Source organism: Methylobacillus rhizosphaerae, assembly GCF_900187985.1.
GTDB classification, from domain to species: Bacteria; Pseudomonadota; Gammaproteobacteria; order Burkholderiales; family Methylophilaceae; genus Methylobacillus; species Methylobacillus rhizosphaerae.
The window spans coordinates 403271-446059 of record NZ_FZOA01000001.1 but is presented as its reverse complement, the minus strand read 5'-3'; the positions used below and the strand labels follow the sequence as shown (position 1 = coordinate 446059).

General features: G+C 51.8%; 47 protein-coding genes, 1 tRNA gene and 1 rRNA gene (1 of these 49 running past the window's edge). 26 read left to right on the top strand and 23 right to left on the bottom strand.

The window, feature by feature from the left end:
• From CHB59_RS02215 to CHB59_RS02165, 11 genes are all read right to left on the bottom strand, one after another.
• Window positions 1-72: ribosomal RNA gene (locus CHB59_RS02215) — 16S ribosomal RNA — on the bottom strand; the annotation flags it as partial.
• A 329-nt stretch (window positions 73-401) separates the two neighbouring features.
• Window positions 402-478, bottom strand: a tRNA-Met gene (locus CHB59_RS02210).
• 166 nt (window positions 479-644) lie between these two features.
• Window positions 645-1418 (bottom strand): 3-deoxy-manno-octulosonate cytidylyltransferase, encoded by a 774-nt coding sequence (kdsB, locus tag CHB59_RS02205; RefSeq protein ID WP_089374576.1) that lies wholly within the window; start codon window positions 1416-1418, stop codon window positions 645-647.
• Window positions 1418-1600 carry a Trm112 family protein gene (locus CHB59_RS02200; RefSeq protein WP_089374575.1) on the bottom strand — a complete coding sequence of 61 codons (183 nt, stop codon included), beginning with the start codon at window positions 1598-1600 and terminating at the stop codon, window positions 1418-1420. Before CHB59_RS02200 ends, kdsB begins: the two co-directional genes overlap by 1 nt.
• A gap of 3 nt (window positions 1601-1603) precedes the next feature.
• Window positions 1604-2611, bottom strand: coding sequence for a tetraacyldisaccharide 4'-kinase (gene lpxK, locus CHB59_RS02195; protein ID WP_179212035.1), 1008 nt, complete (start codon window positions 2609-2611; stop codon window positions 1604-1606).
• An 11-nt stretch (window positions 2612-2622) separates the two neighbouring features.
• Complete coding sequence (gene msbA / locus CHB59_RS02190) at window positions 2623-4374, bottom strand: lipid A export permease/ATP-binding protein MsbA (RefSeq protein WP_089374573.1); 1752 nt, start codon at window positions 4372-4374, stop codon at window positions 2623-2625.
• 19 nt (window positions 4375-4393) lie between these two features.
• Complete coding sequence (locus CHB59_RS02185; RefSeq protein ID WP_089374572.1) at window positions 4394-4816, bottom strand: ExbD/TolR family protein; 423 nt, start codon at window positions 4814-4816, stop codon at window positions 4394-4396.
• Entirely contained in the window at window positions 4813-5427 is a 615-nt protein-coding gene (locus CHB59_RS02180) for a MotA/TolQ/ExbB proton channel family protein (RefSeq protein ID WP_089374571.1), read from the bottom strand. Before CHB59_RS02180 ends, CHB59_RS02185 begins: the two co-directional genes overlap by 4 nt.
• Before the next feature lie 39 nt (window positions 5428-5466).
• Window positions 5467-7872, bottom strand: a complete 2406-nt coding sequence (locus tag CHB59_RS02175; RefSeq protein WP_089374570.1) for a DNA internalization-related competence protein ComEC/Rec2 — start codon at window positions 7870-7872, stop codon at window positions 5467-5469.
• A gap of 14 nt (window positions 7873-7886) precedes the next feature.
• A complete protein-coding gene (gene lolD, locus CHB59_RS02170; RefSeq protein WP_089374569.1) occupies window positions 7887-8564 on the bottom strand; it encodes a lipoprotein-releasing ABC transporter ATP-binding protein LolD in 678 nt (225 codons plus the stop codon).
• Entirely contained in the window at window positions 8557-9822 is a 1266-nt protein-coding gene (locus CHB59_RS02165; protein WP_089374622.1) for a lipoprotein-releasing ABC transporter permease subunit, read from the bottom strand. The genes lolD and CHB59_RS02165 overlap by 8 nt, the downstream gene beginning before the upstream one ends.
• Before the next feature lie 200 nt (window positions 9823-10022).
• Here CHB59_RS02165 and CHB59_RS02160 point away from each other — a divergent pair, with 200 nt between their 5' ends.
• Genes CHB59_RS02160 through CHB59_RS02130 form a run of 7 tightly spaced genes read left to right on the top strand, consistent with a single transcriptional unit; the run spans window position 10023 to window position 15527 of the window.
• Window positions 10023-10622 carry a riboflavin synthase gene (locus CHB59_RS02160; protein ID WP_089374568.1) on the top strand — a complete coding sequence of 200 codons (600 nt, stop codon included), beginning with the start codon at window positions 10023-10025 and terminating at the stop codon, window positions 10620-10622.
• A 27-nt stretch (window positions 10623-10649) separates the two neighbouring features.
• A complete protein-coding gene (gene ribBA / locus CHB59_RS02155; protein ID WP_089374567.1) occupies window positions 10650-11735 on the top strand; it encodes a bifunctional 3,4-dihydroxy-2-butanone-4-phosphate synthase/GTP cyclohydrolase II in 1086 nt (361 codons plus the stop codon).
• A gap of 38 nt (window positions 11736-11773) precedes the next feature.
• A complete protein-coding gene (locus CHB59_RS02150) occupies window positions 11774-12343 on the top strand; it encodes a YqgE/AlgH family protein (protein WP_089374566.1) in 570 nt (189 codons plus the stop codon).
• Window positions 12336-12782: a Holliday junction resolvase RuvX gene (gene ruvX, locus CHB59_RS02145; protein WP_089374565.1), complete on the top strand. Its 447-nt coding sequence runs from the start codon at window positions 12336-12338 to the stop codon at window positions 12780-12782. Before CHB59_RS02150 ends, ruvX begins: the two co-directional genes overlap by 8 nt.
• Entirely contained in the window at window positions 12779-13303 is a 525-nt protein-coding gene (gene pyrR, locus CHB59_RS02140; RefSeq protein ID WP_089374564.1) for a bifunctional pyr operon transcriptional regulator/uracil phosphoribosyltransferase PyrR, read from the top strand. Before ruvX ends, pyrR begins: the two co-directional genes overlap by 4 nt.
• On the top strand, window positions 13303-14256 hold the full coding sequence (locus tag CHB59_RS02135; RefSeq protein WP_089374563.1) for an aspartate carbamoyltransferase catalytic subunit: 954 nt from the start codon (window positions 13303-13305) through the stop codon (window positions 14254-14256). Before pyrR ends, CHB59_RS02135 begins: the two co-directional genes overlap by 1 nt.
• Window positions 14253-15527: a dihydroorotase gene (locus CHB59_RS02130; protein ID WP_089374562.1), complete on the top strand. Its 1275-nt coding sequence runs from the start codon at window positions 14253-14255 to the stop codon at window positions 15525-15527. The genes CHB59_RS02135 and CHB59_RS02130 overlap by 4 nt, the downstream gene beginning before the upstream one ends.
• A gap of 53 nt (window positions 15528-15580) precedes the next feature.
• Here CHB59_RS02130 and CHB59_RS02125 read toward each other — a convergent pair whose 3' ends face one another.
• Together CHB59_RS02125 and CHB59_RS02120 are read right to left on the bottom strand one after the other, a co-directional pair.
• Complete coding sequence (locus CHB59_RS02125; protein WP_089374561.1) at window positions 15581-16333, bottom strand: TerC family protein; 753 nt, start codon at window positions 16331-16333, stop codon at window positions 15581-15583.
• A 104-nt stretch (window positions 16334-16437) separates the two neighbouring features.
• Window positions 16438-17484, bottom strand: a complete 1047-nt coding sequence (locus tag CHB59_RS02120; protein ID WP_089374560.1) for a type IV pilus twitching motility protein PilT — start codon at window positions 17482-17484, stop codon at window positions 16438-16440.
• Between the two features lie 79 nt (window positions 17485-17563).
• Here CHB59_RS02120 and CHB59_RS02115 point away from each other — a divergent pair, with 79 nt between their 5' ends.
• The 3 genes from CHB59_RS02115 to CHB59_RS02105 are packed head-to-tail and all read left to right on the top strand — an operon-like array spanning window position 17564 to window position 19687.
• Entirely contained in the window at window positions 17564-18262 is a 699-nt protein-coding gene (locus tag CHB59_RS02115; protein ID WP_089374559.1) for a YggS family pyridoxal phosphate-dependent enzyme, read from the top strand.
• Between the two features lie 5 nt (window positions 18263-18267).
• On the top strand, window positions 18268-19077 hold the full coding sequence (gene proC, locus CHB59_RS02110; protein ID WP_089374558.1) for a pyrroline-5-carboxylate reductase: 810 nt from the start codon (window positions 18268-18270) through the stop codon (window positions 19075-19077).
• A 34-nt stretch (window positions 19078-19111) separates the two neighbouring features.
• Window positions 19112-19687 (top strand): YggT family protein, encoded by a 576-nt coding sequence (locus tag CHB59_RS02105; RefSeq protein ID WP_089374557.1) that lies wholly within the window; start codon window positions 19112-19114, stop codon window positions 19685-19687.
• A 52-nt stretch (window positions 19688-19739) separates the two neighbouring features.
• On the opposite strand, the gene rng is transcribed toward CHB59_RS02105, so the two are convergent.
• Window positions 19740-21191: a ribonuclease G gene (rng, locus tag CHB59_RS02100; protein WP_089374556.1), complete on the bottom strand. Its 1452-nt coding sequence runs from the start codon at window positions 21189-21191 to the stop codon at window positions 19740-19742.
• 28 nt (window positions 21192-21219) lie between these two features.
• Window positions 21220-21810 (bottom strand): Maf family protein, encoded by a 591-nt coding sequence (locus CHB59_RS02095; RefSeq protein WP_089374555.1) that lies wholly within the window; start codon window positions 21808-21810, stop codon window positions 21220-21222.
• A gap of 186 nt (window positions 21811-21996) precedes the next feature.
• Between CHB59_RS02095 and CHB59_RS02090 the strand changes: the two genes are divergently transcribed.
• Entirely contained in the window at window positions 21997-22440 is a 444-nt protein-coding gene (locus CHB59_RS02090; protein ID WP_089374554.1) for an NUDIX hydrolase, read from the top strand.
• A 26-nt stretch (window positions 22441-22466) separates the two neighbouring features.
• A complete protein-coding gene (gene mnmA / locus CHB59_RS02085; RefSeq protein WP_179212034.1) occupies window positions 22467-23549 on the top strand; it encodes a tRNA 2-thiouridine(34) synthase MnmA in 1083 nt (360 codons plus the stop codon).
• Window positions 23550-23578: 29 nt separating this feature from the next.
• Here the strand turns inward: mnmA and CHB59_RS02080 are convergent, their stop codons facing one another.
• A complete protein-coding gene (locus CHB59_RS02080; RefSeq protein WP_089374553.1) occupies window positions 23579-24190 on the bottom strand; it encodes a glutathione S-transferase family protein in 612 nt (203 codons plus the stop codon).
• Window positions 24191-24236: 46 nt separating this feature from the next.
• Here CHB59_RS02080 and nadC point away from each other — a divergent pair, with 46 nt between their 5' ends.
• The 5 genes from nadC (at window position 24237) to asd (ending at window position 29521) form a co-directional block, all read left to right on the top strand.
• On the top strand, window positions 24237-25103 hold the full coding sequence (gene nadC / locus CHB59_RS02075; RefSeq protein WP_089374552.1) for a carboxylating nicotinate-nucleotide diphosphorylase: 867 nt from the start codon (window positions 24237-24239) through the stop codon (window positions 25101-25103).
• A gap of 140 nt (window positions 25104-25243) precedes the next feature.
• The gene (locus CHB59_RS02070; RefSeq protein WP_089374551.1) at window positions 25244-26950 is read left to right on the top strand and encodes an acetolactate synthase 3 catalytic subunit; all 1707 of its coding nucleotides are present in this window, start codon (window positions 25244-25246) and stop codon (window positions 26948-26950) included.
• Window positions 26951-26962: 12 nt separating this feature from the next.
• On the top strand, window positions 26963-27454 hold the full coding sequence (ilvN, locus tag CHB59_RS02065) for an acetolactate synthase small subunit (protein ID WP_089374550.1): 492 nt from the start codon (window positions 26963-26965) through the stop codon (window positions 27452-27454).
• A gap of 59 nt (window positions 27455-27513) precedes the next feature.
• Window positions 27514-28530, top strand: a complete 1017-nt coding sequence (gene ilvC / locus CHB59_RS02060; protein WP_089374549.1) for a ketol-acid reductoisomerase — start codon at window positions 27514-27516, stop codon at window positions 28528-28530.
• Window positions 28531-28666: 136 nt separating this feature from the next.
• Window positions 28667-29521, top strand: a complete 855-nt coding sequence (asd, locus tag CHB59_RS02055) for an archaetidylserine decarboxylase (RefSeq protein ID WP_089374548.1) — start codon at window positions 28667-28669, stop codon at window positions 29519-29521.
• An 88-nt stretch (window positions 29522-29609) separates the two neighbouring features.
• On the opposite strand, the gene CHB59_RS02050 is transcribed toward asd, so the two are convergent.
• Complete coding sequence (locus tag CHB59_RS02050) at window positions 29610-30134, bottom strand: RNA pyrophosphohydrolase (RefSeq protein WP_089374547.1); 525 nt, start codon at window positions 30132-30134, stop codon at window positions 29610-29612.
• A 205-nt stretch (window positions 30135-30339) separates the two neighbouring features.
• Between CHB59_RS02050 and CHB59_RS02045 the strand changes: the two genes are divergently transcribed.
• The 8 genes from CHB59_RS02045 (at window position 30340) to folE2 (ending at window position 37201) form a co-directional block, all read left to right on the top strand.
• Window positions 30340-31296 (top strand): YVTN family beta-propeller repeat protein, encoded by a 957-nt coding sequence (locus tag CHB59_RS02045; RefSeq protein WP_089374546.1) that lies wholly within the window; start codon window positions 30340-30342, stop codon window positions 31294-31296.
• A gap of 53 nt (window positions 31297-31349) precedes the next feature.
• Window positions 31350-31883 (top strand): SRPBCC family protein, encoded by a 534-nt coding sequence (locus CHB59_RS02040; RefSeq protein ID WP_089374545.1) that lies wholly within the window; start codon window positions 31350-31352, stop codon window positions 31881-31883.
• Between the two features lie 212 nt (window positions 31884-32095).
• Complete coding sequence (locus tag CHB59_RS02035) at window positions 32096-32521, top strand: pilin (protein WP_089374544.1); 426 nt, start codon at window positions 32096-32098, stop codon at window positions 32519-32521.
• Window positions 32522-32578: 57 nt separating this feature from the next.
• Window positions 32579-33247 carry an alpha/beta hydrolase gene (locus CHB59_RS02030; RefSeq protein WP_089374543.1) on the top strand — a complete coding sequence of 223 codons (669 nt, stop codon included), beginning with the start codon at window positions 32579-32581 and terminating at the stop codon, window positions 33245-33247.
• Between the two features lie 108 nt (window positions 33248-33355).
• Complete coding sequence (gene xseB / locus CHB59_RS02025; RefSeq protein ID WP_089374542.1) at window positions 33356-33613, top strand: exodeoxyribonuclease VII small subunit; 258 nt, start codon at window positions 33356-33358, stop codon at window positions 33611-33613.
• Window positions 33610-34500: a polyprenyl synthetase family protein gene (locus CHB59_RS02020; protein ID WP_179212033.1), complete on the top strand. Its 891-nt coding sequence runs from the start codon at window positions 33610-33612 to the stop codon at window positions 34498-34500. The genes xseB and CHB59_RS02020 overlap by 4 nt, the downstream gene beginning before the upstream one ends.
• Before the next feature lie 11 nt (window positions 34501-34511).
• Window positions 34512-36356, top strand: a complete 1845-nt coding sequence (gene dxs, locus CHB59_RS02015) for a 1-deoxy-D-xylulose-5-phosphate synthase (RefSeq protein WP_089374541.1) — start codon at window positions 34512-34514, stop codon at window positions 36354-36356.
• A 44-nt stretch (window positions 36357-36400) separates the two neighbouring features.
• Window positions 36401-37201 carry a GTP cyclohydrolase FolE2 gene (gene folE2 / locus CHB59_RS02010; protein ID WP_089374540.1) on the top strand — a complete coding sequence of 267 codons (801 nt, stop codon included), beginning with the start codon at window positions 36401-36403 and terminating at the stop codon, window positions 37199-37201.
• An 82-nt stretch (window positions 37202-37283) separates the two neighbouring features.
• Here the strand turns inward: folE2 and CHB59_RS02005 are convergent, their stop codons facing one another.
• The 3 genes from CHB59_RS02005 to CHB59_RS01995 form a co-directional block, all read right to left on the bottom strand.
• Window positions 37284-38438, bottom strand: coding sequence for an MFS transporter (locus CHB59_RS02005; protein ID WP_089374539.1), 1155 nt, complete (start codon window positions 38436-38438; stop codon window positions 37284-37286).
• A 65-nt stretch (window positions 38439-38503) separates the two neighbouring features.
• Window positions 38504-39589, bottom strand: a complete 1086-nt coding sequence (aroC, locus tag CHB59_RS02000) for a chorismate synthase (RefSeq protein WP_089374538.1) — start codon at window positions 39587-39589, stop codon at window positions 38504-38506.
• A gap of 69 nt (window positions 39590-39658) precedes the next feature.
• Window positions 39659-40189 carry an rRNA large subunit pseudouridine synthase E gene (locus CHB59_RS01995; RefSeq protein WP_089374619.1) on the bottom strand — a complete coding sequence of 177 codons (531 nt, stop codon included), beginning with the start codon at window positions 40187-40189 and terminating at the stop codon, window positions 39659-39661.
• 58 nt (window positions 40190-40247) lie between these two features.
• On the opposite strand from CHB59_RS01995, the gene icd reads away from it, so the two are divergent.
• Window positions 40248-41486, top strand: coding sequence for an NADP-dependent isocitrate dehydrogenase (icd, locus tag CHB59_RS01990; protein ID WP_089374537.1), 1239 nt, complete (start codon window positions 40248-40250; stop codon window positions 41484-41486).
• Between the two features lie 109 nt (window positions 41487-41595).
• On the opposite strand, the gene CHB59_RS01985 is transcribed toward icd, so the two are convergent.
• From CHB59_RS01985 to CHB59_RS01975, 3 genes are all read right to left on the bottom strand, one after another.
• Window positions 41596-41799: a cold-shock protein gene (locus CHB59_RS01985; protein WP_089374536.1), complete on the bottom strand. Its 204-nt coding sequence runs from the start codon at window positions 41797-41799 to the stop codon at window positions 41596-41598.
• Between the two features lie 235 nt (window positions 41800-42034).
• Window positions 42035-42766, bottom strand: a complete 732-nt coding sequence (locus tag CHB59_RS01980; RefSeq protein WP_089374535.1) for a DsbC family protein — start codon at window positions 42764-42766, stop codon at window positions 42035-42037.
• Between the two features lie 19 nt (window positions 42767-42785).
• Window positions 42786-42789, bottom strand: partial view of an FAD-dependent monooxygenase gene (locus tag CHB59_RS01975; RefSeq protein WP_179212032.1) — the 3' end only. Its footprint extends 1163 nt past the window's final position; only the last 4 of its 1167 coding nucleotides appear in the window; its start codon lies off the right edge, out of view; its stop codon occupies window positions 42786-42788.

Below are 42789 nucleotides of genomic sequence, written 5' to 3'. Positions count from 1 at the left end.
TTACCGTTCGACTTGCATGTGTAAAGCATGCCGCCAGCGTTCAATCTGAGCCAGGATCAAACTCTTCAGTTTAATTCCGACTATTACTTGTTTGACCTCTTGCGAGGTCGGTATATCGCTTGGCTTATTCTCAAATGAATCTTTAGGTGTAACTGTTAAGTTACAGATTTCATTTAAGTGTTAAGCACTTGTTTGTTGAGTTATCGATACTTAATCAATTAAGTATCAATGTGCACTCACCTACAAGCACCCACACTTATCGGTTGTTCATCTTGTTAAAGAGCAGGGCACTTCTTTTATACTTCCCACTGACTTCATCAATCAGCGAGAGGCCGCATTATACAGGGGTTGTTTACCTCGTCAATCATTTTCAAAATTATTTAAAAACGACTCTGCATAATTGGTTGCGGGGACAGGATTCGAACCTGTGACCTTCGGGTTATGAGCCCGACGAGCTGCCAGACTGCTCCACCCCGCGACCGGCGTCGCCACAACACATTGATTACTTCGTTTGTGCTGCGTCGAGAAGTGAGACTATAGCAAAGTAGAATTCCAAGTGTCAATGCATTTCGCGGAATACTTTATGGCCAGAGTGGCTGGGGATATTGCTTCAGCTTATTCAATCAATCACTTAGTGCAGAATATCAAAGTGGTAAATTTTCACTATTGATGACCACAGATCTGACATAGGCAAGATCGGCCTCTGTATCCACGCCCGAAGCGGGCGCTTTTGCGGTTACTTGCACACTGATTTTGTATCCATGCCAGAGTACTCGCAATTGCTCCAGGGATTCGAAATGCTCTATGGCAGACGGCATGAGCGCCGCATATGCCTGCAGGAAACCAGCACGATATGCATAGATGCCGATATGTCGGTATACCGGCATATCTTCAGGCAGATCCTGGTTGGCCGCAAATGCATCGCGCGGGTATGGAATTGGTGCTCGACTGAAATATAGGGCATAGCCCTGCTGATCGAGCACGACTTTCACAATATTGGGATTCAATATGGACGGTGTATCATGCAGGCGATGACATGCCGTTGCCATGGATGCGGCGGGATGACTGGAAAGGTTATGTGCCACTTCGCCGATCAGTAACGGATCAATGAGCGGTTCATCCCCCTGCACATTCACGACGATAGCATCATCGCTCCAGCCTTGATGCTGGGCCACCTCTGCAATACGATCCGTTCCTGATGCATGGTCGGCACGCGTCATGACTGCCTCATACCCATAACTGAGGACGGCTTCCCGGATCTGCTCATGATCTGTCGCCACGACTATTTCCTCTGCACCACTTGCGCAGGCTTGTTCTGCCACGCGCACAACCATGGGTTTTCCTGCTATATCCAGCAGTGGCTTGCCTGGCAAGCGGCTGCTGGCATAGCGTGCAGGAATCACGACCTTGAATGTCATTACTTGATCTCTTCTTCGGCAGGCAATTTCCGCGCATCGTCTTCAAGCATGACAGGGATGCCATCATGCACAGGGTATGCCAAGCGGCAAGGGCTACATAGCAACTCCTGCTCTGTTTTCTTATAATGCAATGGCCCTTTACATACGGGACATACCAATATTTCCAGTAACTTCGCATCCATTGGTCAGTTTTCCTTCTCTATTAATCGCGTCAGGCGCGTCAGTATTTTCTCAGCCAGGGCACGGTCAATCTCTGCTGTGATTGGCATAAACCACCACTGGTCACGGGCAAAGCCGGTACATTTGACCGCATCCTTTTCCGTCATGAGTACGATCTCATCTTTAGCAAACTGAAAGTCCGCTTCACTATATATGTGATGATCGGGAAAAGCATGCGCCTCCACGATCAAACCCATGCTTTCCAGTTGACCAAAGAAACGTTGTGGATTGCCAATCCCAGCCACAGCATGCACACGCTTGCCAACCAGAGCGGATATATCCATTTTTGATTCAGGATAACTCACCTGTCGCAGAGTGTCAGGAACGAGGTGCATCAGATAGCTATCTGCCGCAGGGGGTCCGCCATTGAATACTACCGCATCCACTTCTTTCAGGCGTGCACTGGTTTCACGCAAGGGGCCGGCCGGCAGCAACTGGCCATTACCCAACATACGCTCACCATCCACAATGGCAATTTCGATATCACGTTTCAGGGCGTAGTGCTGCAAGCCGTCATCGCTGATGATCAGATTGCATTCGGGATAGTCCCTGAGCAAGTAGCGCGCCGCCCTGCTCCGCTTCCTTCCTATATACAAGGGGACATTCGTACGCTGCACCAACAATACGGGCTCATCGCCAACGACCTCTGGCGTGCTGTCTTGCTTTACCTGCTGGGTATGCAGGGCGCTACCGCCATATCCCCGGCTGACGACTCCCGGGTACCAGCCATTCTGTCGCAACTGCTGTACCAGCCAGATAACAAAAGGTGTCTTTCCCGTTCCACCCACATGAATATTGCCAACGATAATGACTGGCACCGGCAAACGCCGGCTTTTCAGAAGTCCAACACGATAGGCTAGCCTGCGCACTATCATCAACAACCAGAATATCCATGCAAATGGACGCAGGATAATTTGCCATGCCGTACGGTGATACCACTGATGCTCCATCCACCGCTGAAATGCCTGGCTCACCAATTTACCTCTCAATGAAATTGTTTCTGATAGAGCTTGGCATAATACCCCCCCATAGCCAGAAGCTCTTCATGACTACCGCCTTCAACAATTTGCCCTTGCTCCATAACCAGAATGCGATCCGCATTTTCTATGGTGGACAGTCGGTGCGCAATGACAATGGAGGTTCTATTCTGCATCAACTCATCCAATGCTGCCTGCACATGCCGCTCGGATTCAGTATCCAGTGCGGAGGTTGCCTCATCCAGTAATAATATCGGAGCATTCTTGAGAATGGCACGAGCAATCGCCAGCCTCTGGCGCTGCCCTCCCGATAAGCGCACACCTCGATCCCCAATCTCACTTTGCAGCCCGCTAGGCAGCTGTTGGATAAAGTCCCAGGCATGGGCTGCCTTGGCCGCAGCAATGACTTCTGCTTCACTGACATTACGCAACGTACCATAGGCAATATTGTTGAACACACTATCATTGAACAGCACAACATCCTGGCTCACCAAGGCAAATTGCTGGCGCAGGCTTTTCAGTGTCATCTGGCGAATATCAACACCATCCAGCAATATCCTGCCTTGCTGCGCTTCGTAAAAACGTGGCAACAAATTGACCAGTGTGGTCTTGCCTCCGCCAGAACGCCCCACCAGCGCGACCTTTTCTCCTGGCCTGACCGTAAAACTCAAGTCCGTCAGCGCCGGACGCTGGGCCGTAGCATACTGCAGGGTCACATGCTCAAAGACAATTTCACCCTTTGTGCGTGCCATTTCCAGCTTGCCTTCATCCACTTCCGGCACACTATCAATCAGGTCAAACACACTATGGGCTGCCGCAAGGCCGACCTGAAGCTCTTCATTCAAACCTGTCAACGTCTTAATTGGCGCAATCAACATCAATAAGGCGCCAATAAAGGCGGCGAACTCGCCGGCACTGAATTTACCCACGGCATAGAACACCACCAGGGCCAGCGCAAGACCTGCCAGCAACTCGATCACCATGCTGTTCATGCCTGAGAAACGCGCCAGCCTCACCTGCATATGACGATTTTTGCCTGCTATCTTAGCAAAGCGTTGATACTCATAATCACCACCGCCGAATATTTTCACCATGCGCTGGCCAGAAACTGCCTCCTCAATTGACTGGGTCATGGCGCCCATGCTCTGCTGCACAATTTTGCCCGCGCTACGCAGCCGAGGTGTCATGTTTTTGAGATACCACGCCATCACAGGGGCAACAACTGCAAAAATCAGCGTCAACTGCCAGTCGAGGTACAGCATGTATGCCACCATACCAATAATCGTCAAGGTATCCCGTACAGCACTCATGGCAACTTTGGTCGCAGCACCCGCCATCTGCTCAGTATCGTAGGTCAGCTTGGAGGTCACGACACCCGCCGACACTGCATCGAAAAAGCTGACTGGCAGGTTCATCAGGCGACGGAAGGTATCCTGCCGCAGATTCTCCACCACACGCCGCGCCACCCAGCGCATGGCAAAGCTCGAGATAAAGCCGGCAAACGCCCGGATAGCCAGCAGGCCGAACAACATAAAGGGTAAGAGGCTCAACTTGGTTGAGTCTTGTTTGACAAAGCCTTCGTCTGTCACCATTTTGATGGTGGCCAGAAAACCTGTATTAGTGGCAGAGTAAGTCACCAGCGCAATCACGCTAATGAGGAATACAAACCAATACCGGGTTGCATATTTAAGAACGCGCAGATACAGCACTCGCGCGCTGTGCCCGGAAGGGACAACCTTCCCAGGAGCAAGCTTGGACATGTTGGATACTTTTAAAAAATCAAGAGCCGGAGCGTGCTTGAGTTGCAAAGGTAATTTGGCTGTAGCCTGCCTGGCGAGCAGCTTCCATTACATTCACCACTGCCTGATGCGTACTTTTCGCATCTGCACTGATAATAATCGTCGGGTCTTTTCCATCCCCCACGGCTTTCTTCATGGCATCTGCAATCCCTGCCACAGAACCATCGGAAATATCTTTATTGTTAATGACATAGTGCCCAGCCTCCTTCACCCCGACATTGATCACCAGAGGTTTGTCCTGGGGCGTTTCAGCTTCAGCTGTCGGCAGATTGATCTGCAATTCCGTGACACGGGAAAACGTCGCACTCACGACCAGAAAGATAATGATCACCAACAGCACATCGATCAGTGGCACGAGGTTCATTTCAAGATCTTCGTGCTTTTTACCCCGTTGGAAATTCATTCCTTGCGCTCGCCGTGAATAATTTCGACCAATTTGACTGCTTCCTGCTCCATTTGCACGATAAAGTCGTCAATCTTGCCACGGAAGTAGCGGTAGAAAATCATAGCAGGCACTGCCACCACAATCCCACCGGCCGTGTTATACAACGCAACTGAAATACCACGCGCGAACTGTGCAACATCATGCCCTGTTGCCGTAAAGGCACCAAACAGCTCCACCATACCAATGACTGTACCAAGCAGTCCCAGCAGCGGGCTGACTGTGGCAATGGTTCCGAGCGTAGTCAGATACTTTTCCAGCTTGTGTGCCACGGCGCGACCAGACTCTTCCACCGCTTCCTTCATGACATCCCGTGATGCACCCAGATTGCGTAGCGCGCCGGCGAATACCAAACCCAGCAAGGAATGTTGCTCAAGCTTGCGCAATGCATCAGGCGTAACGCCGGCTGTTCCCTGGCGCAGCCATTTTTGTACTTCAGGCAATAAGGTTTTGGGTACGATCTGCTGCTCACGCAAGGCAACCAGACGTTCAATAATAATGGCGACTGCTACAACTGAAGCAAAGATCAGCGGCCAGATTGGCCATCCCGCCGCTTTAATAATTTCCCACACAGAAAGTGCCCCTAATATGTTCAGTAAAGTGGCGTTACTTTATCGCGCACTGCCAGTTTCAGCAAGGGATGCTCTTGTAAAAGCTGCAGATTGGTCATGCCAATATCGGCGCGATTTCTCACGCCAGCTGGTCGCTACCACCCCACCATCCCGACTGAAATCCAGGATGACAGCACCGTCATCATCCGACCGATACTGCCTTGCACCAAGCGATTCATATTGTTTGACAATTTCTGGCCGGGGATGACGGAATCGATTGAGATATCCTGCAGTAAAGATCACTATCCGTGGTTTCACTGCAGTAACAAAATCATGGGTAGAGGACGTCTTACTGCCATGATGGGGAGCAAGAAGAACCTCAGCCGCGAAATTCTCTGCCCCCATGCCCAGCAGATCAACCTCTGCGGAACGCTCAATATCTCCCGGCAGCAATAATGTACCTCCGGCGCTGCGCACGCGCAGCACGCAACTCCGGTTATTGGTTCTGACGCTTGAGGAAAACTGGTCCGGATTGGCTGGGTAAAGTATTTCAAATGTCACGCCGCCCCAACTCCAGCGCTGACCTGCCTGACATGGGCGATGGTTCAATGCACGCAACACAGGTTTGTCAGCGGGCAGCGAGCCGATTGCCCAGTCCACAGGAATAGCAGCCAGTACAGAATCCATCCCTCCTGTATGATCAAGGTCATCGTGACTCACTACCATGCCATGCAGGCGTTGTATTCCTTCTCCATGCAGATACGGCACAATGACACGGTTACCACTGTCGCTCTCACTAGAAAACCTTGGTCCAGTATCGTAAAGTAAGGTGTGTTGATTTGTGCGAATCACAACCGCCAGTCCCTGACCAACGTCCAGTACCGCCACTCGCATCTCCCCAGGCAAAGGCGTATCAGGCTTATTGAAGAAAATTGGTAGCACTGCTATCAGGCCAAGCCAGCGCAATGCTATCCCCCTGGGCAACAATAGGCAGGCAATGCCGCCAACGGCAAGCAATAATGAGAGCGTCGTAGGCGCATGTTGTTGCCAGACTGCAGCAGGCAAATCGCTGAGCCAGCCCAGCAGCTGCATTGCCAATTGCATGATCCAGTGCGCTAGCCATAGCAGAACATCCACGGATAAAAAACTGCCCAGCAAGGTCAATGGCACAATCACAAGACTTACCAAGGGAATGGCAAAAGCATTTGCCAATGGTGAAACCAGAGAGAACTGGCCGAACAGCAGCAATAAGCCTGGCATTAAGCCAACCGTTACTGCCCATTGCGACAATATGGCATCCCTGAACCAATGCGGCCTGCGGATACGCTTCCCCATGACGTAAGCGATCAATGCCACCGCACCGAACGACAGCCAGAAACCTGCAGCTAGAACCGCCCACGGATCAATCAGCACGACAACCAGCAGTGCGAACAGCAGTACCCTGCCAAACGATACCCGCCTGCCTGACCAAAAGGCCACTGCAAACACACTCAACATATACAGGGTTCGCTGCGTCGGCACAGAGAACCCTGCCACCAGCGCATAAGCAATGGCTGTCGCCACTCCAGCCACCAATGCCACCTTGCGCGCAGGCACATACAGTACCCAATATGGAATACGGCACCAGATGGCATAAACCAAAGCGTATGCCATTGCCGACAACATGGTGATATGCACACCAGAGATGCTGATCAAGTGGACAATGCCCGTACGCCGGAATATCTGCCAATCCTGCTGGCTGACCGCATCATCCGCCCCAATTGCCAATGCCCTCAACACACCTGCATAGGGTTGACCATACAGCGCTTGCATCATGTACTGGCTAATGTGCTCACGCACTCGCTCTATCATGTATTGCGGCTTGAGCACTCTGGCGCTCAGCATGACGGGTTGCGGTGCTTGCCGGATGTAGCCACTAGCGCGGATATTGCGCTCCAGCATCCACAACTCGAAATCATATCCATGAGGATTGGCTGTACTGTGAGGCCGCTTGAGACGCACAGTCAGCTGCCAGCGCTCTCCCGCATGAAATTCTGGCAGGGACCTATTCGATGCTGTGGCGGAAACAGTATCCATCACGTAATCACCACTGTACTGCATCAAGGAAATATTCGTCGGCACCACAGCATGCGGCGTCTTGACTTGCTCAACAGCAAAATCGAAGCGCCTGCCGCGCTCATGCATGGCTGGCAGGCTTGCCACCACACCGACAATCTCAATATCCCGCCCTTCCCATGCGTGGGGCAACTGGTCAGCCATCCTGCCATGCGCACACCACGCAGCCCAGCCAAACCCAAGCATCATTCCCAACAAGCCGGTTGCTACATACCGCGTCAACGGGAATTGGCGCAAACACCACAAGGGAAATACCAGTAGCACACACCATCCCCAGGACAGGGATGGCAGCCAAGGCAATTGTTGCAATACCCATGCACCAGCTACAAACATCAGTGCAAATATGGGCATTGGCGATTACTCCATCAGAGTGGTATCAACCTGCCATCTTGCAGGCGGTATTGCCGCTGCATGCGGGCTGCCAGATCTAAATCATGTGTCACTACCACAAGGCTGACCGCCTGCTCCTGGTTCAACTCCAGCAACAGGTCAAACACACCATTGGCAGTATGTCGATCAAGATTGCCCGTAGGCTCATCCGCCAGCACACAGCGCGGCTCGGTCACCAGCGCCCGCGCCACAGCCGCACGCTGGCGCTCTCCCCCAGAGAGCTCTCCCGGCATATGATCCAATCTGTGTGCCAAGCCGACCTTGGTCAACATTTCCTGTGCCCGCATCAAGGCCTCGTGCCGGGAGATACGGCGAATCATCAAGGGCAATGCCACATTTTCCAGAGCAGTAAACTCAGGCAACAAGTGATGAAATTGATAAACAAACCCCAGTGCCTGATTACGCAATGCCCCTCTCTGCGCCTCGCTCAGACGCTGCAGGGGCTTGTCCATGACACTAACGCTGCCCGCACTTGGTTCATCAAGGCCGCCCAGCAAGTGCAACAGGGTACTCTTACCAGACCCCGATGTGCCCACAATGGCAATTTGCTCACCAGCCTCGACTTGCAGACTGATGCCATTTAATACAGCAACATCAAGCCCAGTATAGGTTTTTTGCAGGTCAGTACACTGCAGTATCGTTGCATTACTCATACCGCAAAGCCTCCGCCGGATTGATTCTGGCAGCTCGCCAGCTTGGGTAAAGCGTCGCCAGCAGGCTCAATATAAATGACAGCACCACAATCACGGTCACATCCGACCACAATAATTTGGATGGCAGATCACTGATGTAATACACATCCTTGGCCAGGAACTGTACGCCTAGCGTATGCTCAATAAAGGGCACAATGACATCAATATTCAACGCGATCAACACCCCAAAACAGGCGCCGACGACGGTGCCAATCACACCGATCAGCGCACCCTGCACGATAAAAATCTGCATGATACTGCTCGGGCTGGCACCAAACGTCCGCATGATGGCAATATCCGCGCGCTTGTCTGTTACCGCCATAACCAGCGTCGATACAATATTGAATGCAGCCACAGCTACAATCAATGCCAGGATGATGAACATCACGCGCTTCTCCATCTGGATCGCGCGAAAGAAGTTGGCGTGCTGCTGCGTCCAGTCAGTAATGTAGTAATTCCCCTTCCCCATCAGGTGCTGTCCCAATTGACGTGCTACGCCAGGTGCATCGAACAAATCGTCAAGCTTGAGACGCACACCAGACACACTATCCCCCATCCGGTACAGTTTGGCAGCATCCTCGATATGGACTAGAGCCAAACCAGAATCGTATTCATACATGCCGATCTCAAACACTCCAACCACCTTGAACTGCTTGATGCGTGGCACCACACCCGTTGGCGTGAATTGCCCCTGTGGCGCCATCAGCACTACCTTGTCACCCAGTACCACACCCAGCGCCTGGGCAAGTTCCGCTCCCAGCACCACGCCAAACTCCCCGGGCTGAAGGTCAGTCAGGCTGCCCGAGCGCATATGTGACCCCAGCTCTGCCACCTTGTCCTCGGCATCCGGTAACACGCCGCGAATAATCGCCCCCTGCACCGACTGCCCGTAAGACAACATCCCTTGCGCCATGATGTAAGGCGCGCCGGCCTGGACATGTGGCGCACCATCCACTTGCATCACCAACTTTTTCCAGTCTTTCAGATTATTGTCCGGACCAGTAATCTGCAGATGCGCCGCAACACCCAGAATGCGGTTGCGCAGTTCATTCTGAAAACCATTCATGACAGACAGCACAATAATCAGTGCCGCAACACCCAGCCCGATACCGACCATGCTGGTCAGGGAAATAAAGGAAATGAAGTGATTGTGTCTCTTGGCGCGCGTGTAGCGGAAACCAACAAACAACTCAAAAGGTAAATGTCTGAAAAAATCCATGCCGCATTCTAGCGTGAAAGCCTGTGAAACACACCATATGGAAAAATTTACCGTATTACCATGCAATACAGCATCAACCATGATGGGGTGACTCGCGAATTGCATACAGACAACTCTCCGATTGAATCATCCAACACAACCACTTAGCTCCCGAACAAAAATCCTCCAAACCCAGCATGACGTCTGCTAGAATTCAACTCATGTTTACCGGCATCATTCAGGCTCAAGGCCATATCCAGACCATCACTCGTCATGACGACGACGTCACACTCATCATAGATACAGGCAATCTTGATCTACAGGACGTTGCCATTGGCGACAGCATCGCCGTCAACGGTGTCTGCCTGACGGCCATCAGGCTCGGCCCTCGCGAGTTTGAAGCTGACGTCTCGAAGGAAACATTATCCTGCACCGTGGGACTGGACAGCCTGCGCCCGATCAACCTCGAAAAAGCACTACGTCTTTCAGACCGCTTGGGAGGCCACCTGGTCAGTGGACATGTAGATGGCGTAGGCCAGGTCATACGCTTTGAACCTGTCGGGGAGAGCATGTTGCTGACAGTGCGTGCTCCTCATGCCTTGTCGCGCTATATCGCGATCAAAGGTTCTGTCACCATCGACGGTGTCAGCCTGACAGTCAACAGCGTTGATGGTGATGACTTTAGTGTCAACCTTATTCCCCACACGGTGGAAGTCACCACATTGAAACACCTAGGGACTGGCAGTCGTGTCAACCTCGAGGTTGACCTGATTGCCCGTTATGTAGACCGTATGACACAATGGGCAGACACTCCTGCCTGATACTTGATACATTTAATTTGTGCATTCATGATTAGCCCCACCACAGAAATAATCGAAGAAATACGCCAAGGTCGCATGGTCATCCTCGTTGACGAAGAAGACCGGGAAAACGAGGGCGACCTTGTGCTGGCAGCCCAATTCACCACTGCTGAGCATATCAATTTCATGGCCAAGCATGGTCGCGGCCTGATCTGTCTGACCGTCACCGAGGAGCGTTGCCTCCAACTCGACCTTGCGGCCATGGTGCAAAAAAATGGCAGTGGTATGGGTACTAATTTCACCGCATCCATTGAGGCCGCTGTTGGCGTTACCACAGGTATTTCTGCTGGAGACCGGGCCAGAACCATACAAGCCGCAGTCGCCCCGAATGCGAAACCTGCAGATATCGTCAGTCCTGGGCATATTTTCCCGGTAGCCGCACAAAATGGCGGCGTCCTGGTACGCGCCGGCCATACTGAAGCAGGGTGTGATCTTGCAGCCTTGGCGGGCCTCACGCCCGCTTCCGTCATCTGCGAGATACTGAAAGAAGATGGCAACATGGCCCGCCTACCTGACCTCATTGAGTTCGCAACACAGCACAATCTCAAAATCGGCACGATTGCCGACCTTATTCAATATCGTAATGAAAACGAATGCCTGGTCAAACGCGCGGCTGAGCGCGATGTCACCACACCCTATGGCCCGATGCGCCTGATTGCTTACGCCGACATGATTGCCAAGGAAACCCACCTGGCGCTGGTAAAAGGCAATATCACACCAGATCAGGAGGTACTAGTACGTGTACATGAGCCATTATCGGTATTTGACCTAATTGACGAAAGTAGCCGCTCACATTCATGGAACACGTTGCAGGCCATGAAAAAAATTCAGGAATCGCCTGCCGGTGTTGTTGTATTACTCCATAATGGGGAAGATGCTGCTGATTTGGTTGAGCGCATTAAGTTTGCTGATGAGCCCGTTCGTTTACGCCAGGACTTGCGCAACTACGGTATAGGCTCCCAGATCCTATTGGACTTGGGAGTAAAGAAAATGAAACTGCTGGCAGCCCCCAGGAAGATGCCTAGCATTGTTGGGTTTGGCCTGGAAATTACCGGCTATGTTGAAACACCCTGACCACGCCAAGGTCAGCATTCTTTGAAGACAAGCATCACGTGGAAAATGTTAATCTCACTGGTCAGTTTCTGGTTGCCATGCCGGCAATGACTGACCCTCACTTCGCCAAGTCCGTGACTTTCATCTGGGAACATAATGAAGATGGTGCCGTCGGCATTGTCATTAATCGCCCTTTTGACATGGATTTGCAGGCATTATTCACACAATTGAATATGCCATTGACAACTGACTTGATAGACCAACCGATATATTTTGGTGGGCCAGTGCAACAAGATCGGGGATTTGTGCTGCACCAGCCATTGGCAGAGTGGGATTCCACGTTGGATCTTGGTAACGGCACCGGTCTTACCACGTCAAAGGATATCCTGCAGGCCATTGCAGAGGGGCGCGCCCCGACCAATTTTCTTATCAGCCTGGGTTATGCAGGCTGGTCAGCGGGCCAGCTGGAACAGGAAATCGCTCAAAATGCCTGGCTGACTATAGAAGCCACTCCGGAGCAACGCGACCATTTACTGTTTGACTTGCCGGCTCAAGACAAAGTACAGGCGACAATGGCCTTGCTGGGGCTGGATTTTGTCCGGTTATCCGAGGAAGCAGGTCATGCCTGAGACAACACCCGGACACCAGCCTCTTGGTTGTGTTCTGGGTTTTGATTTTGGTGAAAAACGTATCGGCATCGCGGTAGGAGAGCATCTTCTGGGTATTGCACATCCATTGATCACAATTGATGAAGAGGCCAATGACAAACGCTTTGCCGCTATCGCTACGCTTATTGCAGAATGGCAGCCGGTAGCACTGGTCGTAGGCTTGCCCAGCTACCTCAATGGCGATGAGCATGCATTGACCCTGCTATGCCGCAAGTTTTCCCGCAGGCTTGAAGGACGCTTCAATTTACCAGTCCACCTGGTGGATGAACGTCTCAGTTCTGCAGAGGCCAGTCAGGCATTGCGACAAACCGGCATTACAGGGCGCAAGCAGAAACCCATGCTGGATCAAGTGGCAGCGCAGCATATCCTGCAATCTTATTTTGATGGACTAGCCTCATGACGACCAACCCACAAATTCCAAATGCAGAAGTACTGCTCAGCCGGCTGGAACAGAAACTCACGCCTCTGATCCAGCCACAAACAGCCATCATTGGTATCCATAGTGGCGGTGCATGGATTGCTGAGCGCCTGCTCCCTTTGTTGCAGCAGGCACATCCCGATTGCTCTCTCGTTTTCGGCACTCTGGATAGCTCCTTTTACCGGGATGATTATCATCAACGCGGCCTGCATACAGAAACGCGCCCATCACAAATTTCATTTGACGTCGAAAACAGGCATATCATCTTGCTGGATGATGTGTTTTATACTGGCCGTACCATTCGTGCCGCCATGAATGAGTTATTTGATTACGGTAGGCCAGCGAGCATTACACTTGCGGTTCTGGTTGACCGTGGTGGACGGGAGTTGCCGATTTGTCCGCAAGTGGCAGCCATCCAGCTGGAATTACCTTTTGAACAGAAGCTACAATTATCGCGTGATGACAACAACCTGCTCCACTTCAGCCTGGAGGCAAATGCCTGATGCATAATCCCCAACTCACCAAGGAGGGCAAACTCCAGCACCTGCTGACCACCGAAGGGTTGCCGCGTGCCATCCTGAATCAGATACTGGATACTGCGGAATCATTTGTTGGCGTTGCAGAACGCGAAGTCAAGAAAGTGCCTCTGCTACGCGGGAAAACCGTGTGCAACATCTTCTTCGAGAACAGCACACGCACGCGCACCACATTTGAGATTGCGGCAAAACGCCTCTCTGCCGACGTCATCACACTCAATGTGAGTACTTCCTCACAATCCAAGGGTGAAACCATCCTGGATACCGTAAACAACCTGACGGCCATGCATGCCGATATGTTTGTCGTACGCCATGCGGAATCCGGCGCAGCCCATTTCATCGCCAGGCACGTCGCACCACATATCCATGTCATCAATGCCGGTGATGGTCGTCACGCCCATCCAACCCAGGGCCTGCTGGATGTCTTCACCATCCGTCGCTACAAGCCTGACATGCACAATCTGCGCGTTGCCATCATTGGCGATGTCTTGCACTCGCGCGTGGCACGTTCTGAAATTCACGCCCTCACCACTCTGGGCGTCCCCGAAGTGCGTGTCATTGCTCCCAAAACCTTGTTACCCCAACATGTCGAGAAACTGGGAGTACAGGTCTATCACGACATGAATGAAGGCTTGAAAGATGTGGATGTTGTCATGATGCTGCGTCTGCAGAATGAACGCATGAATGGCGCCCTGTTGCCAAGCGCACAGGAGTATTTCAAATGCTACGGTCTGACTCCAGAGAAACTGGCGCTTGCCAAGCCGGATGCCATCGTCATGCATCCAGGCCCCATGAACCGTGGCGTGGAAATTGATTCTGTGGTTGCAGACGGCGGACAATCCGTCATTCTGCCTCAGGTCACTTATGGTATTGCAGTACGTATGGCAGTCATGAGCATTCTCGCAGGGAACTCCGAATGAACATTCATATCAAGCAAGGTCGCCTAGTCGATCCGAAACACAATATCGACGCCATACAGGATGTTTTTGTTTCCGAAGGAAAAATTGCAGGAACAGGTCATGCACCAGACGGCTTCGTTGCCGACCAGGTCATTGATGCCACCGGATTGGTAGTGTGCCCGGGCCTGGTGGACGTTGCTGTCCGCCTGCGCGAACCTGGCAATGAATACAAGGCTTCGCTCAAAAGTGAATTGCGCGCTGCTGTGGCAGGCGGCGTCACCAGTCTTGCCTGCCAGCCTGACACGGATCCGGTACTGGATGAATCCGGGCTTGTGGAAATGCTCAAGCATCGCACCAAGCAACAACAACTGAGCAATGTTTATCCCTTGGGGGCGCTCACACTGCAACTGGCCGGCAAACAAATTACGGAAATGAATGAGCTGACAGACGCCGGCTGTGTGGGCTTCACGCAATCGGACAACTCCATTACCGATACCCAGGTACTATGGCGTGCCATGCAATATGCAGCCACATTCGGCTTTACCGTGTGGTTACGCCCACAGGAGCCCTACCTGGCCCGTGATGGTGTTGCCCACGATGGTGAAGTAGCTACCCGCCTTGGTCTGAAAACCATTCCGGTCGCAGCAGAAACTTTAGCGCTTGCCACCATTCTGCATATCGCCAGTGAAACCGGCGCCAAAGTACATATCTGCCGCCTTTCCAGTGCAGAAGGTGTTGCCATGGTCAAGGAAGCCAAACAAAAAGGACTTGAGGTCACATGTGACGTCAGCGCCAATCATCTACACCTGACAGAACACGATATCGGCTTTTTTGATACCAATTGCCATCTCCGCCCTCCGCTACGTACTCAACGGGATCGTGATGCACTACGTCAGGCACTGCTTAATGGGACTATAGATCTCGTATGTTCCAACCACAGCCCGGTAGACGAAGACGCAAAACTTATGCCATTTGGAGAAGCAGAGGCGGGCGCAACCGGTCTGGAGCTGCTGCTGCCACTGACCCTCAAATGGGCAAACGAACTGAATATCCCATTGCTGGATGCACTGACGCGTATCACCATCGCACCCGCTACTACTCTGGGTATTGCCCAAGGACATCTTGGCCTCAATGCCTCGGCCGATATTTGTATCTTCGACCCTCAGCAATACTGGAAAATTGAACCTGCCAATCTATTGAGTCAGGGCAAGAACACGCCATTTTCCGGCATGGAGCTGGCAGGCAAGGTACGCTACACACTGGTCAATGGCCAGGTTGTTTACAGTAGCTGAGTAACAAATGCGTGATCCGTTCCAGCGGACGGGTCACGCAACACCCATATCGCTTATTGCAAGGGCCTCTTGCGCAACTTCACAGGCTTTCGTTCACTCACCCGCCGACGCATGCGGATATTGAGCATTTCCACAGCCACAGAGAATGCCATGGCAAAGTAGATATAGCCTTTGGGCACATGGACATCAAACCCTTCGACCATCAGCGTAACGCCGACAAGAATCAGGAATGACAACGCCAGAATCTTGATTGTGGGATGATTGTCCACGAAGTCACCAATGGACTTGGCAGCGAACAGCATCACGCCCACAGCGATAATGATAGCGGCGGCCATGACGCTCACATGATCCGCCAACCCTACGGCAGTAATGACCGAATCCAGGGAAAACACGATATCCAGCAACGCAATCTGTACCAGCACCATGCCTACGCTGGTGACGGCCACATTGGCATCATGATGCTCACCTTCACCTTCCAGGCTGTTGTGGATTTCATGTGTAGCCTTGGCCAACAGGAACAGTCCTCCGCCAATTAGTATCAGGTCTCGCCCTGAAATTGACAGACCTGCAATCTCAATCCATGGTTTGGTCAAACCCATGACCCATGAGATAGAAAACAGCAGTGCCAGGCGGGCAACCATGGCCAGGCTCAGGCCCACCCTTCTGGCAAAAGCCCGCTGCTTCTCGGGCAAACGGCCAACCAGGATGGAAATAAAAATAATATTGTCTATTCCCAGGACAATTTCCAGGGCAGTCAATGTGGCAAGTGCAATCCAGGCTTCAGGACCTGTAATCCATTCAAGCATATTCAACTCTCATCATTCTTATATATTTAAATAGTTAAGACTGGAAGCGCCCACTATACCGAGATTTCTCAAGCCTGCGGAGAGCGCTTAACGACCAAGCATACTTATGCGCTGGAGAAAAACTCTTTATTCGCTGCATTGGCCCTGGCTTCCGCGAGGGAAATGATGCCTCTGCGCAACAGGTCGTGCAGGTGCTGATCCAATGTCTGCATACCCTGCCCCTGCCCGGTCTGGATGACAGAATACATCTGCGCCACCTTGTTTTCGCGAATCAGGTTCCGGATCGCTGGGGTGGCTACCATGACTTCATACGCAGCCACACGACTGTGCCCATCCGCCGTTTTGCACAGAGTTTGTGAGATCACTGCACGCAATGATTCAGAGAGCATGGCACGCACCATGTCCTTCTCCACCGCCGGGAATACATCTACGATACGATCCATGGTTTTGGCGGCAGAGCTGGTATGCAATGTCCCCAATACCAGATGGCCGGTTTCAGCGGCCGACAATGCCAGCCGGATGGTCTCAGGATCGCGCATCTCGCCGACCAGGATCACATCCGGGTCTTCCCGCAAGGCAGAGCGCAGCGCATTGGCAAAAGAGAGAGTATGTAATCCGATCTCACGCTGGTTGATCAGGCATTTCTTTGATCTATGCACAAATTCGACAGGATCCTCGATGGTCAGGATATGTCCTGCAATATTTTCATTGATGCAATCCACCATGGCAGCAAGCGTGGTGGATTTTCCGCTACCTGTCGGGCCTGTCACCAGAACCAGGCCTCGTGTCTCCTGCACAATCTCGCGCAGTATTACAGGGCAGCCTAATTGCTCCATGGTCGGTATGTGGGCAGGTATCCTGCGGAAAACCGCTCCTGCTCCACGATACTGGGTGAATATGTTGACTCGGAAACGTGCCAGGCCAGGCACATCGAAAGCAAAATCGCACTCTAACAGCTCCGCATATCGTGCACGCTGCTCAGCATTCATAATGCTGTCTACCATCTGGTATACAACCTGCTGTTCCAGCACCGGCATATCCAGCTGCTTTGCCTCTCCTTGCACCCGTATCCATGGCGGCATGCCGGCAGAGATATGCAAGTCTGACGCCTGACTCTTAACTGAAAATACCAGCAACTCTATAATATCCAAGCAGAGGCTCCTGCTATAATTTTCGTCTTGGGCACCTCAATGCCAAAGTATGGTTGCAATCACGAAAGCTGCATGAATTATGGACACAATTGGCGAGCGCTGGCAAGCGGTCAGATCCCGGATTGAAACAGCAGCACTTGCTGCTGGAAGAACCCCGGGCTCCGTACACCTGCTGGCAGTCAGCAAGGCGCATACCGCCAGTGAATTGCGCAAGGTATATGCAGCCGGGCAACGCAAGTTTGGCGAAAACTACCTGCAGGAAGCACTCGACAAGCAGCAGGAGCTTCAGGAGCTCGACATAGAATGGCATTTCATCGGCCCGATCCAGAGCAATAAAACCCAGCCCATTGCCCGGCATTTTGATTGGGTGCACAGTGTCGATCGCAGCAAAATTGCGGACAGGTTGAATGCTGCCCGCAGTATGGAGCTACCCAGGCTGCAGGTCTGTATCCAAGTCAATATCAGTGAGGAAACCAGCAAAAGTGGTATCGCCATACAGGACGTCATGGCCCTGGCTGCATACATTCAGCAATTACCCCGCTTGCAATTGCGAGGCCTGATGACCATCCCGGCTCCAACTACCGATCCTATGCAACAACAGGCACAGTTTCACGCCGTGCGCCAGATTTACAACCAACTGCTGGCACAGGGCTATGCCTTGGACACATTGTCCATGGGCATGTCAGAAGATTTTCCCGCAGCCATACTTGAGGGTGCGACAATAGTCAGAGTCGGCTCTGCAATTTTTGGGCCGAGAATCAAATCCACAGTAGAATAAATACCATGAAAATCAGCTTTATCGGCGGTGGCAACATGGCTCGCGCCATTATCAGCGGGCTCAAGAAAACAGCTTTAAGCAGGGCAGAAATCAATGTCGTTGAGCTTGATGCTGCAAAACGTCTCCAACTGGAAGATGAGTTTGGCGTACAAACGACAGAACATTTGCCCAGCGTGGTCGATGCAGACATCATTGTGCTGGCGGTCAAGCCACAGCAATTACGTGATATCTCGATATTCCTTGCCAGTTTTCTCAATGAACAGTTGATTATTTCCATCGCAGCCGGTATCAGCTGCCAGGCGCTCAGCCGCTGGCTAAATGGCTACAACGCTATTGTACGGGTCATGCCCAATACGCCAGCGCAGATTCAGGCTGGCATTTCTGGCCTCTATGCTGCAGAAGGCGTCAGCATCGAACAGCGTGAGCAGGCCAACCTGCTGCTATCTGCTGTCGGCAGCACCTTGTGGGTGGATGATGAAAGCAAGATCGATGCGGTCACCGCCATTTCCGGCAGTGGTCCTGCCTATGTGTTCTATTTTATTGAAGCACTGGAACAGGCTGCGCTTGAGTTGGGGTTCGATCAGGAACAGGCTCGTGTCCTCAGCCTACAGACTTTTCTTGGCGCAAGCCAACTGGCAAGTCAGAGTGCATCGCCAGCGGCAGAACTGCGCGCCCAGGTCACTTCCAAGGGAGGCACAACAGCCAGTGCCATCCAGTCCATGGAGCAAGCCACTATCAAGCAATCCATTATCCAAGCCGCACATGCTGCAGCAACCCGCGCGCATGAACTGGGCGAACAATTAGCAAAGGATTAAGCATGTCTGTATCACCACAACCTCCGGAGTCCGCATGATAGAGAATGCCTTGCAGTTCTTGCTGCATACCCTGCTGGGGCTGTTTACCCTGGCCTTGTTATTGCGCTTCTACCTGCAACTTACCCGTGCACCGTTTCAGAACCCAGTATCCCAGGCCGTCATCGCCGTTACCAACTTTGTTGTCAAACCCGTCCGGCGTATCATTCCAGGCATTGCCGGCCTGGATGCATCCACGCTGCTACTGGCGTTCATTGCCCAACTCCTGCTGCAAATCGGCTCACTGTGGATACGCGATTTTCCCCTACTGGTTGCCGGCAACTCCATCTGGATTGCACTGGCAGGGCTCGCTTTTGTCGGCCTGCTCAAGCTGAGTATTTATATTTTCCTCTATGCTGTATTGCTGCAAGCCATCCTGAGCTGGATCAACCCTTACACCATCGTCACGCCAGTGCTTGACGCCTTGACGCGACCACTCATACGCCCGCTACGCAACCGCATTCCGGCAGCAGGTGGCTTTGATCTCACGCCACTGGTCGTATTCATTGTGGCGCAGCTGTTGTTGATTATGGTGATCACACCGATGGAGCAACAACTGTTGAGGCTTTTTTAAAACAATAAAAAACCGGCAACTGCCGGTTTTTTTTATCCTTCCCTCCAGAACACTACATCAGCACGATGTCATATGTTTCCTGGGCATAATGTGTTTCAGCCTGCAAAGCTATCGGCTTTCCGATAAAATCGGACAGGTTGGCCAAGCTTTGCGATTCTTCATCCAGCAGCATATCTATCACCTTGGTAGAGGCCAATATCCTGAACTCCTTGGCAGTAAACTGTTTTGCATTGCGTAACAGCTCACGAAAAATGTCATAGCATATGGTCTGGGCCGTCCTGACTTCGCCGCGCCCCTTGCAATACCCACACGGCTCACATAACAGGTGCGCCAAGCTCTCCCGGGTTCGCTTGCGCGTCATTTCAACCAATCCTAGTGTTGAGAACCCATTAACACCAGTGCGCGCCCTGTCTCTGAACACGGCCTTTTTAAGCTCGGCAAGCACGGCACTTTGCTGTTCTTCTTCATCCATATCAATGAAGTCAATGATGATGATGCCGCCAAGGTTACGTACCCGCAGCTGCCGCGCAATACATTGTGCGGCTTCTAGATTAGTCTTGAATATCGTGTCAGAAAGACTGCGCCCGCTGACGAAGCCGCCAGTGTTGACATCAACAGTGGTCAATGCCTCGGTCTGGTCAAAAATCAGGTATCCCCCCGATTTCAGCTCCACCTTACGCGACATGGCTTTATTGATTTCATGCTCGACGTTATACATATCAAACAAAGGCCGTCCGCCTTGATAATGTTCAATCAACTTGACCGCGCCCACTGCATAATGGCTGGCAAAATCCTGCAGTTTTTGATAGGTTTCTCGCGAATCGACCAGAATACGTTCAGTCTCATCACTCACCACATCCCGCAATATGCGCATTGGCAGATCCAGGTCCTGGAACACCAGTGATCGATCTGCCGCTCCGTGACTAGCTGCCTGTATATTACTCCAGACCTTCTGCAGGTATTCAATATCGGCCAGTAACTCCTCATCGGTTGCGGCCTCAGACATGGTGCGGATGATATAGCCACCCTGGCGGTTTTCAGGCAACAAGCGCAGGAGTCGCTCACGCAACATTTCGCGCTCCGCTTCATCCTCAATACGTTGCGATACGCCGATATGCTGCTGCTGGGGCAAATAGACAAGAAAACGTCCTGCAATGCTGATTTGTGTAGTCAGGCGGGCGCCCTTAGTGCCGATAGGCTCTTTGATCACCTGCACCATCACCGGCTGCCCTTCGTGCAGCACTTCCTGAATCGCCTTTTCCTTTTCAGGACTGCAACACTCAAGAATATCGGCCACATGCAGGAAAGCAGCCCGTTGCAAACCGATTTCGACAAATGCGGACTGCATGCCAGGCAGGACGCGGCATACCTTGCCACGATAAATATTCCCCACCAGACCCAGCGAAGTAGCACGTTCAACATGCAACTCCTGCAGTATCCCCTGTTCGACAATGGCAACCCGCGTTTCCTGCGGTGTTACATTGATTAAGATTTCTTCACTCATGACATCATTTCAATCTACCGGATTCTTTTCAGCGTGATGCGCCAGGAATCGCAAACCCATAATTCCGCAATAAGACAGCCGTTTCAAACAAAGGCAGCCCCATCACCCCGGAATAACTCCCCTCAATACGTTCAATCAATGTGCCGCCCAGACCTTGTATGCCATAAGCCCCTGCCTTGTCTCGCGGTTCCCCGCTGGCAACATAGGCTGCAATCACATCATGGCCCAGGCTTGCCATCTTGACTCGAGTCGTTGAAAGTGACACCTCCACTCCACGGTCACTTGCAAGCGCAATCGCCGTATGTACCTCATGCCAGCTCCCGGACAAAGTAGCCAGCATGGAATAAGCATCAGCATCATTTTCCGGCTTCCCCAGGATACAGCCATCCAGACATACCGTCGTATCTGCTGCCAGCACAGGCATATCAATGTCAGTCAGCCTGCCGGCACAGACCTTGGCTTTTTCCCGCGCCAGCCGCAATACATAATCTGCTGCAGCTTCAGCATTATATACAGACTCGTCTATATCGGAAGGCAAAACCACAAACTCCACACCGATTTGCTGCAACAACTCCGCCCGCCTGGGAGAACGCGATGCAAGATAAATACGTGGTGACATATCACTAAGACCTTTATCATGGGATTGACTGGACTGGACGCCGATACTACCTGATTGTCTGCATGCGCAACAATCAGGAAGAATGACGCTCCGTATCGCATAGACTGGCCCCGGCATCAATCTCACTGTAAAATTACGCACTTACGTTATTCAGCCTGCACACCTGCCACCTTGATGAACCACCCCATGATCTGGAAACCACATACCACTGTTGCTGCCATCATTGAACAAGATGGCCGTTTTCTTATGGTGGAAGAAGAAACAGCAGATGGCATTCGTCTCAACCAACCTGCAGGCCATGTGGAAGATGGTGAAACCCTACTCGAGGCCGTGATACGTGAAACACGTGAGGAAACGGCATATCGCTTCACCCCGCACAAGCTGCTGGGTGTTTATCATTGGCGCCACCCGTCCAAGGATATGACTTATGTACGCTTTGCCTTTATTGGCCAGGCAGACCAGCATCAGGCGGAACAGGCACTGGATGATGGGATCATCCGCGCACTCTGGCTCACCGCAGATGAAATTCGCGCCTGTCAGCCGCAGCACCGTAGCCCGCAAGTGCTTGCTTGTGTGGAGCATTACCTGGCAGGGCAGCATTTCCCCCTGAATGTCATTACGCATTTATAGAATCAATATTTGATAGATCACGCATCATGAAGAAAAAAGTCATCGTTGGCATGTCCGGAGGTGTTGACTCATCAGTCGCAGCCCTCTTGCTTCAAGAACAAGGTTATGAAGTCACGGGCCTGTTCATGAAAAACTGGGAAGATGATGATACAGACGAGTATTGTCCCGCCAAGCAGGACCTGATTGATGCCGTTGCCGTTGCCGATAAGCTCGGCATCGAAATTGAAGCTGTCAATTTCAGCAAGGAATACAAAGAGCGCGTCTTTGCCAATTTTCTCGAAGAATACAGCGCAGGCCGCACGCCCAATCCAGACATCCTCTGCAACTCGGAAATCAAGTTCAAGGCCTTCCTCGATCATGCCATGGCTCTGGGTGGCGACCTGATGGCCACAGGCCATTATGCACAGGTACGCGAAAAAAATGGCCTGTTCCAGTTAATGAAAGCCGATGATGGTACTAAGGACCAGAGTTACTTCCTGCATCGCCTCAATCAGGCCCAATTATCAAAAACCCTCTTCCCGCTTGGCCATCTCCTCAAGCGTGAAATCCGTGATATTGCCCGCCGTGCCGGCCTGCCGACCAGTGAGAAGAAAGATTCAACTGGCATCTGTTTTATCGGCGAACGTCCTTTCCAGGAGTTTCTCAGCCGCTACCTGCCGCGCACGCCGGGAGAAATCCAGACACCAGAAGGCAAAGTAGTCGGCCAGCATAATGGCTTGATGTATTACACCATGGGGCAGCGCCAGGGACTGGGTATCGGCGGATCACGTGACAGCAACGGCGAACCCTGGTTTGTCGCAGGAAAAGATATGGCAAACAATATCCTGACCGTCGTGCAAGGCCACGACCATCCGCTGCTGCTCAATGACGGCCTGACAGCCAGCAATTTGCACTGGATTTCCGGCGAAGATCCGAAAACGCATTGGGTTTATGCTGCCAAGACACGCTACCGCCAACCTGATGCCCCATGCGAAATTGACAGGCTTGACCAGGATTCAGCCGAGATTCGCTTTGGCCACAAACAATGGGCCATTACTACCGGTCAGTCTGTCGTTGTTTATGAGAGCAATGTCTGCCTGGGCGGGGGGATTATCACTTCAGCACTATGACCTGATGGCGGCAGACTTGTCCGCCATCATCATTGAACGACGGGCGCGGTCTGCCTGAACGAAGGCCGCTTGGACATATCTGCATAATGCCGCGCCAGATTCGGATATTGCTCCCTCCAGCCTAATTGCTGATAGCGTAGCTCCAGATAACCCAGTACACAACCCAAGGCAATATCCGCCAGACTGAAGGTGTTATTGACGCACCATTTATTCTTGCCCAGATCATCATTCAGGGTTTGCAAACCCCGTTCCACCTTACCCATCTGCTTGGCAATGATGGCCGGGTCCTGCATAGCTTCGGGGCGCCGCCCTTCCATGACCGCAGCAATCGCAGCATCACATACGCCATCAGCCAATGCTTCCCAGCGCCGCACCCAGACCCTGGCACTATGTTCCTGAGGAATCAGATGCGCCAAAGGCGTGCGGTTATCCAGATATTCCACAATCACGCGTGAATCATAGAGGCTATCATCATCCGCCAGGATCAACACAGGGATCTTCCCCAGAGGATTATAGTCATTGACCGGGCAGTCCGGGTCTGCAAGCACAACCGGCACCATGGTCACCTCAATGTGTTTCTCAGCTGCGACGATACGCACTTTGCGCGCATAGGGACTGGTATTGGAATAGAGGAGTTTCATCTCTGGAGACAACGTTGAATGCGGAAAAATCATTATAATGTAAATCATGAACGCTACATTATCCGCTCTCGCCAATACATTATCCTCCACCATTCACGCAGATGTTGCCCGCGCTCTGGATGAGGACCTGGGAAATGGCGATGTCACAGCACAACTGGTACCTGCCGGGCAATATGCCCGCGCCACGATCATCAGTCGCGAGGACGCGGTCATTTGCGGCATCCCCTGGGCAACCCAGGTATTTCACCAGATTTCCCCGGAAATCCAGCTTGACTGGCAAGTAGCCGAAGGCGATGAAATCCAGGCTGGCGCCGTACTGTGCAAACTCTATGGAACAGCCCGCGCGCTGCTCACCGCTGAGCGCTGCGCGCTCAACTTTCTGCAGACCCTGTCTGCAACAGCAAGTCTGACCCATCGATACGTCAAGGAAGTTGCCGGCACTCGTGCCAGCATCCTGGATACTCGAAAAACATTGCCCGGCCTCAGACTGGCCCAGAAATATGCAGTGCTTGCCGGCGGCGGCATCAATCAGCGCATCGGGCTTTATGATGGCATCCTGATCAAGGAAAACCATATTGCTGCGGCAGGTAGCATCCAAGCTGCGCTGAATAATGCGCGCGCCCTGAATGCCAATGTCCCGATTCAGATCGAAGTGGAAACCCTGGAGCAGCTGCAAAACGCACTTGACGCCGATGCGACCCTGATCCTGCTGGATAATTTCAGCACCACCCAACTGCAGGAAGCCGTCCATATCAATCGTCAACGTGCCGTACTGGAAGCCTCCGGCGGCATTGATCTCAATAATGTACGAGAAATTGCCATGACCGGTGTTGACCGCATTTCCATCGGCAGCCTGACCAAGCATATACACGCACTGGATCTTTCTATGCGTTTTCAGACTGAATCACCGTAAACAAAAAAACTGCGCTCTCCATCCCAGCCACTTAAAAATCACCGGCTTAAAGCGGTTTTCAGTGATTTTACCTTGACCAAATCAACACAAACCGTTAGTGTTCTAAGTTTCCCAAATTCTCGGCATAACAAGCAATTTCTATGGAATTATCTGGCGCAGAAATCGTCATTCGTTGCCTGCAGGAAGAAAACGTCCAGTACGTTTTTGGCTATCCTGGTGGCGCGGTGCTCAACATCTATGATGAAATATTCAAACAGGACAAGTTCAAGCATATTCTTGTCCGACATGAGCAAGCTGCTGTGCATGCGGCAGACGCCTATTCTCGCGCCACAGGTGAAGTCGGCGTTGCACTGGTGACATCTGGCCCTGGCGCAACCAACGCCATTACCGGTATCGCAACCGCGCACATGGACTCCATCCCCATGGTCATTATCAGCGGTCAGGCCCCGACACCCCAGATCGGCCTTGATGCCTTCCAGGAAGTCGATATGATCGGCATTTCACGCCCTTGTGTGAAACACAATTTCCTGGTCAAGGATGTAAAAGACATTGCACCGACAATCAAGAAAGCCTTCTTCATTGCTGCAACCGGACGCCCCGGCCCTGTTGTCGTTGATATTCCCAAGGACATTACTGCGCACCTGGGACATTTTGAATATCCGGAAACTGTCGAGTTACGCTCCTATACTCCTATCCTCAAGGGACATTCAGGTCAGATCAAGAAAGCCATCAAGCTGATGCTTGAAGCCAAACGCCCCATGCTCTACACCGGTGGCGGCGTGGTTTTGGGAGATGCGGCCGATCAGCTGGTCAAACTGGCCCACAGGCTGGGTTTCCCGGTGACCAACACCCTGATGGGTCTAGGTGGCTACCCGGCAACGGACAAGCAGTTTGTCGGCATGCTCGGCATGCATGGCACACTGGAAGCCAACATGGCAATGCAGCACTGTGATGTGCTGATTGCCGTGGGTGCGCGCTTTGATGACCGTGTCATCGGTAATCCGCAGCATTTCTACAACAAGGATCGCACCATCATTCATATTGATGTGGATCCCTCTTCCATCTCCAAACGCGTTAAGGTGGATGTACCCATCGTCGGCCATGTACAGTCCGTGCTCTCCGAGATGAACGAGTTGCTGGATGCGGAAAACCGCACTCCCGATACCGCCGCCCTCAAGGCATGGTGGACGCAGATTGAGGAGTGGCGTGGACGCAACTGCCTCTCCTACAACCGCAATAGCGACATCATCAAGCCACAATACGTCATTGAGAAACTGTGGGAAGTCACCAAAGGTGACGCTTATGTCACGTCTGACGTAGGCCAGCACCAGATGTGGGCTGCGCAATATTACAAATTCGACAAGCCGCGTCGCTGGATCAACTCTGGTGGCCTGGGTACCATGGGTGTTGGCCTGCCTTATGCCATGGGCGTGCAGTTCGCCGACCCCAAGGCCAAGGTGGCCTGTGTCACCGGCGAAGGCAGTATCCAGATGAATATCCAGGAACTGTCCACCTGCAAGCAGTTCCACCTGCCAATCAAGGTGATACTGCTCAATAACCGCTATCTGGGCATGGTGCGCCAATGGCAGCAGTTCTTCTATGAAAATCGTTACTCAGAGTCCTATATGGACAGCCTGCCAGACTTCGTCAAACTGGCAGAGTCCTATGGCCATGTCGGCATGAACATCGAAAACCCTGCTGATGTTGAAGGTGCCTTGACCGAGGCATTCAACCTCACCGACAGGTTCGTCTTCATGAACTTCATCACCGATCAGAGCGAAAACGTGTTCCCCATGGTGCCAAATGGCAAGGGGTTATCCGAAATCATCCTGGCTGAAGACCTGTAAGAAGAACCAAGCATGAAACATATCATCTCCATATTGATGGAAAACGAAGCCGGCGCCCTTTCCCGCGTGGCCGGCCTGTTTTCCGCCCGTGCATACAATATTGAATCCCTGACCGTGGCGCCCACTGAAGATGCCACGTTGTCACGCATGACCATCGTCACCTCCGGATCGGACGAAGTGATCGAGCAGATCATCAAGCAGCTCAACAAGCTGATTGATGTGGTCAAGGTACTGGACCTCAACGATGGCCGTTTTATCGAACGTGAGCTGATGTTGGTGAAGGTAAAAGCTACCGGATCATTCCGGGATGAAATGAAGCGTATGTGCGACATTTTCCGCGGACGCATTATCGATGTAGCAGATGGCAGCTACACCATCGAACTGACCGGCTCCGGTTCCAAGCTGGATGCCTTCCTGGAAGCACTGGACAAGGCCGCCATTCTGGAAACCGTGCGTACCGGAGCTTCCGGCATAGGCCGTGGTGACAGAATACTCAAACTTTAAACACTCAAAGCCGCCCATCACACTGGGCGGCAGAATCCATTTGTATTGAAAGGTAAAAAATGAAAGTCTATTACGACAAGGACGCAGACCTCTCCCTGATCAAAAAGCTGAAAGTAACCATCGTTGGTTACGGTTCCCAGGGCCATGCTCACGCACAGAACCTGAAGGATTCCGGCGTCAGCGTCACGATCGGTGCACGCAAGGACGGCAGCTCCTTTGCCAAGGCTGTGAACGCTGGTCATGACGTGAAGGAAATCAAGGATGCCGTGACTGGCGCCGATGTCGTCATGGTATTGCTGCCAGACGAAACTATGGCGGAAATCTATCACGCAGAAATCGAACCCAACCTGAAGAAGGGTGCTGCGCTGGCGTTTGCCCACGGTTTCAACGTGCATTACAACCAGATCGTGCCGAGCAAGGATCTGGACGTCATCATGATCGCTCCCAAGGGCCCAGGCCACACCGTGCGCTCCGAATACCTCAAGGGTGGCGGCGTGCCGTCCCTGATCGCGGTTTACCAGGATGCCTCCGGCAAAGCCAAGGACATTGCGCTTTCCTACGCTGCAGCCAACGGCGGCACCAAGGGTGGCGTGATCGAAACCAATTTCCGCGAAGAAACTGAAACTGACTTGTTCGGCGAACAGGCTGTGCTCTGTGGTGGCGCAGTCGAGCTGGTCAAAGCTGGCTTCGAAACTCTGGTCGAAGCTGGTTACGCACCTGAAATGGCCTACTTCGAGTGTCTGCACGAACTCAAGCTGATCGTGGATCTCATGTACGAAGGCGGCATCGCTAACATGAATTATTCCATCTCCAACAACGCGGAATACGGCGAATATGTCACCGGCCCACGCGTGATTGCTGATCAAGCCCGTGCTGCGATGAAGGAATGCCTGACCAACATCCAGAACGGCGACTACGCCAAGCAATTCATCCTGGAAGGCCGCACCAACTACCCATCCATGACTGCACGCCGTCGCCTGAACGCTGCTCACCCAATTGAGCAAGTTGGTGGTCAACTGCGCGCCATGATGCCTTGGATTGCCAAGAACAAGCTGGTAGATCAATCCAAGAACTAAGGGTTCTAGGCAATTGATCGAGTTCAAATCTCAATCCAAGAAATAATACTGATAGACTTACCATCAGTATAATAAAGAGGCAGGGTACCCACCCCGCCTCTTTTGCTTTCCGCTTACCATTCTTGAGGCTACTGTTGTGTTGAAACCTTGCTCTGTCCTTCTACAATATCTGTTGCCACGCACAGGCCTGACTGCCCTCGCTGGTAAATTTGCCCACCTGCGTGCAGGCAAGTTCACAACAGCAGTCATTCGCTGGTTCGTCAAACGCTATCAGGTCAATATGCTGGAAGCTGCCAACCCTGACATTACCAGTTATGCCACATTCAATGAATTCTTCACTCGTGCCCTGAAACCCGGCATTCGCCCTCTGGCACAGGCAGCACAAGTCTGCCCGGTAGATGGTGCTATCAGCCAAGTCGGTCGTATTGAACAAAACCAGATTTTCCAGGCCAAAGGCCACCAATACTCCACTCGCGCATTGCTGGGTGGCAACGCGGAAATGGCCCAGACTTACGAAAATGGCCAATTTGCCACCATCTACCTCAGCCCGCGTGATTATCATCGTATTCATATGCCCTGTGACGGTCAGCTGCTGTCGATGACCTACGTGCCTGGTGAACTGTTTTCCGTCAACCCTGTGACTGCCCAGCATATTCCCGGCTTATTTGCGCGCAATGAACGTGTCATATGCGAGTTCGAGAATACTGATGGGAAATTTGCCTTGGTATTAGTGGGAGCCACCATCGTAGGCAGTATGGCAACAGTATGGCACGGCCTGATCAATCCGCCACGTCCTGGCAGCATCCGTACCTGGGATTACCGCAAGTACAAGCGTCAATTAAAACAGGGAGATGAGATGGGGCGCTTCCTGCTGGGTTCCACAGTGGTGCTGTTATACCCGGCTGAATTCCAACTGGAATTCCAACCAGACTGGCAGCCTGCCCGCCCGGTCAGGCTAGGGGAAGCCATGGCCCGGAAACAACCGAGCTAGCTTGGCTGTAGGCAGCATAGCCAGGAATTGGTCACGGTAAACATCCCCCCAAGTTGAGGCCAGGATTACATTGTTTACCGTGATGCAATCAGCGCGCTGTGCGATTCATCTTGTCAAGCGTTGGGCGTAACCGCTGTTGATGATGCGTCATATGGGAAGAAAGTTCTTTCAGCGCCAGGCGATATACTTCGCGCTTGAACTCAATGACAGAGTCCATGGCCACCCAGTAATCACTCCAGCGCCAGGCATCGAATTCTGGATGAGTGCTGGCCCGAAGTGACACATCACTATCGCGCCCGACCAACCTGAGCAGGAACCATATCTGCTTCTGCCCTTTGTAACTGCCACGCCATTCACGCCTGATCCAGTTGGTAGGCACATCATAGCGCAACCAGTCCCGGGTACGCCCCAGAATCTTGACATGCTCAGGACGTAAGCCAACCTCTTCCATCAGTTCGCGGTACATGGCCTGTTCCGGGCTTTCGCCATATTTGATCCCGCCTTGCGGGAACTGCCAAGAGTGCTCGCGGATGCGCTTACCCCAAAACACCTGATTGCGGGCATTACATAAAATAATCCCCACATTCGGGCGATATCCATCCCGATCTATCATGACAACATACCTCTATAATTTGATGTAATTCTTCCATATTTCGCCTCAGATTGAAAGCCAGCCATATGTCGCATGATCAGCAGAATCCCGGTCATTTCAGGACAAATCCAGTCTTGACGCTATTTACAGCCCCCCCGTATACTCCAAAGTCAACCTGTGCCTGTTTATAAGCGTTACTACACCATCGGCAGAAATCTGATCAACAGTGAAACAATACCTCTCTATTTTTACCACTTCCCTTTTACTGGCCTTCTCCCTCTCAGCGCTCGCTGACGAGGCTTATATCACCAATCAAGGGGAAAACACTGTTTCCGTCCTCAACCTCGCTGATCACAAGATCGTTGCCACCATCGCTGTCGGCCAGGCCCCTGTAGGCGTTGCCGCATCAGCTGAGCAAGGCAAAGTCTATATCAGCAATGTAGATAGTCAGTCTGTATCCGTCATAGACAGTAAAAAATATGCAGTCGTGGACACCATCACCATTGCCGGCTCTCCTGTGGGCATTGCATTGTCGCCAGATAGCAAAACCTTGTATGTGGCTGACTGGAATGACAGCCGTGTGCTTGCCATTGATACGGCAGACACGACAAAGCGTCGCGAAGTCAGCATAGGCAAGGCCCCTGCCGGGATCATCCTCAGCCATGACGGCAGCAAACTTTATGTCGCCAATCGGGACAGCAATGACCTGGCCATTATCGACACACAATCATTACAAATATTGCAACGCATCCCGACCGGTGAACATCCTTTTGGCCTGACACTAAGCCCCGATGGAAAACAACTGTTTGTCGTCAATGTATATGCCAACAGCCTCTCCGTTATTGATCTCGACACCCTGGAGTCACGCATCATTGCAGTAGGGGAACATCCTTATTGCGTTACTGTCAGCCCAGACAGTCGCTATGCCTATGTCACCAACACCCAGGCAGATACAGTGTCAGTTATAGATCTGGAGCAAAACAAGGAAATCAGCAAAATTCATGTAGGCGGCTTCCCTGAAGGTATCAACTATGATGCCGCCTCCAACCAGATTTACGTTGCCAACTGGTTTGACAACTCAGTTTCAGTGATAGACGCCAGTAGCAATAAACTGGTCAAAAATATACCGACAGGGAAACAAAGTCGGGCTTTTGGCCAGTTTTTGCTCAAGACGTCACATTGATCAGGATCTGCATAGCAGTTCCACTTTTTAGCTAAATACATGGAGAAATATAGATGAAAAAAATACTCGCCCTGCTGGCTATCGGCATGCTGCCGCTGACCGCTGCTGCTCACGGCCCATCACCACAAAAAGTAGAAAAAATTGTCACCATCAATGCCAGCGCAGACAAAGTCTGGGCACTGGTCAAGGATTTCGGTAATTGGCAGAAATGGCATCCGGCTGTGGAAAGCACCAAGCTCGACAAGCGCAAGGATGAAAGCGGAGAAGAACAAACCGTACGCCTGCTGACCCTCAAAGGCGGCGGCACTATCCTGGAAAACCTCAAGAGCATTGATGAGGAAGGCAAGCAAATCAAATACGGCATCATTGAAGGTGTGCTGCCGGTTTCAGATTATTACTCCACAGTTACAGTCAAGCCTGTTGATGGCGGCAAGAGTGAAGTCAAGTGGATGGGACGTTTCTACCGCGTGTACAAGCTGAACCCTCCAATCCCTCCCGGCCAGGATGACAAATCTGCCCTGGATGCCGTTAATGGTGTATATGACACAGGCTTGGCAAATCTGAAGAAAGTGGCAGAAGGCCAATAATCAGCATCAGCCACTACTGATGACTTTCATACTTGAACCATAAGTCATGAGTGATGCCAGTAAAGCGGAGTGTAAGCTCCGCTTTTTTATTGATGTTAGAATGACCGAGTAAATACCCACCTGAACATTAATACTCTCATGGCAATGCGCTGAGTTTGCAAAACCTTACTGTTTGCCTAAACAACGCTCCATTTGAGAAAAGAGATCTCCAGATGCAAAAAGTACAACACGGTTTCACCGTTATTGAATTACTTGCCATACTCGCCATTGTCGGACTACTAGCCGCTGTCATCATTCCGGCCTCTATAGATGCAACAGTTAAAAGCCAGACTGACAAGGCGTACAAGGAAGTAACAGCACTCAAGGCTGCATTTGAAGCCACAGTCAACGAAGGCCAGATTCCCTCCCTAGAAGCCTCTGATCCCGGGTTCATTGGCACGCCAGTTCCCACCTCTGGTGAAGAAAACGTCTGCGCCATCAGCCTGACAGAAACAACCACCATCACCTGCAAAACTCAAGGCGGAGATCCCGATAGATTTAATGGCAACACTATTTCCCTTATCAGGAATGCAGAAGGCAAATGGTCTTGTGCCACCAGCGGGCTGGATGAAAAATACATTCCCGAACAATGCAGTTGATTTTCACACGTTCAATACCCGGTAACACTTGCCCTTGTGGCGCCAGGACAAATCACCATGACCCTGCTTGATTTTGTTGAATTATCCTCCAGCGACAGCATCCGCAATAGTGTGATCTGGCTGCACGGCCTGGGGGCAGACGGACATGACTTTTCCCCGGTCATCCGGGAATTGTCCCTGGCACATACACGCTTCATCCTGCCGCATGCCCCTTTCCAGCCAGTCACGGTCAATAATGGCTATGAAATGCGGGCCTGGTATGACATATACAGTTTTCAACCAGATGCCGAACAGGACATACATGGTATTCATGCAACGCAGCAGCAGATTGAAGCACTCATTGCCAACGAAATCGCCCGCGGTATCGACAGCAGAAACATCATGCTTGCCGGCTTCTCCCAGGGTGGGGCCATTGCATTACAAACTGCATTGCGCTATTCCCTGCCGCTTGCTGGTATCGTGGCACTCTCAACCTATTTACCATTAGCTGACAGCCTGGCTACAGAACGGCATCCCATCAACCAGAGCCTCCCCATTTTCATGGCACATGGCACTACAGACAATGTCATTCCCATGGAGCGTTACCGGGCATCAGTACAATCATTGCAGCAACTAGGCTACTCTCCGGAGCTGCATGAGTATCCGATGCCACATTCTGTTTGCCTGGAAGAAATTGATGATATCCGGCACTTTATGCAGCGGCACCTTGACTTATCCTTCACTTAAACATGGTTTACAAGGGCAGTTCAGCGTAAAATAACCCCTATTTTCACTAACGCAGGAAGCGATTCTGTCAGTTAAGTCTGTGTACACGCTACTGCAACGGTTGTATTCATGAATAAAAGAACCAAAGCCAATGACCAGCAAGGCAATATGTTCGAAGCGCTGAGCTTTGAAGTTGCCATGACGGAATTGGAAAGCCTGATTGGACAAATCGAGTCCGGCCAGCTGCCACTTGAAGAATCCTTGTCCGCTTACAAGCGTGGCTCCGAATTGCTGCAGCATTGCCAGAAATCTCTGGCCGATGTGGAGCAGCAAGTGCGCATTCTCTCTGAATCCAACCAGCTACAAACCTATACCGACAATAAATGATCGAATTTCACAGCTGGGCTCGCAATACCCAACAACGTATGGAGCAGGTTCTGGACACACTGCTCCCTGCCACAGATATCGCACCACACCGTTTGCATGAAGCCATGCGTTATGCCGTACTGGGAGGAGGAAAGCGTGTCCGCGCCCTGCTCGCACATGCCGCTGGTGAACTGTGTGAGGCAAACCCTGCCAAAGTAGATATGGCGGCGGCAGCTGTCGAACTGATCCACGCTTACTCCCTGGTGCATGATGATATGCCATGCATGGATGACGATGATCTGCGTCGTGGCAAACCATCCTGTCACAAGCAATACGACGACGCCACCGCCCTACTGGTCGGAGATGCATTGCAGACACTGGCATTTCAGTCCTTGGCAACTCCTGGTTTATGTACGGATCCGGGGCGCCAATTGGAAATGGTCAACCTGCTGGCAATTGCCAGCGGTTCACGTGGCATGGCAGGCGGCCAGGCGATTGACCTAGCCAGTGTGGGCAAGTCACTGGAACAGTCAGAACTGGAATACATGCATATCCACAAGACAGGTGCGCTGATACGCGCTGCCGCCCTGCTGGGCGCCCATTGCGCACCGGAGCTGGATCAGGAGCGACTGCACGCCATCGATCATTATGCCCAGGCCATCGGACTTGCATTCCAAGTTGTGGATGACATTCTGGATGCTGAAGCAGACAGCGAAACACTGGGCAAGACAGCGGGCAAGGATGCGGAAAGCGACAAACCAACTTATGTCACCATTCTTGGTATAGACCACGCAAAACAATTGGCCCAGGAGCTTCTGGATGACGCGCTTGCCCCACTCGCACCCTATGGGGAATTGGCCAACCAGTTGAAACAAGTGGCTTACTTCATTACTCAACGCAGCTTTTAAGCGGATACGCCATGTATGAACTGCTAGAAAGCATCAATTCACCTGAGGATTTGCGCAAGCTAAGTCGCAAGGAACTACTAGAGCTTGCCAGGCAGTTACGTGCCTTTCTGATCAGCAGTGTCGCCCAGACCGGCGGACACCTGTCCTCCAATCTCGGCGTCGTCGAGCTGACCATTGCCCTGCATTATGTGTTCAACACTCCCGAGGATCGCGTGGTCTGGGATGTAGGGCATCAGACTTATCCGCATAAAATCCTGACCGGCAGACGCGAAGCCATGAGTGGCTTGCGCAAGCCTGGTGGCATTGCTGGCTTTCCGCGTCGGGATGAAAGCATTTACGACACCTTTGGCACCGGCCACTCCAGCACATCGATCTCGGCCGCCCTGGGCATGGCAGTTGCAGCGCAGAAAACCGGTTCCAACCGCCATTCCATCGCCATTATTGGTGATGGGGCAATGACTGCGGGCATGGCATTTGAAGCCCTCAATAATGCGGGCGCCATGGATGCCAATCTCCTGGTCATTCTCAACGACAACGACATGTCGATTTCCCCCAATGTCGGTGCCCTGACCAACTACCTGGCCAAGCTGCTTTCAGGTCCTCTCTATACCAGCATGCGCCGCTCCGGCGAAAAAGTGCTGGGAGTGGTGCCGCCGGTCAGAGAGTTCGCCAAGCGCGCGGAAGAGCATGTCAAAGGCATGGTTACTCCCGGCACTTTGTTTGAAGAGTTCGGCTTCAATTACATCGGCCCGATTGATGGTCATGATATTGATGTGCTGATTACGACTTTACGCAATATCCGCGAACTCAAAGGCCCTCAGTTCCTGCATATCGCCACGCAGAAAGGTCATGGTTATCGCCCTGCAGAAGACAATCCTGGAAAATTCCACGGCGTTGGCAAATTTGATCCCAGCAATGGATGCTCTATCGCGCAAGGCAGTGCAAAAACCTACACTCAGGTATTCAGTGATTGGCTGGTTGATATGGCCAGACAGGATGAGCGCCTGATCGGCGTCACGCCCGCCATGTGTGATGGCTCTGGCCTGAATGCTTTTGCAGAGCAATTCCCCGATCGTTTTTACGATGTCGGTATTGCAGAACAGCATGCGCTGACTTTTGCTGCTGGCATGGCGTGCGATGGCCTGAAACCGGTTGTCGCCATTTATTCCACATTCCTGCAACGCGCCTATGACCAGTTCATTCATGATATTGCATTGCAAAACCTGCCCGTCATGTTTGCCATTGATCGCGCAGGCCTGGTCGGCGCGGATGGTCCAACCCACGCAGGAAGTTTTGACCTAAGTTACCTGCGCTGCATTCCCAATATCATCATCATGACGCCCAGTGATGAAAATGAATGCAGACAAATGCTATATACCGCCTACCAGCATCAAGGGCCATCCGCAGTACGTTATCCGCGTGGCGGAGGCCCAGGCGCCATCATTCATGAAACCATGCAAAGCCTGCCTATCGGCAAAGGCATTGTGCGAAGATCAGGTAAACGTATCGCCATCCTGGCATTCGGCAGCTTGTTGACGCCAGCCCTGGAAGCGGCAGAGGTCCTGGATGCCACGGTTGCTGATATGCGCTTTGTCAAACCACTGGACCGTGCGCTGGTTGAAGCACTGGCCAACAGCCATGAGCTGCTCGTCACCGTAGAAGAAAATGCCGTCATGGGCGGTGCCGGTGCTGCCATCATGGAAGCCTTGCAGGCCATGGGCCTGAATATCCCTGTACTGTGCCTGGGTCTGCCTGACACTTTCATTGAGCATGGTATCCATGAAACCATGCTGGCCGAATGTGGTCTCAATGCAACAGGAATTATTAGCGCAATTGAGAAAAGATTAACCAAGTAGTATACTCAACTATTACCGAATTCACTTAAGTTTTCAGGATCGCCATGAACCAACCTTCCATCCCCCCCATTGAAGATGTGCAGAATACTCCGGATACCCGGCAACTTGCCATTGATAAGGTGGGGATCAAATCCATCCGCCACCCGGTCAAGGTCAAGGACAAGACTGGTGGTGTTCAGCATACTGTAGCTAATTTCAACATGTATGTGTTCCTGCCGCACAACTTCAAAGGCACCCACATGTCGCGCTTTGTTGAGATTCTCAACAACAATGAACGTGAAATTTCCGTGGAATCCTTCGAGAGCATCCTGCGTGCCATGGTAAAGCGCCTGGATGCGGAATCCGGTCACGTTGAAATGACTTTCCCCTACTTTGTGAACAAGACAGCCCCGGTGTCAGGCGTGCAAAGCCTGTCTGATTATGAAGTCACTTTTATCGGTGAAGTCAACCAAGGCAAATATGACATTACCGTCAAGGTAGTCGTGCCGGTCACCAGTTTGTGCCCCTGTTCCAAGAAGATTTCAGATTACGGCGCTCATAATCAGCGTTCACATGTCACAGTGACAGCGCTGATCAACGATTTCATCTGGGTGGAAGATATCATCCGTCTTGTTGAAGACCAGGCTTCCTGTGAAGTATTCGGCCTGCTGAAGCGCCCTGACGAAAAATATGTCACCGAGCGCGCCTATGACAATCCGAAATTCGTGGAAGATATCGTGCGTGATGTGGCAGCACAATTGAATAAAGAACCCAAGATTGTGACCTATACCGTGGAATCCGAAAATTTCGAATCCATCCACAATCACTCTGCCTATGCCTTGATTGAGAAGGACAAGCGCAAGTAAGCCAGCGTCACAGCAGCAAACAGGAACGGCAGCTTTCAGCTGCCGTTTTTTTCATCCTGACTACGCAGATTTATCCGCTGTCTCAATCCTCATTCTCACGCATCATCAGCATGAAGACGATAAACCCCAGCATGGCACAACATGCCGCCGCAGTGAATGTCCAGCTGGGCCCGACCCGCTCCCAGGCAAAGCCACTCAACATAGCGCCCAATGTACCGCCTACGCCGTAGGAAATACTGGTATACAGTCCCTGCCCCTTGGATTGATGTTTTCCCTTGAAATAACGGTGCGTCAAGGCAACCGCGGCAGCGTGATAAGAACCAAAGGTCGCAGCATGCAGCACTTGCGCCAGCACAATCAGCCACCAGACATCCACGGCCCAGCCGATAACAAAAAATCGCACAAAAGCCAGAAACAGACTGGCCAGCATGATGCGCCGCAAACCAAATTGCGCAGCCAGCCTGGGCATGGTGAGAAATACCATGACTTCACATGCTACGCCCACTCCCCATAACCAGCCGACGATATCCTTGCTGTACCCATGATCGACCAGGTAAATCGAATAAAAAGTGTAATAAACCCCATGGGCAGCAGACATGGAAAAACATGCCACCATCAGGGCGATGACTTCACGCCTGCGTAATATGGCCCACCATGATTTATCGCTGTTTTCGTGGTGCGGGGCAACTGCGGGATCAGACAGGCGCCATGACAACAGCCAAACCGCCAGCAGCAACCCCAGGATCACCCATAATAGGGCATGCATGCCCATGTATTGCAAGGCATATCCCAGGCCGATCACGGCAACAATGAATCCAATGGAGCCCCATAAGCGGATATGCCCATAACGATCAAAGCGCTTCTCGCCGAGATGACCGAGCGTCACTGCTTCAATCAGGGGTAAAGAAGCGCTCCAGAAGAAACTCAGGGTCAGCATGATGGCAAACAGCCAATAAAACCCGGTACCAAAAAACACGCCGGCATAGGCAAAAAGGCTGGCGGCAGCGAGAAAACGGATAATAGGCACGCGGTATCCACGATGATCCGCCACCCATCCCCACAGACTGGGGGAGAAGCTACGCGCAATCTGGAACAGCGACATCAGCACGGCAATCTGGAAGGCACTGAATGCCAGTGACTGGAGATATAGTGTCCAGAATGGAGTAAATGCGCCTACAAAGCCAAAGTAGGCAAAATAAAAGCCGGATAGACGCCAGTAAGGCAACGGGACTTGCATAGATACTTTATCCGACACACATCAGGCGGTCGTCACGGCCTGACATCCATTTCCACCCTGTGTTTTCAGATCTTGATGGTATCTACAGAGACATCCGCATTCTGTGCACGATGACGCAAGGCATGATCCATGAGCACCAAAGCCATCATGGCCTCCACGATAGGAGTAGCGCGTACACCAACACAAGGGTCATGGCGACCTGTCGTCTGCATCTCCATCGGCTTGCCCTGTTTATCTATGGAATGTCGTAATTGCGGAATACTGGAAGTAGGCTTGAATGCCACATGCGCCACGATATCCTGGCCGCTCGAAATACCCCCGAGGATACCGCCAGCATGATTACTGGAAAAACCGTCTGGCGTCAGCTCATCCCCATGCAATGAACCACGTTGCGCCACACTGGCGAAACCATCACCGATTTCCACGCCCTTGGCGGCATTGATACCCATCATGGCATGAGCAATGTCTGCATCCAGCCGGTCATACACAGGTTCACCCCAGCCTACCGGCACGCCTTGGGCCACCACGGTAATCCGCGCGCCGACAGAATCACGCTCGTTGCGGATCTGGTCGAGATAGGCTTCAAGCTCAGGCACAATGCCAGCGTCAGGCGAGAAAAACGCATTCTGGTTCACGGCATCCCAGGAACTGAAAGGAATCTGGATTTCTCCCATCTGGCTCATATAACCACGGACCGTGATGCCATAGCGCTGTTGGAGCCACTTCTTCGCAATGGCACCCGCCGCGACACGCACTGCAGTTTCGCGTGCGCTGGAACGGCCACCACCACGATAATCACGGATACCGTATTTCTGCCAATAAGTGTAGTCAGCGTGACCTGGACGGAAAGTCTCGGCGATTTTGCCATAGTCCTGACTGCGCTGATCCTGGTTGCGGATCAACAATCCGATTGGCGTACCTGTGGTTTTACCCTCAAATACACCCGACAGGATTTCCACGGTATCCGGCTCCTTGCGCTGCGTCACATGTCGCGAAGTCCCGGGTTTACGCCTGTCCAGCTCCAACTGGATGTCTTCTGCCGAAATTTCCAGTCCGGGCGGGCAACCATCAATTACGCCTCCAATGGCAGGGCCATGAGACTCACCAAAAGAAGTCAGGGTAAACAACGTGCCTATAGTATTGCCGGACATGGGTATCTTTACGGTATCAATGTGAACAAGAATGCGAGTTTAACATATCCAGCAGCATGATTTGGCAGGCTAAATACGCTTCCAATCCCCAGGCGCCAGATCATCAATCGTATGCGGCCCGACAGCATAGCGAATCAAGCGCAAGGTTGGAAAACCAATATGGGCTGTCATTCTACGTACCTGGCGGTTTTTCCCTTCGCTGATGATCACTTCCAGCCAAGTAGTAGGAATGGCTTTGCGCTCACGGATGGGAGGGTTGCGTGACCACAAACCGGCAGGCTCCTCAATGCGTCGAACCCTGGCTGGCTGGGTCACAAAATCCCCAAGATTCACCCCCTGGCGCAAGGGTTCCAATGCATCATCATCAGGATCACCCTCCACCTGCACCCAATAAGTTTTGCTTTCTTTATGCTTAGGGTGCGACAAGCGGTGTTGCAGTCTGCCATCATCGGTTAAAATAAGCAGACCTTCACTGTCAGTATCAAGCCGCCCGGCGGCATAAACCCCAGGCATGGCAATATAATCCTTCAAAGTTGCATGCTTTTCATGCGGACTGAACTGGCAGATTACACCGTAGGGCTTATTGAATAAAATCAGCATCTTGGTCTCTTGCAATGATTACGCCTGTATCACCAGCGTTTGAATAGGATAGTTCTGAATGTCTACAAAAATTAAAGTACCAGCCAAAGGCGAAAAAATCAGCGTCAATGCTGATAATACCCTTAACGTCCCTGATCACCCGATTATCCCATTTATCGAAGGTGATGGTATCGGTATCGATATCACCCCTCCCATGCGCCATGTTGTCGACAGCGCCGTTGCCAAGGCCTATGCCGGCAAACGCTCAATCGCCTGGATGGAAGTCTATGCTGGTGAAAAAGCCGTCCAGGTTTATGGCGACAATACCTGGTTACCTGACGAAACCCTCAAGGCCGTCAAGGATTATGTCATTTCCATCAAAGGCCCGTTGACCACCCCTGTCGGCGGCGGCATCCGCTCACTGAATGTCACCCTGCGCCAGGAGCTGGATCTGTATGTCTGCTTGCGCCCGATTCAATATTTCCAAGGTGTTCCCAGCCCAGTCAAGCATCCGGAAAAAACCGACATGGTCATCTTCCGTGAAAATACCGAAGATATTTATGCCGGTATCGAATGGGCTGCTGGTACTGACGAAGTGAAAAAGGTAGTGGATTTCCTCAGCGACATGGGAGTACGCAAGAAAATCCGCTTCCCTGAAGCTTCCGCCATCGGCATCAAGCCAGTCTCGATCGACGGCAGCAAACGCCTGGTACGCAAGGCAATTCAATACGCCATCGACAACAACCGCAAGTCCGTGACCATTGCCCACAAGGGCAATATCATGAAATTCACCGAAGGCGGATTCAAGAACTGGGGCTACGAAGTAGCCAAGGAAGAATTCGGCGCTGTGGAGATTGACGGTGGACCATGGTGCAAGCTGCCTAACGGCATCATCATCAAGGACTGCATCGCCGATGCTTTCCTGCAGGAAATCCTGCTGCACCCTGCGGATTACGATGTAGTGGCTACACTGAACCTGAATGGCGATTATATTTCAGATGCACTGGCAGCCCAGGTTGGCGGAATCGGTATTGCCCCAGGTGCCAATATCTCGGATACCGTTGCCATGTTCGAAGCCACGCATGGTACAGCACCCAAAATTGCCGGGAAAGACATTGCCAATCCGAGCTCATTGATCCTGTCTGCAGAAATGATGCTGCGCCATTTGGGATGGACTGAAGCTGCGGACTTGGTGCTTAACGGTGTCGCCAAGGCGATTCAGGAAAAACGCGTCACTCACGACTTTTCATCACAAATGGAAGGCGCTACCCAAGTAGGTAGTGCGGCGTTTGGGGATGAAATCGTCAAACATATGTGATATCAAATGCTTGCCTGATCTGAGAACGCCAGGCAAGCGAAATTAAAAAGGCCGGAATAAATCCGGCCTTTTTAATTTTGAAGACTTATACAGTCATCAGTAAGCTAGCTTAGGCCTTCTGGATATTAGAGGCCTGCTTGCCCTTAGGTCCTTCGGTAACATCAAATGCTACGCGTTGACCTTCCTTCAGACTCTTGTAGCCAGCTTCTACAATTGCGGAGAAGTGAGCGAACAAATCGTCGCCACCATCATCCGGAGTAATGAAACCAAAACCCTTGGAATCATTAAACCACTTTACGGTACCTGTTGCCATTTCAATACTTCCTTGCTTATATCTAAGGGGAGGCGACCCCAAAAGTTTGTACTTCAAGAATTTAAGTCGGTAGTTGCCGGCTACAATGCACTCGAATTCCAAACGCCTTTATGCGTTTTACTTGGGTTGTAAAAATAAGTCAAGTGGTTTTAGATGATAATCATTATTTTTAGTTCACAGGCTGACAAAAATAATATTCTAGCCACATCAATGCATAGGCGGACGTAGTGACAGCCTACTTCTTGCCATTGCTGCCACTCGCAGCTGATGTCATTGCTTTTTCGATATCCTTGGCAGGATAAGCCCCCAGCATGCGCTTGCCATCGGCAAAAACCAAGGTGGGTGTGCTGGTGATATTCAGCTTACTTCCCAGTTCGGCAATTTTTTCTATCGGGGTATCACAAGTCCCCTGTGCCTTGGGCAACTGACCATTAAATATCCAGTCATTCCAGGCCTTGGCCCGGTCAGGTGCACACCAAATTGCACGAGACTTGTTTGCTGCATCCGGGTGTAGTTTTTCCAGCGGGAACAAGAATGTATAAATCGTTACATCCGTGATATTGGCCAGTTCCTTTTGCTCCAGGCGCTTGCAATACGGACAGTCAGGATCAGAAAACACCACCAGCTTACGGCTGCCGTTGCCCTTGACTACCTTGACCGCCTGATCCAGAGGCAGGGCAGCAAAGTCTACCTTGGTCAATTCATCCAGGCGCTCCCCAGTAACATCGCGTTTGGTTTTGGAGTCAACCAGGCGTCCCTCTGCAATCAAAAAACTGAATTTCTCATCTGTATAGACAATCTGTCCATCCAGGAATACCTCATACAATCCGGCGTAAGGTGTTTTAACCACACTATCAATCTTGACTTTGGGATAAACCGCTTCAATGGCTTTCTTGACACTCGCCTCATCTGCATACGCATTGACTGCAAAAACAGCAGCAATAGTTGCAATCCATTTCTTTACCATAAAATTATTCTTTCCAGATTCAA

Bases quoted from the DNA above. Each gene is read 5' to 3' on its own strand.
- kdsB (WP_089374576.1), bottom strand. From the start codon at position 1,418: ATGACATTCAAGGTCGTGATTCCTGCACGCTATGCCAGCAGCCGCTTG.
- CHB59_RS02200 (WP_089374575.1), bottom strand. From the start codon at position 1,600: ATGGATGCGAAGTTACTGGAAATATTGGTATGTCCCGTATGTAAAGGG.
- msbA (WP_089374573.1), bottom strand. From the start codon at position 4,374: ATGTCCAAGCTTGCTCCTGGGAAGGTTGTCCCTTCCGGGCACAGCGCG.
- CHB59_RS02185 (WP_089374572.1), bottom strand. From the start codon at position 4,816: ATGAATTTCCAACGGGGTAAAAAGCACGAAGATCTTGAAATGAACCTC.
- CHB59_RS02175 (WP_089374570.1), bottom strand. From the start codon at position 7,872: ATGCCCATATTTGCACTGATGTTTGTAGCTGGTGCATGGGTATTGCAA.
- lolD (WP_089374569.1), bottom strand. From the start codon at position 8,564: ATGAGTAATGCAACGATACTGCAGTGTACTGACCTGCAAAAAACCTAT.
- CHB59_RS02165 (WP_089374622.1), bottom strand. From the start codon at position 9,822: ATGGATTTTTTCAGACATTTACCTTTTGAGTTGTTTGTTGGTTTCCGC.
- CHB59_RS02160 (WP_089374568.1), top strand. From the start codon at position 10,023: ATGTTTACCGGCATCATTCAGGCTCAAGGCCATATCCAGACCATCACT.
- ribBA (WP_089374567.1), top strand. From the start codon at position 10,650: ATGATTAGCCCCACCACAGAAATAATCGAAGAAATACGCCAAGGTCGC.
- ruvX (WP_089374565.1), top strand. From the start codon at position 12,336: ATGCCTGAGACAACACCCGGACACCAGCCTCTTGGTTGTGTTCTGGGT.
- pyrR (WP_089374564.1), top strand. From the start codon at position 12,779: ATGACGACCAACCCACAAATTCCAAATGCAGAAGTACTGCTCAGCCGG.
- CHB59_RS02135 (WP_089374563.1), top strand. From the start codon at position 13,303: ATGCATAATCCCCAACTCACCAAGGAGGGCAAACTCCAGCACCTGCTG.
- CHB59_RS02130 (WP_089374562.1), top strand. From the start codon at position 14,253: ATGAACATTCATATCAAGCAAGGTCGCCTAGTCGATCCGAAACACAAT.
- CHB59_RS02125 (WP_089374561.1), bottom strand. From the start codon at position 16,333: ATGCTTGAATGGATTACAGGTCCTGAAGCCTGGATTGCACTTGCCACA.
- CHB59_RS02115 (WP_089374559.1), top strand. From the start codon at position 17,564: ATGGACACAATTGGCGAGCGCTGGCAAGCGGTCAGATCCCGGATTGAA.
- proC (WP_089374558.1), top strand. From the start codon at position 18,268: ATGAAAATCAGCTTTATCGGCGGTGGCAACATGGCTCGCGCCATTATC.
- CHB59_RS02105 (WP_089374557.1), top strand. From the start codon at position 19,112: ATGATAGAGAATGCCTTGCAGTTCTTGCTGCATACCCTGCTGGGGCTG.
- rng (WP_089374556.1), bottom strand. From the start codon at position 21,191: ATGAGTGAAGAAATCTTAATCAATGTAACACCGCAGGAAACGCGGGTT.
- CHB59_RS02095 (WP_089374555.1), bottom strand. From the start codon at position 21,810: ATGTCACCACGTATTTATCTTGCATCGCGTTCTCCCAGGCGGGCGGAG.
- CHB59_RS02090 (WP_089374554.1), top strand. From the start codon at position 21,997: ATGATCTGGAAACCACATACCACTGTTGCTGCCATCATTGAACAAGAT.
- mnmA (WP_179212034.1), top strand. From the start codon at position 22,467: ATGAAGAAAAAAGTCATCGTTGGCATGTCCGGAGGTGTTGACTCATCA.
- CHB59_RS02080 (WP_089374553.1), bottom strand. From the start codon at position 24,190: ATGAAACTCCTCTATTCCAATACCAGTCCCTATGCGCGCAAAGTGCGT.
- nadC (WP_089374552.1), top strand. From the start codon at position 24,237: ATGAACGCTACATTATCCGCTCTCGCCAATACATTATCCTCCACCATT.
- CHB59_RS02070 (WP_089374551.1), top strand. From the start codon at position 25,244: ATGGAATTATCTGGCGCAGAAATCGTCATTCGTTGCCTGCAGGAAGAA.
- ilvN (WP_089374550.1), top strand. From the start codon at position 26,963: ATGAAACATATCATCTCCATATTGATGGAAAACGAAGCCGGCGCCCTT.
- ilvC (WP_089374549.1), top strand. From the start codon at position 27,514: ATGAAAGTCTATTACGACAAGGACGCAGACCTCTCCCTGATCAAAAAG.
- CHB59_RS02050 (WP_089374547.1), bottom strand. From the start codon at position 30,134: ATGATAGATCGGGATGGATATCGCCCGAATGTGGGGATTATTTTATGT.
- CHB59_RS02040 (WP_089374545.1), top strand. From the start codon at position 31,350: ATGAAAAAAATACTCGCCCTGCTGGCTATCGGCATGCTGCCGCTGACC.
- CHB59_RS02035 (WP_089374544.1), top strand. From the start codon at position 32,096: ATGCAAAAAGTACAACACGGTTTCACCGTTATTGAATTACTTGCCATA.
- CHB59_RS02030 (WP_089374543.1), top strand. From the start codon at position 32,579: ATGACCCTGCTTGATTTTGTTGAATTATCCTCCAGCGACAGCATCCGC.
- xseB (WP_089374542.1), top strand. From the start codon at position 33,356: ATGAATAAAAGAACCAAAGCCAATGACCAGCAAGGCAATATGTTCGAA.
- CHB59_RS02020 (WP_179212033.1), top strand. From the start codon at position 33,610: ATGATCGAATTTCACAGCTGGGCTCGCAATACCCAACAACGTATGGAG.
- dxs (WP_089374541.1), top strand. From the start codon at position 34,512: ATGTATGAACTGCTAGAAAGCATCAATTCACCTGAGGATTTGCGCAAG.
- folE2 (WP_089374540.1), top strand. From the start codon at position 36,401: ATGAACCAACCTTCCATCCCCCCCATTGAAGATGTGCAGAATACTCCG.
- CHB59_RS02005 (WP_089374539.1), bottom strand. From the start codon at position 38,438: ATGCAAGTCCCGTTGCCTTACTGGCGTCTATCCGGCTTTTATTTTGCC.
- aroC (WP_089374538.1), bottom strand. From the start codon at position 39,589: ATGTCCGGCAATACTATAGGCACGTTGTTTACCCTGACTTCTTTTGGT.
- CHB59_RS01995 (WP_089374619.1), bottom strand. From the start codon at position 40,189: ATGCTGATTTTATTCAATAAGCCCTACGGTGTAATCTGCCAGTTCAGT.
- icd (WP_089374537.1), top strand. From the start codon at position 40,248: ATGTCTACAAAAATTAAAGTACCAGCCAAAGGCGAAAAAATCAGCGTC.
- CHB59_RS01985 (WP_089374536.1), bottom strand. From the start codon at position 41,799: ATGGCAACAGGTACCGTAAAGTGGTTTAATGATTCCAAGGGTTTTGGT.
- CHB59_RS01980 (WP_089374535.1), bottom strand. From the start codon at position 42,766: ATGGTAAAGAAATGGATTGCAACTATTGCTGCTGTTTTTGCAGTCAAT.